Source organism: Janibacter melonis (genome assembly GCF_003721155.3).
In the GTDB taxonomy this organism is placed as follows: Bacteria; Actinomycetota; Actinomycetes; order Actinomycetales; family Dermatophilaceae; genus Marihabitans; species Marihabitans melonis.
On record NZ_CP044548.2, the window covers coordinates 1,357,757 to 1,414,513 of the forward strand.

Here is a 56,757-nt window from a genome sequence, read left to right on the forward strand (position 1 = left end):
GGTGGGTCGCGCGCAACCGCCACCTCTTCCCCGGTGGCACTGCCGCCTGCCAGCTCCCACCCACCCCCTGACCCGCCCACTTCGCTGGTCGAGGTGCGAGGAAGGCTCTTGCTGGTCGAGGTGCGAGGAGCGCTGCGACGAGCCTCGAGACCACCCACTTCGCTGGTCGAGGTGCGAGGAGCTCTGCGACGAGCCTCGAGACCACCACCCGCCACGAGCCAGGGCGCGCTAATCCCTCGGAGCGGTCCTGTGGGAGGCGATGATGACGCACCGGGCCGAAGGGGTCCGTCAGATCTGAGGAGCCCCGCATGAGCATCCCACCGCCGCCGCCCGGTCCAGGGGCCGGTGGCCCCGGGCAGCGACCCCCCGGTCCCCCGCCCCACGGCGGTCCCCCCACGGGTGGCCCCGGCGGGTACCCCGGTCCGGGTGGCTACCCCGGCCAGCCCGGGGGCCAGCCCTCCGGCCGCCGTCGGGTGCCGGTCTGGGCGTGGGTCGTCGGCGGCATCACCGCCCTCGTCCTCGCGTGCTGCGTCGGCTTCGCGGCGCTCGTCGCCCTCGGCGTCGCGAGCAGCCCGGTCGACGACGAGACGACGTCCGTGGCGCCCCAGAGCAGCACGACCGCCCCCAGCGAGGACACCTCGAGCTCGCCGGAGCCCGAGCCGACCCAGGAGCCGGAGCCGACCCAGGAGCCGGAGCCGTCGAGCACGAGCTCGACCCTGCCGTCGGCGCCGAGCTCGAGCGTGCCCCCGACCCCGGCGGGCTCGACGGCCAACACCGACAGCCGCTACACCCTCAAGCCCGACCAGCTCGAGTCCGAGGTCGTCCGCGGCCTTGGCGGCATCGGGCTGAAGAAGTCCGAGGTCGACTGCCCCTCTGCCCTCGTCCTCGTCGCGGACAAGACCGCGACGTGCACGGCGCCGAACCCCGTCGGCGACGGCACGGCGACGATCACCGCGACCGTCGAGTGGGCGCAGATCTCGGGCACGAGCATCCGCTACTACCTCGGCTTCGAGCTGAAGACGAAGAAGAGCACGTAACGCCCGGCGGGGACCGGAGCAGACGACGAAGGGGGTGGGCGCCGAGCGCCCACCCCCTTCGTGCTGCCGTGAGAGGTCAGCCGACGATGGCGTCGACGAAGGCCTCGGGGACGAAGGGGGCGAGGTCGTCGGGACCCTCGCCGAGACCGACGAGCTTGACGGGGACGCCGAGCTGGCGCTGGACCGCGACGACGATGCCGCCCTTGGCGGTGCCGTCGAGCTTGGTGAGCACGACACCGGTGACGTCCACGGCCTGGGCGAAGACCTTCGCCTGGGCCAGGCCGTTCTGGCCCGTCGTCGCGTCGATGACGAGGAGCACCTCGTCGACCGGCTGCTGCTTCTCGACGACCCGCTTGATCTTGCCGAGCTCGTCCATCAGCCCGACCTTGTTGTGGAGCCGGCCCGCGGTGTCGATGACGACGCAGTCGGCCTCCATCTCGGCGCCGGCACGCACGGCGTCGAAGGCGACGGCCGCCGGGTCGGCCCCGTCGCGGTCGCTGCGCACCACGGGGACCCCGACGCGCGCGCCCCAGGTCTCGAGCTGGTCGGCGGCCGCGGCGCGGAAGGTGTCGGCTGCGCCGAGCACGACGTCGCGGTCGTTGGCGACGAGCACGCGCGCGAGCTTGCCGACGGTCGTCGTCTTGCCGGTGCCGTTGACCCCGACGACGAGCAGGCAGGCGGGCCGGCCGTCGACACGGCTCGCGGCGAGCCCGCGGTCCATGCTCGGGTCGACGAGCTGGAGCAGGTCGGCGTAGAGCCAGTCCTTGGCCACCTCGGGGTCGGTCGTGCCGTCGATGGCGACGTGGGCGCGCAAGGAGTCGACGAGCTCGGTCGTCGGCTCGATGCCGAGGTCGGCGCGCAGCAGGACGTCCTCGACGTCCTCCCAGTCCTCCTCCGACAGCGAGCCGCTGCTGAGCAGGGCGAGCAGGGTCTTGCCGATCGCGTTGTTCGACGTCGCCAGACGGGTGCGCAGGGTGCGCATGCGGTCACGGGTGGGGGCCGGGGTGTCGACCGGGGTGACCGGCTCGGCCTCGACCGCGTCGAGCGGGTGGACCTCCGGCTCGGCGGCCGGCGCCCGGGCGGGCTCGGCCGCGGGAGCCTCGGGCTCGGCGGCCGGCGCCTGGGCCGGCTCCGCAGGCGGTGCCTGAGGGGCCTGGGCAACCGGGGCCTCGGGCTCGGCCGCCGGGGCCTGCGACTCCGGGGCCTGCGGCGCGTCAGTGATCGGCGCGACGTCGGCGTCGCGCTCGTAGACGTCCGGCTCGTCCTGGCCGGTGGTCGGCGCGCTCGTCGCCTCCGAGGGGGCGGCGCCCGCCGGGGTGGTGCTCTGCGGGGCCTGCGGCGCGGGCGCGCTCGGCGCCGCCGGGGTCACCTCGGTCGCCTCGGCGGGCTCCGCGGGGGCGGTCGCACCGGAGGGGGTGTCGCGCTCGGTCGGGCGCTGCGGTGCCTCGGGGGCCCCGGTCGCCTTGTCGCTCGGCCGGTCGAGGACGATCGTGCCGCTGCGGTGGTCGGTGGTGCCCTTCGGCCGCTCCGGCGGCCGGTGCTGCTCGGGCAGGTCGCCGTCGGACCCACCGCGCCCGCGCAGCAGGCCGACGAGCAGCCCACCGAGCAGGACGAGCAGACCGACGGCGACGAGGACGTACTCAAGGACAGTGTCGATACCCATCACGCCGCCCATCCTCGCAGCCCGGGGCGTCAGCCAGCGAGGTGACCGAAGTCGGCCTCGAGCTGCGCCCACGGACCGCTCGCCTCGACCCGCCCGTCGGCGAGCACGACGACCCGGTCGGCCTGAGCGAGCGCCGCCCGCTTCGAGGTCGCGCCGACGACGGTGACCGAGCGCTCGCGCAGCGAGCGCCACAGCTCGACCTCGGTCGTCGCGTCGAGCGCGCTCGAGACGTCGTCGGCGAGCAGCAGCTCGGTGTCGGCCGCGAGCGCGCGGGCCAGCGCGAGGCGCTGGACCTGCCCGCCGGACAGCCGGACCCCTCGGTGCCCGACGGCGGCGTGGGGCCCGCCGGCGGTCGCGACGTCCGGGCCGAGACGCGCCGCCTGCACCGGCGCCTCGAAGAGCCGCTCGTAGCCCAGCTGGACGTTGTCGGCGAAGGTGCCCGACACCACCCGGGGCACCTGCGCGACATAGGCCACCTGGCCCGGTCGCAGGAAGACCTCGGGGTCGTCGACCTCGTGGCCGTTCCAGTGCAGGCCGCCGCGGTGGTCGACGAGACCCGCGAGCGCGCGCAGCAGGCTCGACTTGCCGGAGCCGACCTGGCCGAGGAGGAGCACGAGCTCGCCGGCCCCCACCGAGAGGTCGACGTCCTCGACGCCGACGGTGCCGTCTTCGTGCACCGCCGTCATCCCGACGAGCGAGAGCCGGCGCAGCGGCACCCGGTCGACCTCCGGCGGCGCGGGCGCCGCACCGGTGACGAGATCGACCCCCGGGGCCGTGTCCATGAGATCGGCCCCGCCGGCCAGGCGGCTCGTCACCTGCTGCCAGGCGCGGGTGCCCGGGGCCTCGGTGACGACCGCGCCCGCGACCCGGCCGAACCAGTCGAAGCCCCCGACCGCGCCGACGAGGAGCAGGGCGGTGGCCAGCCCCCACCAGCCCCAGAGCACGCCCGCCCAGGTGACGACGAGGCCGGCCTGGACCATGAGCATCGGCACGCCGTCGAGCACCGCGCGGACCCGGTGCTCGCGGATCGCCGCGTCGACGCGACCGCCGTCGACCGAGCGCAGGTGGCGCCGCAGGTCGGGGACCTGCCCGGCGAGCTTGACCGTGCGCGCCGACTCGAGCGTCGAGACGAGCACCCGCCCGAACTGCGCCCGGGTCGTCGAGGCGTAGGCCGCCGAGCGCCCCGCGATCGGACGGCCGAGGGCCGAGGCCCCGGCGGCGGCGACGAGCACGACGAGGAGCACGAGCCCGGCGAGCGGGCTGCGGGCCGAGACCGCGGTGATGACGACGATCGCCATGCCGTTGACGAGGTCGACCCAGCGGTCGGCGTAGCGCGCGTACCGGTCGGCGTCCATCGCGCGAGCGACGATCTCTCCGGCGGGCACGCGGTCGAGCCGTCGGTCGGCGGTCTGCCCCACGAGCACCGACATGCGCACGCGCAGCAGCACCTCGACCCACCAGCGGGGGTAGCGCCCGATGGCGACGGCGAAGAGGACCGGGCCGACGAGGATCGCGACGACGCACGCGACGAGCCACGGCGTGACCTGCTCGCCGTCGCGCAGCGCCTGGACGGTGTGCCCCCACGTGAAGCCGGTGAGCGCACCCAGCGACCCGGTGAGGGAGAAGCCGAGGAAGAGCCCGGCGGCGAGCAGCCCCCACCCGGGCCGGATGCGCAGGGCGTGCCAGATCCCCTTCGTCAGCGACGGCCCGTCGCCCGGGTCGCGGCTCGGCGGCGGGTCGACCCGCCGTCGTGACCCCTCGAGGGTCGGCGCCACCACCACCGGCGCGTCGGCCGGGCCGACCGGCTCGCCGGAGACGGGCTCGGGGGCGCCCGGGGAGGCCGTGCTCGCCGCGCGGAGCAGCTCGCGGAAGGGCCCCTCCTGGGTCGCCAGCGCGACCCGCGGGCCGTGCTGGACGAGCCGTCCGTGGTCGAGCACGGCGACGAGGTCGGCCCGCGAGATCGTCGACAGTCGGTGGGCCACGAGGATGCCGGTGCGCCGGCGCAGCAGCCGGTCGGCGGCGGCGACGACCCGCTGCTCGGTCACGGGGTCCATCCGTGCCGTGGCCTCGTCGAGCACGACGACGCGCACCTCGCGCAGCAGCAGACGGGCGAAGGCGACGAGCTGCTCCTCGCCGGCCGACAACGTCGCGCCCCCGGGCCCGAGGACCGTGTCGAGGCCGTCGTCGAGCCCGTCGACCCACTCGGTGAGCCCGAGCTCGGCGACGACCTGCTCGACGCGCTCGCGCTCGACGTCGGCGAAGAGCGCGACGTTCTGCGCGAGGGTCCCGGCGAGGATCTCGGTGCGCTGGGTGACGACGCCGACGGCTCGGCGCAGCTCCTGCAGGTCGATGTCGAGCACGTCGACGCCGCCGAGCAGCACGGTGCCGGGCTCGGGGTCGACCGCCCGTGACACGAGCGAGGCGAGCGTCGACTTGCCCGAGCCGGTGCGCCCGACGAGGGCGATGGTCTGACCGGCCGGCACGTGCAGGTCGACACCGGCGAGCGCGAAGGTCCCCTCGCGATAGCTGAAGTGCAGGTCGGCGAAGTCGAGGTCGACCTGCTCGGTCGGCACCGGCAGACCACCGCGCGGCTCGGGCTCGACGGCGAGCATCTGGCGCAGCCGGATGACCGCGCCGAGACCGGCCTGGAGGTCGGGCAGCTGCTCGGCGACCCGGCCGACGATGCTCACGAAGCTCGTCGTCACGAGGAAGAGCGTGACGAGCTGGGCGACGGACAGCCCGCCGCGCGAGGCGACGGCGATGCCGACGACGGCGATCGCCGCGAGCAGCCCGTGGAGCAGGAGCATGGCGCGCAGGGTCATCGAGCGCTCGACCCGGATGACCTCGTGGAAGCGGGCGTGGACGTCCGCCGACAACCGGGCCAGGCGCTGGACGGCGAAGGGGGACCCCAGGCTCGTGCGCAGGTCGTCGCGCCCGGCGATGCCCTCCTCGAGCGCGGCCGCGTGGTCGGTCCAGGCCATCTCCTCGACGACCTTGCGCGAGGCGACCTCGGCCATGAGCGGGCGCATGACGACGTAGGCACCCACGGCGAAGACCGGGAAGAGGACCCACGCCGGCCACCACGTGAGGGCCGCGACGACCCACATGGGGATCGCGGTGAAGACCGCGCGCAGGGCGGTCCACACCTGCTCGCGCACGAGCGTGCCGACGTCGTGCGTGTCGTCGTCGACCCGGTCGAGCACCTCGCCGACCGCCTGGTCGGACAGCGCCGACAGCGGCTGGTCGAGCGCGGCGTCGAGCAGGTCCTCGCGCAGCCGGCCCTCGGCCCGGTCGACGACGTAGGCCCACACGAGCCGGCCGACGGTGTCGAGCACCGCCCCGCCGACGAGGCACAGCGCGAGCCAGGAGACGAGCACCGCGCTCGGGTCCTCGGCGAGCCGTCCGGCGAGGACGGACCCGGCCGCCTGACCGGCGGCGTAGCCCGCGAGGGCCAGCCAGGAGATCGTGACGAGCGGGTGCCGCAGACGCGTCCACGTCACCTGCCGTCGCGGGGGCGGGGTGGTCGTGGGCGGTGCGGTGGTCCCCTGGGGGACGAGGTCGAGCGTCGTCATGGCGTCCCTGAGCGTACGACCGCCCACCGACGACGCGACACCGAGTTTTCGGGCGGGAGGCCGCCCCCTTCGCCCTCCCGCGGACCTCGTCGGGCCCGCGGGAGGGAGGAGGCATCAGAAGATGAGGACGCGGTCCGCCGGGTCGAGCCACATGCCGTCGCCCTCGGCGACCTCGAAGGCCTCGTGGAAGGCGTCGATGTTGCGGCAGGCGTTGCCGCGCAGGTCCTGCGGGGCGTGCGGGTCGATGGCGAGCAGGCGCTCGGCCTCCTCGCGGCGGGCGTCGCCGCACCACACCCGCGCCCAGCTGACGAAGAAGCGCTGGTCACCGGTGAGGCCGTCGTCGCCCACGCTCGTCGCGGCCTCCTCGCCGACCGCGATGCGGTAGGCGGCGTGACCGATGGCCAGGCCCCCGATGTCGCCGATGTTCTCGCCGACGGTGAGAGCGCCGTTGACCGCCCGGTCCGGCGCGGTGCGGCTGCGCTGCCCGTCGAACTGCGCGCGCAGACGGTCGGCCAGCGCGGTGAAGGCCACCTTGTCCTGCGGGGTCCACCAGTCGCGCAGGGCGCCGGTGCCGTCGAAGCTCGCGCCCGAGTCGTCGAAGCCGTGCCCGATCTCGTGCCCGATGACCGCCCCGATGCCGCCGTAGTTGACCGCCGGGTCGGCGTCGGCGTCGAAGAAGGGCGGCTGGAGGATCGCCGCGGGGAAGACGATCTCGTTCATCCCCGGGTTGTAGTACGCGTTGACCGTCTGCGGGGTCATGAACCACTCGTCGCGGTCCACGGGGCCGCCGAGCTTGCCGATCTCGCGGTCTGCGGCCAGGGCGTTGGCCCGGCCGACGTCGGTGAGCAGGTCACCGGTCAGCTCCAGCGCGGAGTAGTCCTTCCAGCGCACGGGGGCGCCGACCTTCGGGGTGAAGGACTCGAGCTTGGCCAGGGCCTCCGCCTTGGTCTCCTCGCTCATCCACGACAGCGAGGCGAAGGAGCGCCGGAAGGCCTCGACGAGGTGCTCGACGAGCTCGTCCATCGCCGCCTGGCTCTCCGGCGGGTAGTGCCGCTCGACGTAGAGCTTGCCGACGGCGTCGCCGAGCGCCCCCTCGAGCAGGCTGACGCCGCGCTTCCAGCGGGCCCGCTGCTCGGGGATGCCCGACAGGGTGCGCCCGGCCAGGTCGAAGTGGGCCGCGACGAGGTCGCGGCCCAGGTGCGGCGCGGAGGCGAGGACGACGTGCCAGCGCAGCCAGGCGCGCCAGTCGGCGACGTCGACCTCGTCGAGCGCGGCCGACAGCGAACGCAGGTAGTCGGGCTGCCGGGCGATCGCCCGCTCCAGCGCGCCATCGGGCATGCCCCACGCCTGCGCCCACGCGGCCCAGTCGAAGGACGGGGCGGCCTGCGCGAGCTCGTCGGCGGTCATCGGGTTGTACGTCGCGACGGCGTCGCGGTTGCTCACGCGGTCGAGGTGGCCCGTCGCCAGACGGTGCTCGACACGCAGCACGGCGTCGGCGACCGACCCGGCGTCGGCCGTGCCGGCGAGCGACAGGAGGGTCTCGACGTGGCCGCGGTAGGCCCGCAGCACGGCCGCGTGCTGCTCGTCGCGGTAGTAGCTCTCGTCGGGCAGCCCGAGACCGGACTGCTCGAGGTAGACGACGTACTCGTCGGGGTTGCCGTCGTCGGTCGCGACGATCGGGGCGAGCAGCCCGCCGACGCCGAGCCGCCCGAGGCGCCCGGTCGCGACGAGCAGGGAGCGTGCGTCGTCGACCGCGTCGACCTCGTCGAGACGGGGGCGAAGGGGGGCCAGCCCGGCGGCCTCGACCGCCTCCTCGTCCATGAAGGAGGAGAAGAGCCCGCCGATGAGCCGGGCGTCGGGGTCGGAGCCGGGGTCGGCCGCCGCCTCCTCGACGATGGCCCGCACGTCCTCCTCGCTGCGCTCGCGCAGCACGTCGAAGACGCCGTAGCGGCCCTTGTCGGCGGGGATCTCGACCGAGCTCAGCCAGCTGTTGTTGACGTGACCGTAGAGGTCGTCCTGCGGGCGGGTCGTCGGGTCGAGCGGGTGGTCGAAGGTCGGCGTCTGCGTCACGCCGTCAGTCAAGCACGCAGCGCCGACGCCGGCGCGCCCGCCGGGGGTGGGCGCACGCCGCGAGGACGGTCGTCAGTCGCGCTTGCGACCGGCCGTCGCGCCGCTGATCGCGGCGGAGGTCCGGCTCGCGGCGGCGTCGGCGCCGCCGCGCACGCGCACGACGACGCGCTCCCCGCGGGGGGTGAGGAGGTCACGGCCCTCACGGCGGGCCGGCACGAGGACGACGCCGAGCACCGCCAACGAGAGGGCGACGCACAGGAGGAGGCCGACGACGATCGCAGTCATGGTCGTATCGTCGCCGACCGCTGCCCCGGGGCACGAATCGACACGCCCCGCAGGGGTGCTCGTGTCCAGGGTCGAGGTCGCGGCCGGGCTAGGACGCGACGTCGCGGATGCGCTGGCTGACGACGGTGGTGATGCCGTCGCCGCGCATCGAGACGCCGTAGAGGGCGTCCGCGACCTCCATCGTCTTCTTCTGGTGGGTGATGACGATGAGCTGGCTGGAGTCGCGCAGCTCCTCGAAGAGGGTGATGAGACGCCCGAGGTTGGTGTCATCGAGCGCGGCCTCGACCTCGTCCATGATGTAGAAGGGGCTCGGCCGCGCCTTGAAGATCGAGACGAGCAGCGCGACGGCCACGAGCGAGCGCTCCCCGCCGGAGAGCAGCGACAGGCGCTTGACCTTCTTGCCCGGGGGGCGCGCCTCGACCTCGATGCCCGTCGTCAGCATGTCCGAGGGGTCTGTGAGGGTCAGGCGGCCCTCTCCCCCGGGGAAGAGGCGGCCGAAGACCCCTTCGAACTGCTCGGCGGTGTCGCGGAAGGCCTCCGCGAAGACCTGCTCGACCCGCTGGTCGACCTCGGCGACGATGTCGAGGAGGTCCTTCTTGCTCTGGCGCAGGTCCTCGAGCTGGGTCGTGAGGAAGGTGTGGCGCTCCTCGAGCGCGGCGAACTCCTCGAGCGCGAGGGGGTTGACCCGCCCGAGGGCCTTGAGGCCGCGCTCGGCGGCACGCAGGCGCTTCTCCTGCTCCTCGCGCACGTACGGGCGCGGGGCCGGGGGCTCGGCGTCCGGGTCGTCGTCGGGCGAGGGCACGTGCGGCACGCCCTGGTGGGGGCCGTACTCCTCCATGAGCACCTCGGGGTCGATCCCGAGCTCCTCGATGGCGCGCTGCTGCAGCTGCTCGATCCGCGCGGTCTGCTGGGCGCGCGCGACCTCGTCGCGGTGGACCGTGTCGGTGAGCTCGCGCAGCTCGTCCTGCTGGGCGGCGAGCGCCGTGCGCATCTGGGCCAGCCGGGTGTCGCGCTCGGCGCGGGCGGCCTCGGCCTGCTGCTGGGCGGCGGCGGCCCGCTCGACGGCGGCGGCGACGAGGGTCGCCGCGTGACGGGCCGCGTCCTGGACGGCGGCGGCCACGTTCGCCTCGCGACGGCGGCGCTCCTGGCGGGCCCTCAGCCGCTCGCGGGCGGCGATCTCGTTGCGCGCCGCGCCCTCGAGGCTCTCGGCGCGGCCGTGCAGGGAGCGCGCCCGCTCCTCCGTCGTGCGCAGGGTGAGGCGGATCTCGGTCTCGGCGGTGCGGGACCGGCTCGCCTCGAGCTCGAGGCGGTCGCGGTCGTCGGTCGTCGGCTCGGCCTCGTCGGCGGCGGGCTCGGCGCTCGCCTGCTCGAGCCGGGAGCGCAGGGCGGCGAGCTCGGCCCGGTCGGACTCGAGGCCCGTCGTCAGCGCGGCGATCGCGGTCCGGGTGCGTTCGGCCTCGGCCCGGGCGACCCGGGCGGTCTGGCCGTGGCTGCCGAGCTGCTCGGCGACGGCCGACATCTGCGCGTCGCTGTCGTGCAGGGCGTCGAGCGCGGCGTCGCTCGCCTCGCGGGCCTGCTCCAGGGTGGCGCGGGCACGCGCGAGCTCGAAGGCTGCGCGCTCCCCCGCCGACGTCGCGTCGGCGACGGTCGTGCGGGCCTCGTCGAGGGCGGACTGCACCTCGATGAGGCTCGGCGCCGAGGCGGAGCCGCCCCGCACGAAGCCGGGCCCGAAGACGTCGCCGGCGCGGGTGACGGCGGTGACGCCCTGCTCGGACAGCGCGATGGCGTCCTCGTCCTCGCCGACGAGTGCGACCCGGTCGAGCACCTGGGCGACGGCCGGGGCGACCTCGTCGGGGGCGGCGACGACGTCGATGGCCCAGGTCGCCGAGGCGGGCAGGTCGGGCCAGGTGGAGCGGTCGACGACGCCGGCGGTGGAGCCGACGACGAGGTAGACCTGGCCGGCGTCCTCCTCGCGCAGCCGGCGCACGGCGGCGGCCGCGTCGGTGGCCGACCCGACGGCCAGGGCCTCCGAGGCCGAGCCGAGGGCGGCCGCGATCGAGGCCTCGTGCCCGCCGGAGACGGTGATGAGCTCGGCGATCGAGCCGAGGATGGTCGGGGCGCCCTGCCCCGCGGCGTCGCGCAGGGTCTGGGCGCCATCCTTGCGGCGCAGCGACAGCTCGAGCGCCTCGACCCGGGCCTGGGCCGCTCCCCGGTCGCGCTCGGCGGCCCGCTCGGCCTCCTGCCAGCGGGTGACCTCGGCCTCGGCCGCGTCCTGGGCGGCGCTCGCCCGCTCGAAGGCCTCGTCGAGACCGGCCTCGCTGCCCTCGGCATCGGCGATCGAGGACTCGAGCTGGCGGAAGGCCTGCTCGGCCTCGGCGGCACGCTCCTCGGCGCGGGTGATCACCCCTTCGAGCCGGCCGACCTCGGCCTCGGCGGCCTCGACCTTGCTCTGACGGGCACCGACCTGGCCGGTGAGCCGGGCCAGCCCCTCGCGGCGGTCGGCGGCAGCGCGCACGAGCCGCTGGACGCGGTCCTGCTCGGCGCTGTGGGCGGCCTCCGCGGCCTCGCGGGCGGCGGTGGCGTCGGCGAGCCGCTGGGTGATCTGGTCGATCTCGGCGCGCAGGGCGTCCTCGTCGGCCCGGGCCTGGGCGGCCTGGCGGCGCAGCTGCTCGGGGTCGCGCCCGCTCGTGCTCTCGTGCTCGTCGTCCTGGCCGAGCAGGCGCACCCGCTCGGCGGCCACGGAGGCCGTGGACTCGAGCCGGTCGCAGACCGAGCGCAGCCCGACGAAGCGGCGCGAGGCGTCGGCGAGCAGCGGGGCGGCCTGGGCGGCAAGCGCCTCCTGCTCCCCGATCTCGGCGCGTGCGGTCGCGAGCGCCTCCTCGAGCGCGGCCCGGCGGCGCAGCATCGCCGTCTCGTCGGCGACCTCCTGCTCCAGGGCCGAGGTCATCTGCACGAGGTCGTCGGCGACGAGGCGCAGCCGGGCGTCGCGGGCGTCGGTCTGGATGACGGCGGCCTTGCGGGCGGCCTCGGCCTGCCGGCCGAGCGGTCCGAGCTGGCGGCGGATCTCGGTTGTGAGGTCGGCCACCCGGGCGAGGTTGACCTCCATCGTCTCGAGCTTGCGCAGCGCCCGCTCCTTGCGCTTGCGGTGCTTGAGGACCCCGGCGGCCTCCTCGATGAAGCCGCGGCGCTCCTCCGGGGTCGCCCGCAGCACCGCGTCGAGCTGGCCCTGGCCGACGATGACGTGCATCTCGCGCCCGATGCCGGAGTCGGAGAGCAGCTCCTGGATGTCGAGGAGCCGGCACGAGGTGCCGTTGATGGCGTACTCCGAGCTGCCCCCGCGGAACATCGTGCGGCGGATCGTCACCTCGGTGTAGTCGATCGGCAGCGCGCCGTCGGTGTTGTCGATGGTCATCGAGACCTCGGCGCGGCCGAGCGGCGCCCGGCCGGCCGTGCCGGCGAAGATGACGTCCTCCATCTTGCCGCCGCGCAGGCTCTTCGCGCCCTGCTCGCCCATGACCCAGGCGAGGGCGTCGACGACGTTGGACTTGCCCGAGCCGTTCGGCCCGACGATGCACGTGATGCCCGGCTCGAGACCGAGGTGGGTGGCGGAGGCGAACGACTTGAAGCCCTTGAGGGTCAGGCTCTTGACGTACACGTCACGCTCGCAATCGGATGGGCAGGCGGTCACGGCCGCGGCGGCCGACGGCCGTCACCCTACCGGGGCGAAGGGGGGACCCCCGGGTCCTTCGCGCGCGACTCAGCGCGCGTCGGGCTCCTCCGGCGGGGCGACCGGGGCACCCTCGGCGATCGCCTCGTGGTGGCGGATGACCTCGGCGATGATGAAGTTGAGGAACTTCTCGGCGAAGTGAGGGTCGAGCCCGGCGTCGTCGGCCAGGGCGCGCAGGCGCTCGATCTGACGCTCCTCGCGACCCGGGTCGGCGGCGGGCAGACCGAGCTCGGCCTTGAGCACCCCGACCCGCTGCGTGGCCTTGAAGCGCTCCGCGAGCAGGTGGACCAGCGCCGCGTCGACGTTGTCGATGCTCTGGCGCAGGCGGTGCAGCTCGGGCGGGGTCTGGCTCACGCCCAGCACCGTAGGCGCTCCCCCCGCTCGCCCGCGAACCCGTCTCACTCCCCCGGGTCCGGGCTACCGCTCGACGAAGCCGGTGCGGTCCCCCTTCGCCGGGGCGTCCTGGCGCACGACGGTCTCGACCCGGCCCGGGCGGCGGGTCGTGCTCGGCGCCTCGCGCAGGAGGGCCTCGAGCCGGTCGAGCTGCTCGGGCTCTCCCTCGGCGACGACCTCGACCCGCCCGTCGTCCATGTTGCGGGCGTGACCGACGAGGCCGAGCTCGAGGGCGCGCGCCCGGGTCCACCACCGGAAGCCCACCCCCTGGACCCGGCCGCGGACGAAGAAGGTCGCTCTGGCGCTCATGCCGAGGACGCTAGCGCCGCAGGCGGTCTCGGCGCGCCCACGGTGCGCCTCCCCAGGGTTGTCCCAGGCAGCCCATAGCGTGCCCCTCGTGGGTGCAGCCATCCCGACGACGACCCCGGCGCAGGACACCTCCCGTCCCCTGCCCGACGGCGTGCTGCCCGCTCGCACCCCGAGAGGGCATCTCGCCGGGCTCGACGGGCTGCGGGCCCTGGCCATCGTCGCCGTCGTCCTCTTCCACCTCGACCCCGCGTGGCTGCCCGGCGGCTTCCTCGGCGTCGACGTCTTCTTCGTCATCTCCGGCTTCCTCATCACCACCCTGCTCGTGCGCGAGCGCGAGCAGAGCGGCACCGTGGACCTCCGCGGCTTCTGGACCCGACGGGCCCGCCGGCTGCTGCCCGCCCTGCTCGTGTGCGTGCCGGCGTGCATCCTCATCGCCCGCACCGTCGAGGCCGACCTGCTCGTCGGCATCCGGCGCCAGGCGCTCGGGGCGCTCACCTTCTCGACGAACTGGCTCGAGATCGCCGGTGGCAGCGACTACTTCCACTCGACGAGCCCGCAGCTCTTCATGAACTTCTGGTCGCTCGCGGTCGAGGAGCAGTTCTACCTCGTGTGGCCGCTGGCGACGATCGCGCTGCTCGCCGTGCGCCGTCACCTCGGCCTGAGCTGGGGGGCGATCGCCACCGCGGTCCTCGGCATCGGCGTCGTCTCCGCCGTGCTCATGGCCGTGCGCTACGACCCCGACTTCGTCACCCGCGTCTACTACGGCACCGACACCCACCTCGTCGGGCTCATGCTCGGCGCCGCGATGGCGATGTCGTGGGCCGGGCCCACCCGCGCCGGCACGACGAGCCCGACGTGGCACCGCTACCGCCGCCACCTCCTCGTCGCCGCGGGCCTGGTCCTGCTCGCCCTGCTCGCGCTCGCCGACGAGGGCTCGGCGTGGACCTTCCGCCTGGGCATCCCGCTCGCCTCGCTGGCGACCGCGGTCCTGCTGCTCGGCGCGGTCGACCGGCCCGGCCGGCTGCGCTCGACCCTCGAGCTGGCGCCGCTGCGCTGGATCGGCACCCGCAGCTACGGCATCTACCTGTGGCACTGGCCGGTCATCCTCGTCATCGGCCAGGACCTGCCGAGCGCGGCCGGCACGGGCGAGTTCGTGTGGACCCGGGCGTGGGCGGTCCTCGTGACGATCGCCATCGCCGACCTGTCCTTCCGCCTCGTCGAGACGCCGGTGCGCCGGCTCGGCTTCGGCGGCGCGCTGCGGGCCCTCGGCCGCAGCCTGCACTGGGCGACGCCCCGGGCGCGCCAGGTCGGCGCCGGCGTCATCGTCGTCAGCGGGCTCGTCCTCGCCGTCGTCCTGCTCACCGCGCCCGACAAGACGAGCACCCAGGCCACCCTCGAGGAGAACGCCGCGCAGGCCGCCGCGCCGCGGGCGAGCACCGAGGACCAGGTCGACGAGGGCAACCCGGACTTCACGATGCCGAAGGGCTCGCAGATCGACGTCTTCGGCGACTCGATGGCCGTCGGCAGCGTCCACGCCCTGCGCTACTACTTCCCCGGCGTCCAGATCGACGCGAAGTCCAACCGGCAGTGGTCGGACGGGCAGCGCGCGGTCGAGCAGGCCGGTGACTCCCTGCGCCGGGCCGTCGTCCTCGCGTTCGGCACCAACGCCGGCACCGACGAGCGCACCGTGCGCGCGCTGCTCGACGAGATCGGGCCGGACCGCATGGTCGTCCTCGTCAACCTCCATGCCGACCGGCTCTCGCGCATCGAGGGCGACAACGACACGCTCGAGACCATCGCGAAGGACTACCCCAACGTCGCGATCGCCGACTGGGACGCCGCGGTGGCGAAGGACCCCTCCCAGCTCCAGGCCGACGGCATCCACCCGTCCCTGTCCGGGGCGCACGTCTACAGCAAGGTCATCCGCCAGGCCTTCGCCGACCTGTCCGAGAAGCACACGGGCAAGCCGGTGCGGCTCAAGGAGCTGCCGATGCCCTGACGGGCGTCGCACCCCGTGGTCGGGCGCACCGCGGTCAGGCTCGCGGCAGCCGGGGCCTGGGCTGGCAGCGCGGGCACGAGGTCGAGCTGCGGTTCATGAACTGCTCGCGCCGCATGAGCGTGCCGCACCTCGGGCACGGCCGGCCCTCCTGGCCGTACGCCGCCAGGCTGCGGTCGAAGTACCCGGACGCGCCGTTGACGTTGACGTAGAGGGCGTCGAAGCTCGTCCCCCCTTCGCCCAGGGCCTGGGTCATGACGTCTCGCGCATGGCCGAGCAGACGCTCGATGGCGGGCTTGGTGAGCGAGGACGCCGGGCGCTCGCCGTGGATCCGGGCCCGCCACAGCGCCTCGTCGGCGTAGATGTTGCCGATCCCGGAGACGACCCGCTGGTCGAGGAGCACGCGCTTGATCCCGCTGCTGCGGCGCTTGATCTCGCGGGCGACGGCCCGGTCGTCGAAGGCGGGGTCGAAGGGGTCGAGCGCGACGTGACCGACCGCCTCGGGCACCCCGTCGGGGCGAAGGGGTGACCACGCGAGCCCGCCGAAGGTGCGCTGGTCGACGAAGCGCAGCTCCGGTCCGTCGTCGGCGAAGCCCAGCCGGGCGTGGAGGTGGCGCGGGTCGGGCGTGCCGGGGGTGCTCACGAGCATCTGGCCGCTCATGCCGAGGTGGACGACGAGCCCGTGGTCCGGTGGCTCGAGGGGTCCCGGGGCGCTCGCCAGCCACAGGTACTTGCCGCGGCGGTGCGCGCCCGTGATCCGGCTGCCGGTGAGCTGACGCACGAGGTCCTCGGGCCCGGGCAGGTGCCGACGGGCCACCCGGGTGCCGCGCAGCTCGACCTGCGCGACCGTGCGGTCGACGACGTGGTCGGCCAGCCCGCGGCGGACGACCTCGACCTCGGGGAGCTCAGGCACCCCGGTCGGCCGGTGCGGTGGCGGGGTCGGGCGCGCTCGAGCCGGCGGCGGCCATCGACTCGGTGATCGCGGTCCACGCGGCGCGCGCGGCCTCCTGCTCGGCGACCTTCTTCGCCCGGCCGGTGCCGCTGCCCCGGGGGACGTCGTCGACGAGGACCTCGGCGGTGAAGACCTTCTCGTGGTCGGGACCGGTCGCGCTCACCCGGTAGTGGACCGACCCGGCGCCGGCGGCCGAGGCGGCCTCCTGCAGCGAGGTCTTCCAGTCCAGGGCGACGCCGAGCGTCGCGCTGCGGCGCATCACCGGTCCGAGCAGGCTGTGCACGAGCCGGCCGGCGGCGTCGAGACCGCGCGGCTGGGGCGCGGAGAGGTAGATCGCGCCGATGACGGCCTCGAGCGTGTCGGCGAGGATCGAGTCCTTGTCACGCCCGCCGGTCGCCTCCTCGCCACGCCCGAGCGCGACGTAGTCACCGAGCCCGATGGTGCGCGCGACGTCGGCGAGAGCCCGCATGTTGACCACCGCGGAGCGCAGCTTGGCGAGGTCGCCCTCGGCCATCTCGGTGTGCGTGTTGTGCAGGTGGTCGGTGACGACGAGCCCGAGGACGGAGTCCCCGAGGAACTCGAGCCGCTCGTTGTGCGGGATCGAGCCGTTCTCGTAGGAGTAGGAGCGGTGCGTCAGGGCACGCGAGAGCAGCGGCTCGTCGACGACCTCCTCGGTGGTCTCCTGGAGGAGAGCGAGGAGGTCCTCGACGGGCCGCTGCGCGGTCTCGCCTCGCTGTGCGCTCACAGCGAGCGGGCTCAGCCCTGGTGCTCGGTGCGGTCCGCCGTCGCGTAGTAGCGACCCTTGTAGGTGCCGCAGGCCGGGCAGGCCTGGTGCGCCGGGGCGGGCGACTTGCACTGGGGGCAGGTCGACAGCGCGACCGGCGTCGCCTTCCAGTTCGCGCGGCGCGAGCGGGTGTTGGAGCGCGAGAGCTTCCGCTTCGGGACAGCCACGTCAGGTCCTCTTCTCTTCGTCGTCTCCCCCGGCACCTTCTGCCAGGGGACGGAGTGCCTCGAGGGAGGCCCACCGGGGGTCGATCAGCTCGTGCTGGTGGTCCGGGTCGTCCTCGAGCCGTGCTCCGCACTGCGGGCACAACCCGGGGCAGTCCTCCCGGCACACCGGCTGGAACGGCAGTGACGGCAGCACTGCGTCCCGGAGCACCGGGTCGAGGTCGATGACGTCGTCCTCGATCGTGTGCTCCTCGTCGGCGTCCAGCTCAGCAGCCACCTGCCGGTGGTGCTGAGCCCGGTCGGGCCACACGAAGAGCTCCTGGAAGCGGACGTCGACCGGGAGGTCGATGTCGTCCAGGCACCGTACGCATGCCCCGGTCGCGGTGGCGTCGACCGTCCCGGTGACGAGGATCCCCTCGTGCACCGACTCCAGACGGACGTCGAGGTCCATCGGGGATCCGGGCGCGACGGCCAGGACGTCGGTGCCGAAGTCGTCCGGCGCCGCGACCGTGCGGCGCACTTCGCTCATCGATCCTGGCCTGCGGCCGACGTCCTTGGCGTCAAGGGCGAACGGCGAGGCAGCGTCGAGGTGCTTCATGACTCCACACATGTCTTCGGGACGGTCCACGACGTCGTGACGCGGACCGACGCCCAACGGTACCGGAGCACTCGCGCGCGCCCAAACCCGCTGTCGCGGGTCCCCCTTCGCACCGGTGGCGAAGGGAGGGTCACCGCCCGCCCTGGCGCTCCAGGAGCGCGTCGCGCACCTCGTCGCTCACCAGACCGGTGATGTCGCCGCCGAAGCGGGCGACCTCCTTGACGAGCGAGCTCGAGACGTGCGCGAGCGCGGGGTCCCCGGGCAGGAAGACCGTCTCGATGCCGGTGAGGTGCGCGTTCATCCGCGCCATCGGCAGCTCGTAGTCGTAGTCGGTGCCGCCGCGCAGACCCTTGAGGATCGCGCTCGCGCCGACCTCGGTGCACACGTCGACGAGCAGGCGGTCGGCGAATGCCTCGACGCGGACCCCCGGCAGGTCGCCCACCTGGGCCTCGATGAAGCCGATGCGCTCCTCGACGGCGAAGGTGCCCTGCTTCGCGGGGTTGTGCAGGACGGCGACGACGACCTCGTCGAAGAGCCCGGCCGCCCGGCGCACGACGTCGACGTGGCCGACGGTCACGGGGTCGTACGAGCCGGGGCACAGGGCGCGGCGGGGCGCGGCTGAGGTCATGGCGTCACTGTGCCAGAGGCCGGGCCGCCCGCCCCCGCCGCACCCCTCGGCAGGTCACTCGTCCTCGGGCTGCTCGTCGTTGGGCAGCAGGCCCTGCTCGTAGTCGCGCTTGACGAGGGCCTCGACCTGCTCGAGCGAGCCGCAGCCCTCCTCGAGGAGGCGGTTGCGGTGGGTGCACCAGTCGACGCCGAGCTGCTGGCGCAGCTCCTCGCTCGCCTCGGTGGCGGCGGGGTTGAGGATGCTCAGCTCCTCCTCGCCGATGTGGTGCATGAGGGCGGTCGCGACCTTCTCGACGGCGTCCTCGTACTTCTGGGTGTCGGTGCCCTTGGCCTGGAGGAGGTGGAGGAGCTCCTCGTTGCACGCGGCGTGCTCCTCCTCGCCGTGCTCCTCCTCCTCGCCGTCGATGACCTTCTTGGACTTCAGGCGGGGGTAGACCTGCTCCTCCTCGGCCTCCGAGTGGGCGATGAGCAGCTCGGAGAAGGCGGCGCGGGCCGAGTCGCGGTCGGCGGTGGTGTCGCGCAGCTCGCGCAGCAGCTCCTCGAAGCGGCGGTGGTCGTCCTTGATGAGCTCGACGATGTCTCCGGACGTGGGTCGTGCGATGTCGTGATCAGCCATGCCGTCAACGTAGGCCGGACGACCTCTGATCGGGGACTTCGCGCCGGGGCCTGTCCACGCAAGGGGGACCTAAGTGGCGCGGCCGCGGGGCCGCGACCGTGGTGCTCAGATCTGGTAGTCGGCGGCCCAGGTGCGGGCGTACCAGAGGACGGTCTCGCCGTAGTCCTTGCGCGCCTCGACGGTGAGCCCGGCGGGCCAGGACGGCTCCGGGCTGCGGCTCGAGCGCTCGACGACGACGAGCGCGTCCGGGCTGAGCCACTCGCGGGTGAGCAAGAGGTCGAGGACCGCGGCGAGGGAGTCCTCGTCGACGTCGTAGGGCGGGTCGGCGAGGACGAGGTCGTAGGCGAGGGTCGGGGTGCGGTCGAGCGCCGCCTCGACGGTGCCGGCCTGGACGCGCGCGCCGGCGGCGCCGACGTCGGCGATGTTGGCGCGGATGACCCCGATGGCCCCGCGGTCGGACTCGACGAGGAGCACGCTCGCGGCGCCGCGGCTGGCCGCCTCGAGCCCGAGGGCGCCGGAGCCGGCGTAGAGGTCCATGACGTGGGCGCCCTGGACGGCGTCGCGGGACTCGAGCGCGGAGAAGAGCGCCTCGCGCACGCGGTCGCTCGTCGGGCGGGTCCCGCCACCCGCAGGGGTGCGCAGGCGTCGCCCGCCGGCCTGGCCGCTGATGATGCGCGTCACGCCTCCATCATGGGTCATCGCGGCGCGCGCTCCCACCTCGGTCCGCGCCCGGACCTCTCCCCCGGTGACGACGGGGCCTGCTCGAGGGCTCTCGGGCGAAGGGGAGGTCAGGACTTCTCGAGGTAGGCGGTGCGCTCCTCGTCGGCCCAGCGGGCGACGGCGGCGGCGAGCTCGGGGTGCGCGGAGAGGTCGGGGTCTGCGGCGAGGACGACCTCGACGTCCTCGCGGGCGGCCTCGATGAGGTCCTCGTCGCGCAGCAGCGACAGGTGGCGCAGCTGCGAGCGGACCCCGGACTGGGCGGTGCCGAGCACGTCGCCCTCGCGGCGCTGGGCGAGGTCGACCCGGGCGAGCTCGAAGCCGTCGGAGGTCGAGGCGAGGGCCTGCAGACGCTCCTGCGCGCTCTCGGCGTCGGAGCCGGTGACGAGCAGGCAGACCCCGGGGTGCCCGCCGCGCCCGATCCGGCCGCGCAGCTGGTGCAGCTGGGAGATGCCGAAGCGGTCGGCGTCGAGGACGACCATCGTGCTCGCGTTCGGCACGTCGACGCCGACCTCGATGACCGTCGTCGCGACGAGCACGTCGATCTCGCCGGCGGCGTAGGCCGACATCACCGCGTCCTTCTCCTCCGGGCGCATCCGGCCGTGGAGGGCCGCCGTGCTCACCCCGGCGAGGGCGGGCACCTGGGCGAGCAGCTCGAGGGTGCCGGAGACGTCGGCAAGCGGGCGGGGCGCGTCGTCGTCCGGCACGCGCTCGCCGTCGGCCTCGTCGTCCGCGACCGGCCCCTCGCTCAGCAGGTCCACGCCCTCCTCGACGTCGTCGTCGCCGCCGATGCGCGGGCACACGACGAAGGCCTGACGGCCGGCGGCGACCTCCTCGGCGATGCGCTCCCACACCCGCTGCACCCAGCGGGGGTTGCCGGCGGGCACGACGTGGGTCGTCACCGGCTGGCGCCCGCGGGGCAGCTCGCGCAGCGTCGAGGTGGCCATGTCGCCGAAGACGGTCATCGCGACCGTGCGCGGGATGGGCGTCGCGGTCATGACGAGGAGGTGCGGCGGGTGCTCCCCCTTCGCCCGCAGCGCGTCGCGCTGCTCGACCCCGAAGCGGTGCTGCTCGTCGACGACGACGAGCGCGAGGTCGTCGAAGGTCACGACGTCCTCGAGCAGGGCGTGGGTGCCGACGACGATGCCCGCGGCACCCGTCGCGATGTGGATGAGCGCCTCGCGGCGGGCCTGGGTGCTCATCGACCCGGTGAGCAGCTGCACGCGGGTCGCGTCCTCGGCGCCGCCGAGCATCCCCGCCTCGGCGAGATCGCCGAGCATGCCGCGGATCGTGCGCTCGTGCTGCACCGCGAGCACCTCGGTGGGCGCGAGGAGCGCGGCCTGGCCGCCGCTGTCGACGGCGGCGAGCATCGCGCGCAGCGCGACGACGGTCTTGCCCGAGCCGACCTCGCCCTGGAGGAGGCGGTGCATCGGGGTGTCGGCGGCGAGGTCGGCGAGGACGGCCTCGCCCACCTCGCGCTGGCCCGCCGTGAGCTCGAAGGGGAGCCGCTCGTCGAAGGTGGCGAGGAGCCGCCCGTCGGGTCGCCGGGCCCGGGTGACCTCTGCCGCCCGCTCGGCCCGGCGCATGCCGAGCAGGCACTGCAGGACGAAGGCCTCCTCGAAGCGCAGCCGGTGCCGGGCTCGCTCGACGTCGTCGAGGGTGTGCGGTGCGTGCAGCGCGGTGAGGGCTTCGAGCCGGCCGAGCAGGTCGCGGCGCTCGCGGACCTCGTCGGGCACCGCGTCGACGACCTCGTCGAGGTGCTGCAGGACGACGCGCACCGCGGCGGACACGCCCCACGACTGCACCCCGGGCACGTGCCGGTAGATGGGGATGAGCCCGCCCTCGTCGACGGCGAGGTCACCGAGGGCGTGGAGCGCCTCGATGCTCGAGTACGCGGGGTGGGCCAGCTGACGCCGTCCGCGGTACTCGCCGACCCGCCCGGCGAAGAGGAGCGTGCGGCCGACCTGGAGCTCCTTCTCATGGCCGTAGGCCGAGAAGAAGGTGACGTCCATGCGGCTGCGCCCGTCGGTGATGACGGCCTCGAGCATCTTGCCGCGGCGCGACTTCATCGTGCGCGTGGTCGCCGACTCCACGGTCGCGACGGCGACGAGGTAGTCGCCGACGGCGGGCGCGCCGAGGTCGGCGACGGTCGTGCGGTAGCGACGGGGCGCGAAGTCGAGCAGGTCACCGACGGTGACGATGCCGCGGTGCTTCTCGAGCTTGCTCGCGGCGGAGCCGACGAGCCCCTTGAGGCGGGTGTCCTCGGTGGTCACCGGCTCACTCGACCCCGACGAGCAGCGGGTAGGCCGGCTGGCCGCCGTCGACGACCTCGACCTCGACGCCGTGACCGAGCGCCTCGGCGGCCGCGCGGGCCGCGGCGACGAGCTCGTCGTCGGCGTCCTCGCCGACGACGAGGGTGACGAGGTCGGCCCCCGAGCCCGCGAGCCGCGCGACGACCTCGGCGGCGACCGCGCACAGGTCCTGGCCGACGATGGCGATGTCACCGGCGACGACCCCGAGGGCGTCGCCGACCTCGCACGGCCCGCCGCTCGTCAGACCGGCCTTGACGGCGGTCGTCACCGCGCCGTGGCGGGTCGCCGCGGCGGCCCGGGTCATCGTCATCTCGTTGTGGCGGGCGTCGGCGCCGGGGTCGTAGACCGCGAGGGCGGCGAGCCCCTGGACGGCGGTGCCCGACTCGACGACGTGCACGTGCTGCCCCTCCTGGCCGGCGGCCTGGGCGCACGCCCTAGCGGCGAGCACGGTGTCGCGGTCGTTGGGCAGGAGGATGACGTCGCCGGCACGGGTCTCGCGGACCGCGTCGAGCAGCTCACCGGCCGAGGCCCGGCGACCGGGCCCGGAGCTCACGACCGAGGCACCCACCTCGCGCACGAGCGCGGCGATGCCCGGCCCGGCGGCGCACGCGACGACGGCCAGGCCGACCCGGGGGTGGGGGCGCATCGCGTGGACGAGCGGGGTCACCTGGACCTCGCGGGGCGGGGCGACGGCCAGCCCGGCCTGCAGGGCCGCGCCGATGTCGTCGGTGTGCACGTGGACCTTCGTCGTCGTGCCGTCGCCGCTGAGCACGACGCTGTCGCCGAGCGCGTCGAGGGCGCAGCGCAGGTCGTGCAGCGCCTGCTCGTCCTCGCTGTCGAGCAGGTACATCACCTCGAAGGCCGGCCCCTCGGCCGCCGCGGGGCCACCGGCCTCGGCGGGCACGGGGCGGGTGACGGCTCCCCCTTCGCCCGTGGACCACTCGGGCCGGCGGCGCAGGTCGAGGTTCATCGTGAAGTCGTCGACCTCGTAGCGGTCGAGCGGGGTGTGGTCGCGCACGACGCGGTCGAGGGCCTCGAGGAAGAGCAGGTAGCCCGCGCCCCCGGCGTCGACGACCCCGGCGGCGGCGAGGACGGGCAGCTGCGACGGGGTCGCGGCGAGCGCGTCGCGGGTGGCCTGGACCGTGCGTTCGGTGAGGGTCGGCAGGTCGGCGCCGTCGGCGGCGGCTGCTGCAGCCGCCTCGGCGGCACGGTCGGCGACGGTGAGGATCGTGCCCTCCTGGGGGCGCACGACGCTCTCGCGGGCACGCCGGGCGGCGGCCCCCAGCGCCCGGGCGAGCAGGGGCGCGTCGGCGCTCGCGGTGCCGGCGCCGGAGAGCTCGTCGCTGATGCCGCGGATGAGCTGGCTGAGGATCACCCCGGAGTTGCCGCGGGCGGAGAGCATCGCGGCCCGCGACATCGCGGCGGCCTCGCCCGGCAGGTCGACCTCGCCGAGCACCCCGCGGGCCTCGTGGTCGACGCGCACGGCGTCGAGCGCCTGGTCGAGGGTGAGGTACATGTTCGTGCCCGTGTCGCCGTCGGGCACCGGGAAGACGTTGAGCGCGTCGATCTCGGCCCGCCGCGCGGCGAGCGCGGCACGGGTGACGACCGCCCAGCGGCGCATGGCGGCGGCGTCGATCGCGGTCAGCACTCTCGTACGCTAACGGAGAGGACCGTCGCCGCGACCCCATCCGCAGCGGTCCGCGTGCCGTGCGCCGGAGCCGTTTTGGTCGCGCACGCACTGCTCGGCTACGCTGGACCGGTTGCCTGGAGCCCGACCACCTCGTGATCACGCGGCCCCGGCAGCACCACCGACACGTACGCATCATCGATCGAGGAGAACACCCGTGGCTGCCAACTGCGACGTCTGCGGCAAGGGCCCGAGCTTCGGGCACTCCATCTCGCACTCCCACCGCCGCACCAAGCGACGCTGGAACCCGAACATCCAGCGCGTCAAGGCTCTCGTCGGTGACGCCGGCAAGACCCCCAAGCGTCTCAACGTCTGCACCTCCTGCCTCAAGGCCGGCAAGGTCAAGCGCTGACCCGCTGAGCACCTGACGGGCCGATCACCTCTTCGAGGTGGTCGGCCTTCGTCGTCCCCTCCGCGGCGTCGCCTGGTCGCCCCACCCGCCCCGTCGCCCCACGTGCCCCAGGTTTCTCGGGTCACCCGATAAACCCCCGCTCTGCACGAGTAAGAAACCCGCGCGAACCAGGGGTAAGTCGTGCTGAGCACCGGCGAAGGGGGATCCAGCCCGGTCCCGCAGCCCCGGCCGCGGTCTGCGGCATCCCCACCGGCGCGAAGGGGGATCAGCCGGCGAAGTGGTCCCACCCGGCGACCTCGTGGGGCACCCCGTCGAGCAGGACCGGCGCCCTCGATCGCTCGACGACGCGGCCGACCACGCGCCACGGGGCGCCCGTCGTCGGCAGCCGGGACGCGTCGGCGAAGCAGGCGAGCAGCGCGTGCTCCTCTCCCCCGCCGAGCACCTCGCGCAGCGCCGCGTCGGCCCCGAGGACGTCGAGCAGGTCCCCGTGCGTCTCAGCCCGCAGCGCGGCACCGTCGAGGTCGACGCTCACGCCGCTCGCCCGGGCCAGGCGACCGGCGTCGCGCACGAGCCCGTCGGAGACGTCGAGCATGGCGCTCGCGCCCGCCCGCGCCGCCTCCGCGCCGGACTGCCACGGGCAGTGCGGTCGGCGGTGCGAGGAGCGCAGCCGGTGGGCCGCCTCCGGGGCCTGCCTGTCGGCCGCCGCGGCCAGCTCGGCGTCGAGGTAGAGCCGCAGCCCCGCCCCCGACCGGCCGAGCGTGCCGCACACGGCGACGACGTCGCCGACGCGGGCACCGCTGCGCCGCACGGGAGCCCGACCGCCGAGGTCCCCGAGGACGGTCATCGCGAGGACCACGCTGCCGGCGGCCGCTCCCGACAGGTCACCGCCGAGCACCGGGGTGGCGCTCTCGCGGGCCGCGGCGGCCACCCCTTCGGCCAGCCCGAGCACCCACTCCACCGGGGTGGCGGGGTCCGCGCTCAGCGCGAGGAGCAGACCCGTCGGGCGCGCCCCCATCGCGGCGACGTCGGCGACGTTCTGCACGACGAGCTTGTGCCCGACGTCCTGCGGACTCGACCAGTCGTCGCGCCAGTCGACACCGAGGACCATCGAGTCGGTCGTCGCGACGACCGACCCGGACGGCGCCTCGACGACCGCGGCGTCGTCGCCGGGCCCGACGGGCACGCCCGGCGCCTCGTCGTGGAGGAGCACCGGCAGCAGCCGGGCGAGCACGGCCTCCTCGTCGAGGTCGGCCAGGCGCAGCGTCGGGTGGTCCACCCCGCCACCATCTCACCGACCCGACCGGCGCGAGAGCGCTGCCGTCGGCTACCGTCGGCGCAGGTGCCCGGAGCGGCCGCGCGCACCGCACGGGCAGCAGGGAGGGACATGGTCCAGGCGTACGTCCTCATCCAGACCGAGGTGGGGGTCTCCACCCGCGTGTGCACCGACATCGCCGAGCTGACCGGCGTCGTCGAGGCGCACGACGTCACCGGCCCCTACGACGTCGTCGCCCGCGTCGAGGCCGAGACGATGGCCGACCTCGGCCGGCTCGTCCTCGCGCAGCTCCAGCAGGTCCCGGGCATCACCCGGACGCTCACCTGCCCCATCGTCCACGTGTGAGCGGCCCCGACCGCACGGGTCGCGACCGGCGACCTCTGCTCGCCGGGCTCGTCGTCCTCGTCACCGCGGGCCTGGCCCTCGGCGTCCTCCTCACCCGGACCGGGCCCGTCGACGTCGCGATCCCCGACGGCGGCGACGACCCGGCCTGCCTCGACGCCGGCACCCGCTGGCCCCTCGAGGTCGCCGGGGAGGACGAGCGCGACACCGACCCCGCCGGCACCGCGGTGCACGCGTGGGGCGACCCCGCCGTCATCGCCCGCTGCGGCCTGCCGGCCCTCGGGCCGACCACCGAGCAGTGCATCAGCGTCGACGGCGTCGACTGGGTGGCCCGTGAGCTGAGCGACGGGACCGCGCTCACGACCTTCGGGCGCTCGCCCGCGATCGAGGTGCTCGTGCCCGACGAGGTCGGTCAGGCCCCGCTCGTCCTGCCGGCCTTCGCCGACGCGGCGAAGGCGCTGCCCACCAACGGGCGGCAGTGCGACTGAGCGCTCAGCGCAGCCCGACGGGCCGCTCGAGGGCCAGCTGGACGAGCTCGTCGATGAGGTCGGGGTAGGCCAGGCCGCTCGCCTGCCACATCCGCGGGTACATCGAGTGGGGGGTGAAGCCCGGCATCGTGTTGATCTCGTTGATGACGACCTCGCCGCGGTCGGTGACGAAGCAGTCGACCCGCGCGAGCCCCTCGCACGCCAGCGCGTCGAAGGCCTCGGCCGCGAGCCGGCGCACCTCGTCGCTCACCTGCTCGCTCAGCTCCGCCGGGCAGGACAGCCGCACCGCGGACTCGTCGAGGTACTTGGCCTCGAAGTCGTAGAAGTCGTGCCCGTGCCCGGACTCGACGACGATCTCGCCGGGCAGCGAGGTCCGCGGGGCGTCGAGCCCGTGCCCCTCGAGGACCGCACACTCGATCTCTCGGCCGACGATGCCGGCCTCGACGATGACCTTGAGGTCGTGCTCGCGGGCGGCCTCGATCGCCGCCTCGAGGTCCTCGGGGCGCTCGACCCGGCTCACGCCCATCGAGGACCCGGCGCGGCACGGCTTGACGAAGACCGGCCACGACAGCGCGCCGACCGCGTCCATCGCGGCGGCGGGGTCGGCACGCCACTGCCGGTCGGTGATCACCGTGTACGGGCCGACGGGCAGCCCGGCGCCGGCGAAGACGACCTTCATGTAGTGCTTGTCCATGCCCGCCGCGGAGGCGAGGACGCCCGACCCGACGTAGCGCACGTCGGCGAGCTCGAGCATCCCCTGGAGGGTGCCGTCCTCGCCGTACGGGCCGTGGAGCAGGGGGAAGACGACGTCGACCTCGCCGAAGGCCTGGGGCGGCTGCCCCGGCGCGTGCACGGAGAGGGTGCGGTCGCCGACCGAGGTCGACAGCGCGACCTCCGTGCCGGCGTGGACGACCTCGGGGGTGTGCCCGGGCACGAGGCGCAGGGGCTCGGGGTCGTCGTCGACGAGCACCCAGGACCCGTCGCGGGAGACCCCGATCGGGACGACGTCGTAGCGCTCGCGGTCGATGGCCGAGAGCACCCCCGCCGCCGTCGCGCACGACACGGCGTGCTCGGACGATCGGCCGCCGAAGACGACGGCGACGCGGGGCTTGCGGGGCTCGTGAGTGGTCATCGTCCACGACTGTAGTGCGCCCGGCTCGCCCTCCCGCGCTGCGGATACCGTGTCGCCCATGACGAGCGAGCAGCCCACCGGAGCCGACGGTCACGCGACCCACGCCGGCTCCCCCTTCGCCCCGGCGACCCAGGTCGTCGCCCTCGGCCGGCCCGACCGGGCACCGGGCGCCCCCCTCGCCGTCCCGCCGGTCTTCACCTCGACGTACGCGGCCGACGGCCCCGTCAACTACGCCCGCGCGGGCAACCCGACGTGGAGCGCGCTCGAGGACTCGGTCGGACCGCTCGAAGGGGGCGACGCCCTCGCCTTCGCGTCCGGGATGGCCGCGGTGGCCGCCGTCCTCTCGCTCGTGCCGACGGGCGGCACCGTCGTGGCCCCCTTCGCCGCGTACAACGGCGTCGTCGTCAGCCTCACCGAGGCGCAGGAGGCCGGGCGCCTCGCCGTGCGCTGGGTCGACGTCACCGACGCCGAGGCCGTCGAGGCGGCCCTGCCCGGCGCCGACCTGCTGTGGCTCGAGTCGCCGACCAACCCGCTGCTCGACCTCGCCGACGTCGAGCGGCTCGCGCACGCAGGCCGGGCGGCCGGGGCGGTCGTCGCGGTCGACAACACCTTCGCCACCCCGCTGCTGCAGCAGCCGCTCGCCCTCGGCGCCGACGTCAGCGTGCACTCGGCGACGAAGTACCTCTCCGGGCACTCCGACGTCATCCTCGGCATGACGATCACCGGCACCGACGAGCGCGGCCGTGCGCTGCGCGACCGGTTGGCCCGCCACCGCCTGCTCGGCGGCGCGATCCCCGGCCCGATGGAGGCCTGGCTCGTCCTGCGCGGCCTGCGCACCCTCGCCGTGCGCCTCGAGCGCGCCTGCGAGAACGCCGTCGAGCTCGCCGCCCGCCTGCGCGAGCACCCGTCCGTCACCCGTGTGCGCTACCCCGGTCTCGGCGCGATCGTCTCGGTCGAGACCGTCGGCGGGGCCGAGGGCGCGGAGCGGGTCTGCGCGGGCACCCACCTGTGGTCGCACTCGACGAGCCTCGGCGGGGTCGAGAGCCAGCTCGAGCGGCGCCGCCGCCAGCCCGGCGAGCCCGAGTCCACCCCCGTCGACCTCGTGCGGCTGTCCGTGGGCATCGAGGACGTCGAGGACCTCTGGCGCGACCTCGACGCCGCGCTCCGCCTCGCCTGAGCGCCCCAGCTTTCCCGCCCAGGGCGGGAAAGCTCGACCTCGGGCAAGAACATTTCTTTCCCGAGGTCGCATGTTCCCGCCCTGGGCGGGAAAGCTGTGACAGGGCGAGGGGGGGTCAGTCGGTCTCGGGCTTGCGGGCCCGGGAGAGCAGGGCGTGGACGACGTCGGGCACCGAGATCCCCTCGTGCACGCACGCGCTCACCTGCTCGATGATCGGCACGTCGACGCCGTGGGCGCGGGCGAGGTCGAGGATCGAGGAGCACGACTTCACCCCTTCGGCCGTCTGGCGCGTGTGCTCCTGCACCTCGGCCACGCTCATGCCGCGACCCAGCCCCACCCCGAAGGAGTGGTTGCGCGACAGCGGCGACATGCACGTCGCGATGAGGTCGCCGACGCCGGCGAGCCCGGCGAAGGTCCGCGCGTCGGCCCCGAGCGCGACGCCGAGCCGCGTCATCTCGGCCAGCCCGCGGGTGATGATCGAGGACTTCGTGTTGTCGCCCAGGCCCATGCCCTCGGCCATGCCGACGGCGAGCGCGATGACGTTCTTCACCGCTCCGCCGACCTCCGCGCCGACGAGGTCGGTCGAGGTGTACGGGCGGAAGTAGCTCGTCGCGCAGGCCGCGGCGACGAGGTCCGCCGCGCCCTGGTCGGGGCAGGCCACGACGGTCGCCGCCGGCTGGCGCTGGACGATCTCGCGGGCGAGGTTCGGCCCGGAGACGACGGCGATGCGCTCGGTGGGCACCCCCCCGACCTCGCTGATGACCTCGCTCATCCGCTTCGTCGTGCCGAGCTCGACGCCCTTCATCAGCGAGACGACGACGCCCTGGCTCAGCACGTCGCCCCACGCCCCGAGGTTCTCCCGCAGCGACTGGCTCGGCACGGACAGCACGACGACCTGCGCGCCGTCGGCCGCCTCGGCCGGGTCGGTCGTCGCCGAGATCGACTGCGGCAGCTCGTGGTCGGGCAGGTAGTCCTCGTTGCGCCCGCGGTTGATCTGCGCGACGAGCTCGGGGCGCCGGGCCCAGATGCTCACGTCGTTGCCGCCGTCGGCGAGCACCGTGGCGAAGGCGGTGCCCCAGCTGCCGCCCCCGAAGACCGCGACCTTGCTCATGCTGCTCCTCCTGAGTCGAGCCGTCCGCGCGCGTGGCGGTAGTCGCCGGTCGTCGCGATGCCGTGGGCCTGGGGGTCGAAGCGCACCGCGGGCGCCCGCTCCCCGCGCAGCTGCTCCACCTCGTGAGTGATCGCCGCCATGATCCGGTCGGTCGCCTCCATGACGACGACCGTCGTGAGGTCGCGCTCGTAGAGGTCGCTGAGGTCGACCGGCGGGCCGAAGCGGATGTGGGTCGTGCGGCGCGGCAGCAGGCGCGGGACCTTCGCGTACTGCGGCAGGATCGCCTGCGGCCCCCACTGGGCGATGGGGATGACGGGGCAGCGGGCCTCGAGCGCGAGCCGCGCCGCGCCGGTCTTGCCGCGCATCGGCCACTCGTCGGGGTCACGGGTCAGGGTGCCCTCGGGGTAGATCGCGACGCACCGGCCCTGCTCGAGCGCAGGGACGGCGTCGCGCAGCGCGGACGCGGCGTCGTGCCGCTCGCGGTAGACCGGCACCTGACGGGCCTGGCGCATGATCGGCCCGAGCCACCACGACTCGAAGAGCTCGCTCTTGGCCATGAAGGTCGGCGCGATCCCCTCGTCGTAGAGCGTGTGCGCCCACGGGAAGGGGTCGAGATAGGAGATGTGGTTCGGCGTCACGAGGAAGCCGCCCGACCTCGGCACGTGCTCCAGCCCGGTCACCGAGTACGGCGTGAGCGCGCGCAGCAGCGGGCGCAGCACGGTGGCGACGAGGCGGTACATCCACGGCACCTGCGTGCGGTGCTCGGCCACGGCGCCTCCTGCTCGACCTCGTCGTCCCGCCCGCCGACGTCCGGTCGGGCTGCGGTCACCATAGCCAGGATTAGGGTTGCGGCCATGCAGGCCACGGTTTTCTCGAACGACGCGGACGGCGTCGTCCTCGTCACCGACACCGGTCGCCGGCTGCGCGCGCCGTTCTCGGCCTTCGCGGGCAGCGGCCTCATCCACGTGCGACCCGGTCAGCGGCTGTCGGTCGAGCTCGGTGCAGACGACCAGGTCAGCCGCGCGCGGGTCGTCGGGATCGGCGAGGGCGAGCGGATCGACTGAAGACGCCGCACGCCCACGACCGGGGGTCGTGGGCGTGCGCGGGTCGGGGCGAAGGGGGATCAGCTCGCGCTCTTCTTCGCGGCCTTCTTCGCCGGCGTGCTCTTCGCCGTGCCCGACGAGGTCTTCTTCGCCGGGGTCTTCTTCGCCATGCTCGACGTGGTCTTCTTCGCCGTGCTCGTGGACGCCGTCTTCTTCGACGCCGTGCTCTTCGACGCCGTGCTCTTGGCGGCCGTCTTCTTCGCCGGCGCGCTCTTGGCTGCCGCGCTCTTCGACGCCGTCTTCTTCGGCGCCGTGCTCTTCGACCCCGTGCTCTTCGACGCCGAGCTCGTGGCGGCGGACGAGCGCCGCGCCGCGGCCCCTCCCCCGAGGCCGGCGACCTTCGCCGCGGTGTCGACCGCCGAGGCGACCGTCCCGGCGGCGGCCCGCGCGACGGCCGGAGCAGCCTTGGGCAGCGAGGTCGGGTTGGCGACGTAGCCCTTGAAGCTCGTGGCCGCCTTGAAGCGCGGGACCGAGGTCTTCGGGATCTTCACCGGCTCGCCGGTCTGCGGGTTGCGCCCCGTCCGCGCGGCCCGCGCCGCCTTCTCGAAGGTCCCGAATCCCGTGATCGCGACCTTGCCCCCCTTGCTCACCTCGCGCACGATGGCGTCCAGCACCGCGTCCAGCGCGTCGGTGGCGGCCTTGCGGCTGCCGAGGCTGGCCTCGATCGACTTGATGAGTTCTGCCTTGTTCACGTTCGCTCCACAGGTACGTCTGCGCCGGGGTCCCCGGCAGGTGGACGACCGGGCGACGTTGCCCGGTCACCCCCGACGGTAGAACGCGTGGCGGCCCGCCGAGGCGGCAACGAGCAGACTGGGTGGGCGAATTCGTCACCGGGCGAAGGGGGTTCCCCCTTCGCCCGGGTCTCAGACCGGCTGGGTCGTGGGCTTGAAGGCGGGCCGGCCGGCCTCGAAGGCGTCGATGTCCTCGGCGTGCGAGAGGGTGAGGCCGATGTCGTCGAGGCCCTCGAGCAGACGCCACCGCGTGTAGGCGTCGACCTCGAAGGGGTAGACGCTCTCGCCGGCCGTCACGGTGCGGGCGGTGAGGTCGACGGTGATCTGCGCACCGGGCTCGTTCTCGAGGTACTTCCACAGCAGCTCGACGTCGTCCTGGCTGACGATCGCGGTGAGCAGGCCCTGCTTGCCGGAGTTGCCACGGAAGATGTCGGCGAAGCGGCTGGAGATGACGACGCGGAAGCCGTAGTCCATGAGCGCCCACACGGCGTGCTCACGCGAGGACCCCGTGCCGAAGTCCGCGCCCGCGACGAGGACCGAGCCCTGCGCGAAGGCCGGCTGGTTGAGCACGAAGGTCTCGTCACCGCGCCAGGCGGCGAAGAGCCCGTCCTCGAAGCCCGTGCGGGACACGCGCTTGAGGTAGACGGCGGGGATGATCTGGTCGGTGTCGACGTTGCTGCGGCGCAGCGGGACGCCGACCCCGGTGTGGGTGGTGAACTTCTCCATTGCTCAGCTCCTCGCGCTGCTGGCGCCGTCGGCGCCGACGGGGGTGGGGTCGAGGTCGGCCGGGCTGGCCAGCGTGCCGCGCACGGCGGTGGCGGCCGCGACGAGCGGGCTCACGAGGTGGGTGCGCCCGCCCTTGCCCTGACGGCCCTCGAAGTTGCGGTTCGACGTCGACGCGCTGCGTTCGCCGGGGGCGAGGATGTCGGGGTTCATGCCCAGGCACATCGAGCAGCCGGGCAGGCGCCACTCGGCGCCGGCCGCCGTGAAGACCTCGTCGAGGCCCTCGGCCTCGGCCTGGAGGCGCACGCGCGCCGAGCCGGGCACGACGAGCATCCGCACGCCGTCGGCGACGCTGCGTCCGCGCACGACCTCGGCGGCAGCACGCAGGTCCTCGATGCGGCCGTTGGTGCACGAGCCGACGAAGACGGTGTCGACGGCGATGTCGCGCAGCGGCGTGCCGGCGGTCAGGCCCATGTACTCGAGGGCGCGGGCGGCGGCGACCCGGTCGGACTCGTCGCCGAAGGACTCGGGGTCGGGCACGGCGTCGCCGAGGGGCGCGCCCTGGCCGGGGTTGGTGCCCCAGGTGACGAAGGGGGTCAGGCTCGCCGCGTCGATCTCGACGACGGCGTCGAAGGTCGCGTCGTCGTCGGTGCGCAGCTCGCGCCAGGCGGCGACGGCGTCGTCCCAGTCCTGGCCCTTCGGCGCGTGCTCGCGCTCGCGCAGGTACTCGAAGGTCGTCTCGTCGGGCGCGATGAGCCCGGCGCGGGCACCGGCCTCGATCGACATGTTGCACACGGTCATCCGCGACTCCATCGACATGGCCTCGATGGCCGGGCCGCGGTACTCGAGGACGTAGCCCTGGCCGCCGCCGGTGCCGATCTTGGCGATGACGGCGAGGATGATGTCCTTCGCGGTGACGCCGGGGGCCGGCTCGCCGACGACCTCGATCGCCATGGTGCGGAAGGGCTTGAGCGAGAGGGTCTGCGTGGCGAGGACGTGCTCGACTTCGCTCGTGCCGATGCCGAGCGCGATCGCGCCGAAGGCCCCGTGCGTCGAGGTGTGGCTGTCGCCGCAGACGACCGTCATGCCGGGCTGGGTGAGACCCAGCTGCGGGCCGACGACGTGGACGATGCCCTGCTCCGCGTCACCCATGGGGAAGAGACGGACGCCGAACTGCTCGCAGTTGCTGCGCAGGGTCTCGACCTGGGTGCGGCTCACCGGGTCGGTGATCGGCCCCGGGGTCGTCGGCACGTTGTGGTCCTCGGTGGCGAGGGTGAGATCGGGGCGGCGCACGCCGCGACCGGCCAGACGCAGCCCCTCGAAGGCCTGCGGGCTCGTCACCTCGTGGAGCAGGTGGAGGTCGATGTAGAGCAGGTCCGGCTCGCCCTCGGCACGTCGCACGACGTGTGCGTCCCACACCTTCTCGGCCAGGGTCTTGCCCATCGCTTGCTCCTGCTCTGCGTGTCGTGACGGTCGCCGACGACGCCGGCGGCCGTGTCCGTCCTGTCGAGGTTCGCACGGCTCCGGGGGGCCAGAGGTTGCGTCTCATGAGGTGAGATGCCAGTATCAGCACATGGACAACGGAAGTGGCGTCGGCGTACTCGACAAGGCCGCCGTCGTGCTGAGCGCCCTCGAGGCCGGCCCTTCGACACTCGCCCAGCTCGTCACGGCGACCGGTCTGGCGCGCCCGACCGCGCACCGCCTCGCGGTCGCGCTCGAGCACCACCGGCTCGTCGGGCGTGACATGCAGGGGCGCTTCATCCTCGGCCCGCGCCTGGGCGAGCTCGCCGCCTCGGCGGGCGAGGACAAGCTCCTCGTCGCGGCCGCCCCGGTGCTCGGCGCCCTGCGCGACCACACGAACGAGTCGGCCCAGCTCTTCCGCCGCCAGGGCGAGCACCGCGTTTGCGTCTCGGCCGCGGAGCGACCGGTCGGTCTGCGCGACTCGATCCCGGTCGGCGCGACCCTGAGCATGCTCGCCGGCTCCGCCGCGCAGGTGCTCCTCGCGTGGGAGGAGCCGGACCGGCTGCACCGCGGCCTCCACGGCGCCGCCTTCAGCGCGACGATGCTCTCGCAGGTGCGTCGTCGCGGGTGGGCGCAGAGCGTCGGCGAGCGGGAGGCGGGCGTCGCGTCGGTCTCCGCCCCCGTGCGCTCCCCCTCCGGCCGCGTCATCGCCGCCGTGTCGATCTCCGGGCCCATCGAGCGCCTGTCGCGCCAGCCCGGTCGGCTGCACGCCGCGACGGTCATCGCCGGCGCCAACAAGCTCACCGAGGTCCTCGAGCGCCACGCGAAGGCCGCCGAGGTGGCCGACCGCGACACCGAGTAGCCCGCCCCTCCCCCTTCGCGAGGTATGGCGATCCGCCGCAGATCCCCCCGATCTGGCGGCGGATCGCCATATCTGGGCGAAGGGGTGGGGCGAGGGGCGCGAAGGGGGGGTGCCGCGGGGAGCGCCCACCGCCCCCGAGACGACGAAGACCCCCGCTCTGACGAGCGGGGGTCTTCGACCGATGTAGCCCCGACGGGATTCGAACCCGCGCTACCGCCTTGAGAGGGCGGCGTGCTAGGCCACTACACAACGGGGCCATTGCTGCTCTGCGACTGCGTGAGCCGCTCGGACAACGAAGGAGACCTTACCCGTAAGGGCTCGGATTCTCCGAATCCGTCTGTCTCGCCAGAAGGCGGGACGACCAGCGCTGGGGTACCAGGACTCGAACCTAGAACGACTGAACCAGAATCAGCTGTGTTGCCAATTACACCATACCCCAAGGGGGTACCACCGCTCCTTCGTGACGAGTCACGCGCGAGCAGCGCACCGAGGGATGATGCTAGCCAAGATGGCCGCTCGTCCCAAATCGCGCTCAGCCGAGCTCAGCCCGCAGCCGACGCAGACGCGCCAGGGTCGAGTGCTGGCCGAGGATCTCCATCGACTCGAAGAGCGGCGGGCTGATCCGCTGACCCGACACGGCGGTGCGCAGCGGGCCGAAGGCCAGACGCGGCTTGCGCCCCATCCCCTCGACGATCGCCGCGCGCAGCGCCGCCTCGATCTGCTCGGCGTGCCACTGGTTGCCCTCGCGCGCCTCGGCCGAGAGCACCCCGTCCGGCACGTGCAGGCCCTCGAGCGCGGTGATCGCCGCGTCGAGCACCGCGGGCGCGTCGTCCTTGAGCCCGTCCCGGGCGTCCTGGGCGATCTCGAGCTCGTCGTCGGCGACGTAGAAGGGCGCGACGAGCGCGGGCGCCTCGGACAGCAGCGCCATCCGCGTCGAGATGAGCTCGGTGATGCTGCGCAGGCGCGCCAGCTCGCCGAGCGAGGGGTTCTCGCCGAGGACGCCCGCGGTCTGCAGGTAGGGCAGCAGCCGTCCGGCGAGGTCGTCGACGTCGAGGTCACGGATGTACTGGCCGTTGAGCCAGTCGAGCTTCTTGAGGTCGAAGATCGGCCCGACCGTGTTGACCTTGCTCCACGCGAAGTCGCGGCTGAAGTCGGCGAAGGTGAACTTCTCGACGTCGGTGCCGTCCTCCCCCTTCGCCGGCGGGTAGGCCAGCAGGCCGAGGAAGTTGACGACCGCCTCCGGCAGGTAGCCCTGCTCGCGGAACCACGTGAGACGCGCCCACGGGTTCTTGCGCTTGGAGATCTTGCTCTTGTTCTCGTTGCGCAGCAGCGGCATGTGGGCGAACTTCGGCGGGGTGAGGCCGAGCCACCGGTAGAGCAGCACGTGCTTGGGGGTCGAGGAGATCCACTCCTCGCCGCGCACGACGTGGGTGATGCCCATCTCGTGGTCGTCGACGACGACGGCGAGGTGGTAGGTCGGGAAGCCGTCGGCCTTGAGGATGACCTGGTCGTCGGGGCGCGGCGCCGACACGGTGCCGCGGATGACGTCCTCGAAGGTCGTCGGCGCGTCCTCGGGCACGAGCATGCGCACGACAGGCGTCTCGGTGAAGCCCTCGAGCTCGGCGCGCTCCTCGCGCGTCTTGCCCACGCACATGCGGTCGTAGCCGGTCGGCTGCTTGAGCTTCTGCTGGCGCTCGCGCATCGCCGACAGGCGCTCCGTGGAGCACCAGCAGTGGTAGGCGTGGCCGTCCGCGATGAGCCGCTCGACGTACGGGCGGTAGGTGTCGAGGCGCTCGCTCTGGCGGTAGGGCGCGTACGGGCCGCCGACGTCCGGGCCCTCGTCCCACGTCAGGCCCAGCCAGCTCAGGGTGTCGTAGAGCTGGGCCTCGCTCGTCGCGTCGAAGCGCGCTCGGTCGGTGTCCTCGACCCGCAGGACGAAGGAGCCCTCCTGCTGGCGGACGAAGGCGAGGTTGAAGAGGGCCATGTAGGCCGTGCCGACGTGCGGGTCGCCGGTGGGCGACGGGGCGACGCGGAGGCGGGGACGGCTGGGCGCGGAGGGGGTCTGCTCGGTCATGATCCCCCGAGTCTAGGGAGTCCGCCGATCAGTCGGGGTAGCGCTCCGCGAGGGCGTCGGTCATCGGGTCCCACGTGTGGCCCCACACCCCCTCGCCGAGCCCGGCGCCGACCGCCGCGCCCTCGCCGACGTCCTCCTGCCAGTCGGTGAGGTCGCCGTCGCCGAGCCCGACGAGACCGCCGACGAGACCGCCGAGGCCGGCGCTCGTGCCGACGACGACGTCGCGCTCCGGGCTCGGCGGGGTGTCGAGGACGATCTGGGTGCCCGGGGCGTCGGGCAGACCGGTCGCCTGCTGCAGCCCGGTGAGCCCGTCGGTGGAGACGCTGTACGCCCGCATCTGACCGGCACCGGCCTCGGCGAGCACGCTCGCGCCGGTCGAGCCGTCGGCGCGCATCGCGGCGGCCTCGGCGGCGGTGGTCGGGTGGATCCCTGCGGCGTCGAAGGTCACCGCGGGCTGGCCGGTGGCGAGCCCGGCGGCGGCGGCGAGCCCGCCGCCGAGGCTGTGCCCGGTGAAGGTGACCTCTCCCCCGGTCGCCGCCTGCACGTCGAGCCCGAGCTGCATCGCGGCCGTGTACTGCGGGTCGCCGGCGCCGAGGGCCTGCCGGCCGTTGGTCACCCAGTCCTCGCCCTCGACGCTGCCCTGGAAGGCGACGACGTAGCCGCCGTCCTCGGTGCGGAAGACGTAGGCCTGCGGGGTCGAGTCCGGGCCGAAGCGCGCGGGGTCGAGCCCGAGCTCGGTGAGCTCGGCGGCGCTGACCTCGGTGTACCCCTCGGGCAGCGCCGGCTGCTGGTAGCCGATGACGGGCACGCCGTGCAGCGGGTGCCTCGTGCCCTGGGCGTAGAAAGCCAGGCCCCACAGGTCCCGGTCGACGGGCTGGCCCTCGGTGCCGCGCACGTCGTCGTCGAAGGTGGACCTACCGGGTGGCGACTGGGGCGTGGGTCCCTGGGGCAGTCGTCCACCGCCGAAGGGAGCGACGGAGCCGCCCGCAGACCCGCTGGCTCCCCCGCCGACCTGCCCGCTCGCGTCCTGCTGCTCCTGGGCCTGGCGCTGCAGCTCTGCCGCCAGCGCGTCGAGCATCTGCGAGCACCGCTCGAGATCTCCTCGGGCACGCGCCCACCGGTGCGCGAAGCGCTCGAGGTCGTCTCCCTCCCAGGCCCCCTGGAGGGTGACGAGCTGGGCGCGACCGCTGTCACCGACCTGCGTCGTCTGCCGTGCCGTCGCCGTCAGCCGCGCGCTGATCTCGCGCAGGACGGCGGCGTCGGCGCCGTGCGTCAGCGTCATCGCCGCTCCTCACCCCGGGGTCGCGTGCACCGTAACCAGGGGGTGAGGGCGGGCGCGATGGGGAGGACTCCCCTGTCGTGTCAGTCCTCGGCGGCGACGAAGGGGTTGGACAGGGTCCCGATCTGGGCGATCTCGACCTCGACCCGCTGCCCGGCGACCACCCGGCCGACACCCGCGGGGGTGCCGGTGAGGATGACGTCGCCGGGCAGGAGGGTGAAGGCCTTGCTCGCGTAGGAGACGAGCTCGGCGACGCCGTGCACCATGTCCGAGCTGTGCCCGTCCTGGGCCACCTCGCCGTCGAGCGTGGTGACGATGTCGACGGACTGCGGGTCGAGGTCGGTCTCGATCCACGGCCCGAGCGGGCAGAAGGTGTCCAGGCCCTTGGCCCGGGCCCACTGCCCGTCACCGCGCTGGAGGTCGCGCGCGGTGACGTCGTTGGCGATCGTGTAGCCGAAGATCACCTTCTTCACCTCCTCGGGCTCGATGTCCTTGCACATCCGCCCGATGATCACGGCGAGCTCTCCCTCGAAGGAGACCTCTTTCGTGATCGGCGGGATGACGACGGGGTCGCCCGGGCCGACGACCGCGGTGTTCGGCACGAGGAACATCATCGGCTCGGCCGGGACCTCGTTGCCCATCTCCGCGGCGTGGTCGGCGTAGTTGCGCCCGATCCCGATGATCTTGCTGCGCGGGATCACGGGCGCGAGCAGCCGCACCTCCTCGACCGTCGTCGTCCGTCCGGTCAGCTCGATCCGCTGGTAGAGCGGGTCGCCGCTGACCTCGGCGATCTTCGTCCCGTCGCCGTCGACCAGGCCGTAGACCGGGTCATCTCCTGTGGTGTACCTCGCGATGCGCACGGGGTCACCCTAGTTCGAGGCCCTCACAGCTCGGCGACGACGGCCGTGGCCATCCGTGCGTAGCCCTCGTCCGTGGGGTGGATGTCGCCCTGGCTGCAGTAGTACGTCCAGTCGCAGATGAGCGAGACGTTGCGCGGGAGGGTGCCGAAGGACGCGCTCTTGCGCGGACGCCAGCTGTCCGTGTGGAAGTACGTCGAGACCTTCGCGACGTCGGCGCGGCCCTCGAAGGCGGCGAAGGAGACGACACCGGTGAGCAGGTGCGAGAAGATCAGCGACTGCTTGGCGGTCTCCTGGCCGGCGGCACCCTTGACCCACTCGCCGAGGAAGACGTCGTAGTTGTCGAGCACGACGATCTGGGCGTTCGGGGCGGCGGCGCGCAGCCGGCGCACGATCTCGGCGAGGTTGGTCGTCAGCGTCGTCGTCGCCTTCTGGATGCACTCGGCGTCGACCGAGCCCGAGCGGGCGCAGGGGACGACGTCGTTGCCCCCGAGGCTGAGGGTGATGGTGCGGACGTTCGTGCGGCCCTTCATGAAGGCCTCGGCGCGCGCCATCTGGCTGCCCTCGCCGTAGTCGCAGCGCCCGCCCTTGAGGAAGGTCGTGCTCGTCTCGCCGCTGCAGCCGAAGGTGCGGATGTCGGTGTTGCGGTTCGTCGCGCGGACCGCCTTGAGGACGGCGCCGTTGTACCCGGCGCGCGGCTGGTCCTTCGTCTGCGGCTGGTAGCCCATCGAGAGGGAGTCGCCGAGGCTCATGTAGTAGCCGTAGGGGCCGGGCGGGTTGATCGGGGCCGCCGGGGCGGCCGCGCCGGTCACGCGCTCGGAGTGGGTCGGCAGCGCCTGGACGGCCCCGGCTCCGAGACCGAGGGCTGCGGCCGCCGCGACGAGCGCGGCGGCGGTCCGGGAGCGGGCGAAGGGGTGAGCACGACGCGGCATGGCGTCCTCCATCTGACAGGGGGTGGCGGCCGCGTCCTCGCAGGTCGGCGGCGGTGGCGGTGCCTCACCCTAAGCCGCGGCAGGGCGGTCCGCAGGCCGTTCCGACGGAACTACCCTGGAGGGGTGACGGCTCCCCCTTCGACCCTCGTGCCGCGGGAGCAGTGGCTCCCGCTGGCCCGGGCCCACGAGGAGGCCGTCGACGCCCTCACGGCGGGGCACCGCGAGCGCCGGGCGCGCGGCGAGAAGCACCCCGTCGAGGACTTCCTCTTCGACTACTACCGCCATCGCGTGGGTCACCTGCGCCGCTGGCACCCGGGCCACGGGGTCGTGCTCGGGGACGCACCGGAGTACGAGGGGCGCACGGGCTACGTCGTGCAGGACGGGGCCGCCGAGGTGGACCTCGACGAGGTGCTCGAGCGCCGGGGCGCGTCCGTCGAGCGCGTGCGCGCCCTGCTCACGGCGACCCTCGGACGACCCGCGCACCTCGGCTGCTTCGGGATGCACGAGTGGGCGATGGTCTACCGGCTCGCGCCCGGCGAGCAGCGGCACGAGCAGCTGCCGCTGCGTCTGGGCCAGGCGGCGACCGACGAGGTCGTCGAGCGCTCCACGGTGCGGTGCAGCCATTTCGACGCGTACCGCTTCTTCACCGAGCCGGCACGGCCCCTCAACGCGCTGCGCCCGACCCGCGAGGCGCAGGTCGCGATGGAGCAGCCCGGATGCCTCCACGCCGGGATGGACCTCTACAAGTGGTGCTTCACGCTCGCTCCGCTCGTGCCCTCCGCGCTGACGCTCGACGCCTTCCTCCTCGCCCGCGAGATCCGTGTGCTCGACATGCAGGCCAGCCCCTACGACGTCAGCGCGTACGGCCTCGACGCCGTGGCTGTCGAGACGCCCGCGGGGCGGGCGGAGTACGCGCGGCGCCAGCGCGACTTCGCCGTGCGCTCGGACGCCCTGCGACGACGGCTGCTCGAGGCGCTGCCGGCCTGACGCCTCAACCGGCGAGGGTGAGCCCGAGGTGCAGCTCGAGGCGGTCGCGGCCGTCGGCGAGGGAGAGCCCGGTGACGCGCTCGACCCGTGAGAGCCGGGCGTAGACGCTCTGCCGGTGCAGCCCGAGGGTGCGCGCCGTCACCGCGACCGACCCGGCGGCGTCGAGGTAGGTGCGCGCCGTGCGCACGAGGTCGGGGTCGCCGGCGTCGAGCAGGGCGCGCACGCCGGGGGTGAGGGCGGCCGAGACGACCTCCGCCGCGGCCGGCCCGCCGAGCAGGCGGCGCACGCCGAGGTCGGACCACCACGCGCTGACCGGACCGGTCGAGCCCTGGCCGACGGCCGCCACCGCGGCACGGGCCTGCTCCCACGACCGAGTGGCCTCGGCGAGCGGCGCCGGGTCGCCCACGCCGACGACGAGCTCGTCGGCGGGCAGGTGGCGCGAGACCGCGCGGACCGCCTGCTCGACGACGGCCTGCGCCTCGGCGCGGGCCCGCTCCTGCGGCACGGGGACGACGAGCACGCTGCGGCTGTCCCGGTCGGCGACCCCGACCCGTCGGGGCAGACCGCCCCAGCCCTGGAGGTGCTCGGGCACGACCGCTCCCCCGCGGCGCGCGACGAGCGCGACGACGGCCCGCGTCGCCGGGTCGACGCCGAGGTCGTGCGCGAGGGCGCGGGCCGCGGCGTCCTCGGTGGAGCGGGTCGCGTCGAGCAGCTCGTGGACGAGACGCCCGGTCTCGCGACGGGTGACGACGAGCCGGGCGATGATCTCGCCGGCCTCCTCGGCGAGCACCTCGGCCTCGTGCACCCGCTCGGCGTTGATCTGGACCCCGTCGGGCTCGATGGCCCACAGGTAGCCCTGCACGACCCCACGCCCCCAGGCGGGCAGGCAGAGCCGGGGGTGCGTCCCGCGCTCGGGGTTGGCGGGGATGCGCACCGGCCCGCGGGCGTGGGCGATGCCGAAGCCCTCGAACCACTCGCGGGTCTGCGCGCTCGCGCCCCGCCCGAGGATCGTCTCGGTGCGCACCGGGTCGGCCGCGTCGGGCTGAGCGGCGAAGGCGAGCAGGCGGAAGCGCCTGTCCTCCAGCGTGACCGGCGCCTCGAGCAGGCCGGAGACCTCGTCGACGACGTCCTGCACGTCGGCCACGGGCGGGTCCCCCTTCGCTCTCGGCTCGGTCATCTCGTCAGACAGATGTCTGACGAGATGGACGCATCGTCAGACACGTGATGATGGCACGCCGTCCTGGACAGGCCTACCGTCGAGAGCATGACGACTCCTCCCACGACCCGGACCGCCACCGACGCCGGCTCCGAGCACGGCTCGGACCGCGCCGTCGCCGAGCTGCTCGCCCTGGCCGACGACGCCGTCGCCCTCGCCGACCGCTGGGCCGCCGCCACCGAGGCGGGGCAGACGAAGAAGGAGGCCGCGACCACCGGTCAGCTGGCCTCCCTCCTCTCCGACCAGGCCGGCCTCGACCTCGCCGTGCGCTTCGTCGACAAGGTCGTGCGCCCCGAGGACCGCGCGGTCGCCGCGAAGGAGCTCGCCTCCCTCTCCGCCTCCGACGCCGCCTTCCTCGGCACCGTCGACAAGACCCTGCTGCGCGCCGGCGCCCTCGCGGCCCGCGTCGCCCCCGGTGTCGTCGTGCCCGTCGCCCGGGCCCGCATGCGCCAGATGGTCGGCCACCTCCTCGTCGACTCGCGCGACCCCGCGCTCGGCAAGCACCTCGCGGCCGCCCGCGAGGAGGGCTTCCGGCTCAACATCAACCTCCTCGGCGAGGCCGTCCTCGGCGAGGACGAGGCGGCGACCCGCACCGAGCGCACCCGCCAGCTGCTCGAGCGCGCCGACGTCGACTACGTCTCGATCAAGGTCTCCTCGCTCGTGAGCCAGATCGTCACGTGGGACACCGAGGGCACCGTCGCGCGCTGCCTCGAGCGGCTGCGCCCGCTCTACCGCGTCGCCGCGCAGTCGAGCCCGCGCAAGTTCGTCAACCTCGACATGGAGGAGTACCGCGACCTCGACCTCACCCTCGAGGTCTTCGAGCAGATGCTCTCCGAGCCCGAGTTCGCCGACCTCGAGGCGGGCATCGTCCTGCAGGCCTACCTGCCCGACGCCCTCCCCGCGATGGAGCGGCTGATCGACTTCGCCCGTCGGCGTCGCGCAGCCGGCGGCGCCGGGATCAAGATCCGGCTCGTCAAGGGCGCGAACCTCGCCATGGAGCAGGTCGAGGCCCAGCTGCACGACTGGGAGCAGGCGCCCTACGGCAGCAAGCCCGAGGTCGACGCCAACTACCTGCGCTGCGTCGAGCGCGCCCTGCGCGAGGACGCCGTCGAGGCGGGCGTGCGCATCGGCGTCGCGAGCCACAACCTCTACGACGTCGCGAGCGCCCACCTGCTCGCCGAGCGCCGGGGCGTGAGCGCGGCCCTCGACGTCGAGATGCTCCAGGGCATGTCGCCGAGCCAGGCCCGTGCGGTGCGCGACACCGTGGGCACGGTCATCCTCTACACCCCCGTCGTCGACCCCCGTGACTTCGACGCCGCGGTCTCCTACCTCGTGCGCCGCCTCGAGGAGAACGCCTCGCCGGAGAACTTCCTCCACGCCTTCTTCGCCGAGGGCGACCCGGCCGCGATGCCCGACCAGGAGATGCGCTACCGCCGCAGCATCACCGACATCCCGGCGACCTCCGTCGGCCCGCGCCGGGTGGCGCGCCGCGCGGAGATCGGCGAGACCTTCCACGGCACCCCCGACTCCGACCCGGCCCTGCCGGTGAACCGCGAGTGGGCGGCGCGCGCCGTCGCCGCGGGCGCCCCGACCCTCACCTCGCCGCACCTCGCCTCCGTCGAGGCCGTCGACGAGGTCGTCGAGCGGGCGAAGGGGGCGCACGCCGGCTGGGCGGGGCGTCCCGCCGCCGAGCGGGCCGCGGTGCTGCGCCAGGCCGCCCGTGAGCTCGACGGCCGCCGCGAGCAGCTGCTCGCGGTCATGGCCGCCGAGGCGGGCAAGACCGCCGCCGAGGGCGACCCGGAGATCTCCGAGGCCGCGGACTTCGCCGCGTACTACGCCGACCGGGCCCTCGAGCTCGAGGACGGGCCGATGACGGACGGGGCGCGGTTCACCCCGTCGCCCGTCACGCTCGTCACCCCGCCGTGGAACTTCCCCGTCGCCATCCCCATCGGCGGCGTGCTCGCGGCGCTCGCCGCCGGGTCGGCCGTCGTCATCAAGCCGGCGCCGCAGACGCCCGGGTGCGTCGAGGTCGCCGCCGAGGCGCTCCACGCCGCCGGTGTGCCCGCCGACGTGCTGCAGGTCGTGCGCACCGACGAGGACGAGGTCGGGCAGCACCTCATCGCCCACCGCGACGTCCACACCGTCGTGCTCACGGGCGCGTCCGAGACCGCCGAGCTCTTCGCGGGCTGGCGCTCGGGCCGCGAGGGCGGCGCACGCGTCTACGGCGAGACCTCGGGCAAGAACGCGCTCGTCGTCACCCCGTCGGCCGACCTCGACCTCGCGGTCGCCGACCTCGTCTCCTCGGCCTTCGGCCACGCCGGGCAGAAGTGCTCAGCTGCCTCGCTCGGCATCCTCGTCGGGTCGGTCGCGAGCTCGGAGCGCTTCCGCCGCCAGCTCGTCGACGCGGTCCGCTCGATCAAGGTCGGCTACCCCGTCGACCTGTCGACGCGCATGGGCCCGGTCATCGAGGCGCCCCAGGGCAAGCTGCTGCGGGCGCTCACCACGCTCGAGCCGGGCGAGACCTGGCTCGTCGAGCCGACGCAGCTCGACGAGTCCGGTCGGCTGTGGTCGCCGGGCCTGAAGGACGGCGTCGCGCCGGGCTCCTTCTTCCACCTCACCGAGGTCTTCGGTCCCGTGCTCGGCCTCATGCGGGCGGACTCGCTCGACGAGGCCCTGGAGCTGCAGAACGCGACGGCCTACGGCCTGACCGGCGGCATCCACAGCCTCGACGCCCAGGAGGTCCAGGAGTGGACCGAGCGGGTGGAGGTCGGCAACGCCTACGTCAACCGGCACATCACCGGCGCGATCGTCGAGCGCCAGAGCTTCGGCGGCTGGAAGTCCAGCTCGGTCGGACCGGGCGCCAAGGCCGGCGGCCCCAGCTACGTCGCCCAGCTCGGCACGTGGGCGCCGGAGGGCCTGCCGACGAAGGGGGCGAAGGTCTCCCCCGCCGTGCAGCGCACGGTGGACGGCCTCGTCCACGTCCTCGGCGATCGGGTCGACGCCGACGGTCGCGCGATGCTCGACGCCGCCCTGGCCAGCGACGCGCTCGCGTGGGAGCAGGAGATCGGGGTCGAGCACGACCGCACCGGGCTCACGGTGGAGAGCAACGTCTTCCGCTACCGCCCTGTGCCGCGCGTCGTCGTGCGCGCCGGTGCCGACGCGTCGGTCGCCGAGGTCGTGCGCCTCGTCGCCGCCGCCACCCTCACCGGCACGCCGGCCCTCGTGTCGGCGGACCCAGACCTGCGTCTGCTGGGCTCGCTCGGTCACGTGCAGGTCGTCACGGCGAGCGACGAGGACTTCGTCGCCGGGGCGGTCCAGCAGGCCGGTCCCGCCGGCCGGGTGCGCGTCGTCGGCACGACGCCCGCAGCGCTCGCCGGGCTCGCGCCGACCGCTCTCACGGTGATCGACGGCCCGGTCCTCGCCAACGGCCGCCGCGAGCTGCTCACCTTCGTGCGCGAGCAGGCGATCAGCCGCACCCGCCACCGCTTCGGTCACGTCGAGCGCCACTGACCGGCGCTCGGTGAGCACGAATCGCCGCTACCCACCCGGCGTAGCGGCGATTCGCGCTCACCCAAGCGGACAGGGCTCTTCGCTGGTCGAGGTGCGAGGGCCCCTTGCTGGTCGAGGTGCGAGGGCCCGCCAGGGCCTGAGCCTCGAGACCACTGAGCCTCGAGACCACTGACCCTCGCGACCCCCTGCCTCAGCGGACGGGGACTCCCCCGCGCATGAGGCCGAAGGTGATGCCGTCGAGCAGCGCCTGCCAGGACGCCTCGACGATGTTCGCGGCGACGCCGATGGTCGTCCAGGACGTCGTGCCGTCGCTCGTCTCGATGAGCACACGGGTGACCGCGTCGGTGCCGTGAGCGGCGTCGAGGATGCGCACCCGGTAGTCGATGAGCTCGAGCTGCTCGATCTCGGGGTACACGACGACGAGCGCCTGGCGCAGCGCCTCGTCGAGCGCGTTGACGGGCCCGTTGCCCTCGCCGGTCGCGACGATCCGCCGCCCCCCGGCGTGCACCTTGACCGTCGCCTCGGACAGCGCCTCGACGTCGGCACCGCGCACGTCGGTGATCGCGCGCCACGACTCGACCTGCGCGTACTGCGTCGGCCCGGCCCCCACCTCGCGGCGCAGCAGCAGCTCGAAGCTCGCGTCCGCCGCGTCGAAGGTGTACCCGCGCTGCTCGAGCGTCTTCACCCGCGCCAGCACGCGCGCGAGCGTCTCGTCCTCCCCGTCGAGGTCGACGCCGATCTCCCGGCTCTTCAGCTCGACGGTCGCCCGTCCGGCCATGTCGGAGACGAGCATCCTCATGTCGTTGCCGACGGCCTTGGGCTCGATGTGCTGGTAGAGGTCGGGGTCGACCTTGATCGCGCTCGCGTGCAGCCCCGCCTTGTGCGCGAAGGCTCCCGCCCCGACGTAGGGCTGCCGCGAGAAGGGCGGGTGGTTCGTCACCTCGCTGATGGCGTGCGCGATGCGCGTGGCGTCCTGGAGCCGGTAGGGCTCGACGAGGTCCATGCCGAGCTTGAGCTGGAGGTTCGCGACGACGGTGACGAGGTCGGCGTTGCCGGTGCGCTCGCCGTAGCCGTTGACGGTGCCCTGCACGTGCGTCGCGCCGGCCTCGACCGCCGCCATCGTGTTCGCGACCGCGCACCCGGTGTCGTTGTGGCAGTGGATGCCCAGACGTGCCCCCGTGCTGGCGATGACGTCGGCGACGGCGTCGTGCACCTGGCCCGGCAGCATCCCGCCGTTCGTGTCGCACAGCGCGACGACCTCGGCCCCGGCGTCGGACGCGGCGCGCACGCAGGCGAGCGCGTACTCGCGGTCGAGCAGGTACCCGTCGAAGAAGTGCTCGGTGTCGACCATGACCGTGCGGCCCTGCGCGACGAGGTGGCTCACCGTGTCGGTGATCATCGCGAGGTTCTCCTCGCGCGTCGTGCGCAGCGCCCGCTCGACATGGCCGACGTGCGATTTCGCGACGAGGGTGATGACGGGGGCGCCGGAGTCGAGCAGGCCCTGCACCTGCGGGTCGCTCGCGGCGGACCCCCCGGCCTTGCGGGTCGACCCGAAGGCGGCGAGCGTCGCGGTGCGCAGGTCGAGCTCGGTCGCGGCCCGGGCGAAGAACTCGGTGTCGGTCGGGTTGGCCCCGGGCCATCCCCCTTCGACATGGGTGACGCCGAGGTCATCGAGGTGCCGCGCGATGACGAGCTTGTCCGCGACCGAGAGGTTGATCCCCTCCTGCTGGGCGCCGTCGCGCATCGTCGTGTCGTAGACGTGGAAGTCGGTGCTCATGGGTCCTCGGTCCGTCGGCGCCCGGGGATGGGCGAAGGGGGTGATCCCGCTCGTCGCGCCGGGTCCTGGCCGGGGGTGTGGCCTGGTCCTGGTCGCCGTCTCGGGGACTCCCCTGCTCCGCCCGAGACACGCAAAAGACCCCCCGGGTGCGGGAGGTCTGCGCGACGAGCGGGGCTCGTCGCGCCTAGGTAATAAGTCGGACCGCGGTGGCGGTCGTCGTCATCTCGGGCATCACCCCCACACCATGGCACCACCACGCCGACGGCGCGCGCCGGGGTCCGCATCGTGGGCACGTCGTCGGCAGGCTAGGACGCTGCCCCGTGCGTACGGGGCAGCACCGGAGTCGCCGGACCAAGGGGTCTCGTGCGCTCAGCGCAGAAGCCGCTCGAGGGTGGCGGCCACGCCGTCGTCGTCGTTGCTCGCGACGCTCTCGTCGGCGAGCGCGGTAACCGCGGGGTGCGCGTTCGCCACGGCGAAGGCCCGCCCGGCGAAGCGCAGCATCGGCAGGTCGTTGGGCATGTCGCCGAAGGCCCACACGTCCTGCGCGTCGATCTCGAGCTCGGCGCACCAGGCCCGCAGCGCGCTCGCCTTCGTCACCCCGGGGGCGGACATCTCGGCGAGCCCGCCCGCTCCCGAGTAGCTGAGGACGAGCCGGTCGGCGACGACCTCACCGGCCGCGACGAGGAACTCGTCGTCGGTGAGGTGCGGGTTGCGGGCGAGCAGCTTGCCCGCGCGCTCGTCGCCGAGCTCCTCGATGCGGTGGGTGCACACGAGGTCCTCGGGGTGGTCGTGGATCGCGGCGAACATCCGCTCGGCCGCCAGACCGCCGGCCCGCTCCGCCGCGAAGCCCGTGCCCGGCAGCTCGCGCCGCAGGTCGGCGACGACCTCGGCGAGCAGCTCGGGCTCGATCGTGCGCTCGGCGAAGACCCGCTGCTCGGCGACGTCGTAGCGGAAGGCGCCGTTGCCGCACACCGCGATCCCCCGCACGCCGACGACGTGGGCGAGCTCGTCGAGCCACCGGGGCGGACGGGCGGTGACGAGCACCGTCTCGACGCCCGCCGCCGCCACCGCCCGCAGCGCCCGTACGGAGCGGTCGGAGACCGTCCCGTCCGAGCGCAGCAGGGTCCCGTCGAGGTCGGTGGCGACGAGGCGGGGTCGGCGGGTCACGTCAGCGGCGGGGTCGGGGCGAGGCTCAGGCCAGCCGGGTGAGCCAGCCGCGCGTGTCCTCGGCGCGGCCGTACTGGATGTCGAGCAGCCGCGAGCGGATCGACCGGGTGACCTCGCCGCCCCCTTCGCCCGCGGTCGAGGCGGCCGAGCCGCCGTCCCACCGCAGCTCGCCGACGGGCGTGATGACCGCGGCCGTGCCGCACGCGAAGATCTCGGTGATCTCGCCGGAGGCGACGCCGTCCTTCCACTCCTCGATGGTGATCCGGTCCTCCTCGGGCTGGAGGTCGAGGTCCTTGGCGAGGGTGAGGATCGAGTCGCGGGTGATGCCCTCGAGGATCGAGCCCGTGAGCGCCGGGGTGCGCAGGCGCCCGTCCGAGGTGACGAAGAAGAGGTTCATCCCCCCGAGCTCTTCGATGTACGTGTGGGTCGCGGAGTCGAGGAAGACCGCCTGGTCGCAGCCGTGGTCGATGCCCTCGAGCTGACCGGCGAGCGAGGAGGCGTAGTTGCCGCCGCACTTCGCCGAGCCAGTGCCGCCCTCGCCAGCGCGGGCGTAGTGCTCGCTGACCCAGAGCTTGACCGGCGTGAGGCCACCGGTGAAGTACGCGCCGGCCGGGGAGGCGATGACCGAGTAGGTGACCTCGTGGGCGGGTCGCACGCCGAGGAAGGCCTCGGAGGCGTACATGAAGGGGCGCAGGTACAGGCTCGTCTCGCCGGTGCCGTAGGCGGGGACCCACGCCTCGTCGGTCTCGACGAGGGCGCGCAGCGAGCCGACGAAGTCCTCCTCGGACAGCGTCGGCAGCGCCAGGCGCTGGGCCGAGCGCGCCATGCGCGCGGCGTTGGCCTCGGGGCGGAAGGTCCACACAGACCCGTCCTCGTGGCGGTAGGCCTTCATCCCCTCGAAGACCTCCTGCGCGTAGTGCAGGACCGCGGCGGCCGGGCTCATCGCGATGGGGCCGAAGGGGTGGACGCGACCGTCGTGCCAGCCCCCGTCACGAGTCCACGTCGCCGTGACCATGTGGTCGGTGAAGTGGTTGCCGAAGCCGGGGTCGGCGAGGATCGCCTCGCGCTCGGCGTCGCTGCGGGGGGACGGGTGCTGCTCGTGGGTGTAGGACAGCGTCATCGGTGCTCCTGACGTGGGTGTGCGTCTGCTCTGGGCAGACTAGCGGCGGGGGGTGAGGGCGCCGCACCGACGTCGGGCGGAGCCCGGTCGACGAAGGGGGTGACGGGGCGCGGGCTAGAGACGAGCGGCGACGGCGTCGCCGATCTCGCTCGTGCTGCGTACTCGGTCGCCACGCTCGGCGAGGTCGGCCGCGACGGCCGCCTCGACCCGCGCGGCCTCGTCGGCGCGGCCGACGTGGGCGAGCAGGAGGGAAGCGGAGAGGATCGCGGCGGTGGGGTCGGCCATGCCCTGGCCGGCGATGTCGGGCGCCGACCCGTGGACCGGCTCGAACATGCTCGGAGCGGCCCCGGTGGGGTTGATGTTGCCGCTCGCGGCGAGGCCGATGCCGCCGGCGACGGCCGCGGCGATGTCGGTGATGATGTCGCCGAAGAGGTTGTCGGTGACGATGACGTCGAAGCGGGCCGGGTCGGTCGCGAGGAAGATCGTCGCGGCGTCGACGTGCTGGTAGGCGGTCTCGACGTCGGGGAACTCGGCGCCGACCTCCTCGACCGTGCGACGCCAGAGGTGACCGGCGTTGGTGAGCACGTTGTGCTTGTGCACGAGGGTGAGGTGCTGGCGCGGGCGCGCCTGCGCGCGGGCGAAGGCGTCACGCACGACCCGCTCGACGCCGAAGCGCGTGTTGACGCTCGTCTCGGTGGCGATCTCGTGGGGCGTGCCGACGCGCAGCGCACCGCCGTTGCCGACGTAGGGGCCCTCGGTGCCCTCGCGGACGACGACGAAGTCCAGGCCCTTGCTCGTCACGTGGTCGGCGAGGGGGCTCGTCACGCCGGGGTAGAGCTTGGCCGGGCGCAGGTTGACGTAGTGGTCGAGCGCGAAGCGCAGCGGCAGCAGCACGCCGCGCTCGAGGACGCCGGAGGGGACGCTCGGGTCGCCGATGGCCCCGAGCAGGATCGCGTCGTGCCCGCGGATCTCCTCGACGACCGAGTCGGGGAGGGTCTCGCCGGTGGCATGCCAGCGGGTCGCGCCGAGGTCGTAGTCGGTCGTGCTCGCGTCGACGCCGGTCGCCGAGAGCACCTTGAGCGCCTCCGCCACGACCTCCGGACCGATCCCGTCGCCCCCGATGACCGCGAGGTCGAGGGTGCCCGAGGAGGCCTGCGAAGGGGTGTCCACCTGCGTCTGCGTCATGCCCCCGAGGCTACGACGCAGTCCCGTGATGTGGACACCGTGTCCCACATAGCGGTCCAGCAGGAGCCGTGATGGTCGAGGTGCGAAGGCCGCCCAGGCCTGAGCCTCGAGACCACCCGCCCAGAAGGAGCTGTTGCCCAGACGTTGGCGCCGGCACCGGTTGCAGCACGAGCGCCCGCCGACGTCCCGAGCAGTGGTCTCGAGGCTCGCTGGCGCTCGCACCTCGACCAGCGAACGGACGGAGCGCAGGCGCGGGAGGGTTCGCGGAGCATCAAGCGGACCGGACCGCAGCCGAGGGCGCGCAGCGCCCGAGGCGGAGGGAGGACCAAGGCTCCGCGGGCCCTGCTGCGCCGGAGCGGTGAGTGGTCTCGAGGCTCGCTGCTCGCACCTCGACCCGCGATCGGGGCGGGACGAGGTCAGTCGACGAGGCGGGCGGCGCCCTTGTCGGCGGACTGGGCGAACTTGGCGAAGATCTTCAGCGCCGGGGAGACGGGGCGGTCGCGGTCGACCGGGGTCCACCCCTTCGCGTCCTGCTCCTCGCGCCGGGCGGCGAGCTCCTCGTCGTCGACGAGCAGCTGGACCCGGCGGTTCGGGATGTCGAACTCGATGACGTCGCCGTCGCGGACCAGCCCGATGGCGCCGCCGGCAGCGGCCTCCGGCGAGACGTGGCCGACGGACAGGCCCGAGGAGCCCCCGGAGAAGCGACCGTCGGTGATGAGCGCGCACTTCGGTCCCAGGCCCACGCCCTTGAGGTACGAGGTCGGGTAGAGCATCTCCTGCATCCCCGGCCCCCCCTTCGGGCCCTCGTAGCGCACGACGACGACGTCGCCGGCCTGCACGCCGCCGGAGAGGATCATCGACACCGCGTCCTCCTGGCTCTCGGCGACCCGCGCCGGTCCGGAGAAGCTCCACTGGTGCTCGGGCACGCCGGCGGTCTTGACGATGCACCCGTCGGGGGCGAGGTTGCCGTGGAGGACCGCCAGGCCCCCTTCGCTGGTGAAGGCGTGCTCGACGGAGCGGATGCAGCCGCCCTCGCCGTCGGTGTCCAGGCTCGTCCACCGGTTCGTCGAGCTGAAGGCCTCGGTCGTGCGCACACCACCGGGGGCGGCGTGGAAGAGCTCGGTCGCCTTCGCCGTCGCGGCCCCGCTGCGGATGTCCCAGTCGGAGAGCCACTGCGCCAGCGAGGGCGAGTGGACCGCGCGGACCTCGGTCTCGAGCATGCCACCGCGGTGCAGCTCGCCGAGGATCGCGCTCACGCCACCGGCGCGGTGCACGTCCTCCATGTAGTAGTCGGTGCTGTTCGGGGCGACCTTGACCAGGCACGGCGTGACCCGCGACAGCGCGTCGATGTCGTGCTGGTCGAAGTCGACTCCCGCCTCCTGGGCCGCGGCGAGCAGGTGCAGGATCGTGTTCGTCGAGCCGCCCATGGCGATGTCGAGGCGCATCGCGTTGGCGAAGGCGGGCTTGCCGGCGATCGAGCGCGGCAGGACCGACTCGTCGTCGCCGTCGTAGTAGTCACGGCACAGGTCGACGACGAGGCGACCGGCGTCCAGGAAGAGCTCGCGGCGGGCCGCGGAGGTCGCCAGCGTCGAGCCGTTGCCGGGCAGCGAGAGCCCGAGCGCCTCGGTGAGGCAGTTCATCGAGTTCGCGGTGAACATCCCCGAGCACGACCCGCACGTCGGGCAGGCGGACTGCTCGATCTGGGTGATCTCCTCGTCGGAGACGGTGTCGTCGACCGACTTGATCATCGCGTCGATGAGGTCCAGGCGCGTCGCGACCTCGCCGTCCTCGCCGATGACGGCCTTGCCGGCCTCCATCGGACCGCCCGAGACGAAGACCGTCGGGATGTTGAGCCGCAGCGCGGCGAGGAGCATGCCGGGCGTGATCTTGTCGCAGTTGCTGATGCACACGAGGGCGTCGGCGCAGTGCGCGTTGACCATGTACTCGACGGAGTCGGCGATCACCTCACGGCTGGGCAGGCTGTAGAGCATGCCGGCGTGACCCATGGCGATGCCGTCGTCGACGGCGATGGTGTTGAACTCCTTGCCCACTCCCCCGGCCTCGGTGATGGCGCCGGCGACGAGCTGGCCCATGTCCTTGAGGTGCACGTGCCCGGGCACGAACTGGGTGAAGGAGTTGGCGATCGCGACGATCGGCTTGCCGAAGTCGCCCTCGCCCATGCCGGTCGCGCGCCACAGTGCGCGGGCTCCCGCCATGTTGCGGCCGTGGGTCGTGGTGCGGGATCGCAGCTGGGGCATGTCCTCAAACCTAGTTCTCGTCGTGCGGTGGGCGAAGGGGTGTCCCGTCGAGCGGGCGAAGTGGTGACCCGTCCAGCGGGCGGAGACGGGCGCAGCCGCCACGGGATCCGTGGCGGCTGCGTCGTCGCGAGCGGGGCAGGCTCAGTCGTCGCTGCCCTGGTCGCGGCGGTCCATGCTCTCCTGCAGCGCGCGGCGCGCCTGCGTGGCCTCGTCACTCATGACGTGCTCCTGACGGTGGTGCGTACGTGGGCGGCGACGGCGCGGTCCCCGGTGGGGGTGCGCGGACGTGGGATGTGCGGGGTCTCCGCCGGCCCGGTCACGTCGCCTGCGTCGAGGCTACGCCTGCGATGTCCACGTCGTGGACCCCGTGTCCAGCAGGTGGACGTGACGGTCGTCTCGTCCACCCCGGTCAGCGAGCGCGGCGGCGCAGCGCACGCCCGGCGAGCACGACGGCCGCCACGACGAGGACGGCCCCGAGGAGCCACCACGAGCCCCGGCCGAGCGTCGCCTCGATGACCGCGAAGCCGATCGTCGTGTAGACCGTCGCCCACAGCGTCGCGCCGACGACGAGCGCCGGGGCGAAGCGGGAGAGCGGCATGCGCATCGCCCCCGCGCTGAGGTTGATCGCGCTCTGCAGCCCGACGGTGAGGAAGCCCAGGCTCACGGCCGGCGGGCCGACCCGGCGCACGAGACGCTCGGCCCGCGCCATTGTCGGGCCCGGCCGGTCGGCGCCGGAGCGGCGCGCAGCCGCCGAGCGGGCACCCCGACCGATCGCGTAGGTGGCCGACCCGCGCACCAGGGCCGCGACGAGGAGGACGACGAAGGCCAGGCCCACGGGCCAGTCGCGCATCATCTCCTCCACCCGGCCACGGTACGTCGTGGGCTCGGGCATGCTGACGGGCATGCGCGTCGTCGTCACCGGAGGGCTCGGCGCCCTCGGCAGCCAGGTCGTCCACCACCTCGAGCAGGACGGCCACGAGGCCGTCGTCGCCAGCCGGCGCACCGGCGTCGACCTCGAGGCCGGCACCGGTCTCGACCCCCTCCTCACGGGCGCGGAGGCGGTGGTCCACACCGCCGACACGACGAGCCCGCGGCGGTGGCGCTCGATGACGGTCGGCGGGACGCGGGCGGTGCTCGACGCGGCCCGCCGGGCGGGCACCCCGCACGTCGTGACGATCTCGATCGTCGGCTGCGAGCGGGTGCCATACCCGTACTACCGGGCCAAGCGCACGGCCGACGAGCTCGTCCTCGCCTCCGGCCTGCCCGCGACGGTCGTGCGGGCGACGCAGTTCCACCCCTTCGCCGCCCAGATCGGGCGCGCGCTGCGCCTCGGGCCGCTCGCGCTCGGCGTGCGCGGGATGCGGGTGCAGCCCGTGGAGCTGTCGTGGGTCGGGCGGCGGATGGCGCAGCTGGCGACCGGGGAGGCACCGGACGGCCCGCGGCCGGGCCCCGACCTCGCCGGTCCCGACGTGCTCGACCTCGGCGAGATCGAGCGGCTGCTCGCCGCGCACGACGGGCGACGTCCGCCCCGGCTCCTCGCGCTGCCGCCCCTCGGGGCGACGATGCGTGCCTTCGGGCCGCAGGGCGGCATCCTCGCCGGCCCGGGCGCCGAGGTGGGCGGCACCCCCTTCGCGACCTGGCTCGCCGCGCGGCCCCGCTGACTCCCCCCGTGACGCGCCACCGCCCCGTACCGGTCGTCATCACGACCAGTACGGGGCGGTAGCCGGCGTCGTCGGCGGCGCCGAAGGGGGTCAGCGCGCGGCCGAGCCCTCGGTGTAGTCGTCGTCGCTCTGCTTCCACGCGAAGTGGGCGCGCAGGTCCTTGCCGGTGGCCTCGATGGGGTGACCGGCCTCCTGCTCGCGCAGGCGGGCGAACTCGACGGCACCGTTGTCCTGGTCGTCGATGAAGCGCTGGGCGAAGGTGCCGTCCTGGATGTCGGCGAGGATGCCGCGCATCGACTCCTTGACCCGGTCGTCGACGACGCGCGGGCCCGAGACGTAGTCGCCGTACTCGGCGGTGTCGGAGATCGACCAGCGCTGCTTGGCGATGCCGCCCTCCCACATGAGGTCGACGATGAGCTTGAGCTCGTGGAGCACCTCGAAGTAGGCGATCTCCGGCTGGTAGCCCGCCTCGGTGAGGGTCTCGAAGCCGGCCTGCACGAGGTGGCTCATGCCACCGCAGAGCACGGCCTGCTCGCCGAAGAGGTCGGTCTCGGTCTCCTCGGTGAAGGTCGTCTTGATGACGCCGGCGCGGGTGCCGCCGATGCCCTTCGCGTAGGACTTGGCGAGGTCCCAGGCGCTGCCCGAGGCGTCCTGCTCGACGGCGATGATGTCGGGGATGCCGCGGCCGGCGACGTACTCACGACGCACGGTGTGGCCCGGCGCCTTGGGCGCGACGAGGATGACGTCGACCCCCTTCGGCGGCTGGATGTAGCCGAAGCGGATGTTGAAGCCGTGGCCGAAGACGAGGGCGTCGCCCTCGGTCAGGCCCGGCTCGATGTCCTGCGCGTAGACGTGACGCTGCACCTGGTCGGGGGTGAGGATGACGATGACGTCGGCCTCCTCCACCGCCTCGGCCGGGGTGACGACCCGCAGGCCCTCGTCCTGCGCCTTGGCGCGGCTCTTGCTGCCCTCCTGGAGGCCGACGCGGACGTCGACGCCGGAGTCGCGCAGGTTGAGCGCGTGGGCGTGGCCCTGAGAGCCGTAGCCGATGACGGCCACCTTGCGCCCCTGGATGATCGACAGGTCCGCGTCGTCGTCGTAGTACATCTCGGCCATTGGTGGGCCTCTCCTTCAGCTTCGGTGTGGTTCGGTCTGGGGGTGCGGGTGACGGGTGGGGACCGTCACCCGAGGGTCAGTGCCGCCCGCCGCGGTCGGTGATCGAGCGTCCGCCCCGGCCGATGGCGACCATGCCGGACTTGACGATCTCCTTGACGCCGTACGGGTCGAGGATCTCGAGCATCGCGCGGTGCTTCTCGGCGTTGCCCGTCGACTCGATGGTCAGGGCGTCGGCGGTGACGTCGAGGATGCGCGCCTTGAAGAGCTGGGTGGTCTCGAGGATCGCGCTGCGACTGCTCGCGTCCGCGCGGACCTTGACGAGGAGCAGCTCGCGGTCGACGGAGGCGAGCGGGTCGAGCTCGACGACCTTGAGCACCTCGACGAGCTTGTTGAGCTGCTTGGTCACCTGCTCCAGCGGCAGCTGCTCGACCTCGACGACGACGGTCATCCGCGACACGTCGGGCTGCTCGGTCGGGCCGACGGCGAGGCTGTCGATGTTGAAGCCGCGCCGCGAGAAGAGCGCGGAGATGCGGGCGAGGACGCCGGGCTTGTCCTGGACGAGGACCGACAGGGTGTGCTTGCTGCTCATGCTCGGCTCCTCACGCGTCCTGGTCGGCGGTGGAGGTCTGGCTGCTGTGGTCGGCGTCGGTCGACTGCTCGACGGCGTCGGAGTCCTCGCGGTCCCACTGGGGCGCGGCGTCGCGGGCGATCTGGATCGCGTCGTTGCTCACCCCGGCGGGCACCATCGGCCACACCATCGCGTCGCGCTCGACGACGAAGTCGACGACGACCGGGCGGTCGTTGATCGCCATCGCCTGGCGGATCGTCTCCTCGACGTCCTCCGGGCGCTCGCAGCGCAGCCCGACGCAGCCGTAGGCGTCGGCGAGCTTGACGAAGTCGGGCACCCGGCTGCCGACCGAGGTGTGCAGGTCGGTGTTGGAGTAGCGCTTGTCGTAGAAGAGCGACTGCCACTGCCGGACCATGCCCAGGCTCGAGTTGTTGATGATCGCGACCTTGATCGGGATGTCGTTGATGACGCAGGTCGCGAGCTCCTGGTTGGTCATCTGGAAGCAGCCGTCGCCGTCGATCGCCCACACGACGCGGTCGGGCTGGCCGACCTTCGCGCCCATGGCCGCCGGCACGGAGTAGCCCATCGTCCCGGCGCCGCCGGAGTTGAGCCAGCTGCCGGGGCGCTCGTAGTCGATGAACTGAGCGGCCCACATCTGGTGCTGGCCCACGCCCGCGGCGTAGACGGCCTCGGGGCCGGCGATGCGCCCGATCGTCTCGATGACGAGCTGGGGGGCGAGGGCGCCCGGGTCCTCGCTCGGGGTGTAGCCGACCGGGTAGCTGCGCG

49 protein-coding genes and 2 tRNA genes (2 of these 51 only partly in view) are annotated in these 56,757 nt (G+C 73.9%); 12 read left to right on the forward strand and 39 right to left on the reverse strand.

Going from position 1 to position 56,757, the window contains the following annotated elements; translation table 11 throughout:
• On the forward strand, positions 1-71 hold the end of the coding sequence (locus EEW87_RS06395) for a thiol-disulfide oxidoreductase DCC family protein (protein WP_123093278.1). 310 nt of this gene lie to the left of the window's left edge; the window shows 71 of its 381 coding nt (coding positions 311-381); its start codon lies beyond the left edge, outside the window; its stop codon occupies positions 69-71.
• A 237-nt stretch (positions 72-308) separates the two neighbouring features.
• Positions 309-1,037 carry a hypothetical protein gene (locus EEW87_RS06400; RefSeq protein ID WP_163562388.1) on the forward strand — a complete coding sequence of 243 codons (729 nt, stop codon included), beginning with the start codon at positions 309-311 and terminating at the stop codon, positions 1,035-1,037.
• A gap of 76 nt (positions 1,038-1,113) precedes the next feature.
• Here the strand turns inward: EEW87_RS06400 and ftsY are convergent, their stop codons facing one another.
• The 7 genes from ftsY to EEW87_RS06435 form a co-directional block, all read right to left on the reverse strand.
• Entirely contained in the window at positions 1,114-2,259 is a 1,146-nt protein-coding gene (ftsY, locus tag EEW87_RS06405) for a signal recognition particle-docking protein FtsY (protein ID WP_404812378.1), read from the reverse strand.
• A gap of 470 nt (positions 2,260-2,729) precedes the next feature.
• Positions 2,730-6,272: an ATP-binding cassette domain-containing protein gene (locus EEW87_RS06410; protein WP_123093281.1), complete on the reverse strand. Its 3,543-nt coding sequence runs from the start codon at positions 6,270-6,272 to the stop codon at positions 2,730-2,732.
• Between the two features lie 114 nt (positions 6,273-6,386).
• Positions 6,387-8,342 (reverse strand): M13 family metallopeptidase, encoded by a 1,956-nt coding sequence (locus EEW87_RS06415; RefSeq protein ID WP_123093282.1) that lies wholly within the window; start codon positions 8,340-8,342, stop codon positions 6,387-6,389.
• A gap of 72 nt (positions 8,343-8,414) precedes the next feature.
• A complete protein-coding gene (locus EEW87_RS06420; protein ID WP_123093283.1) occupies positions 8,415-8,627 on the reverse strand; it encodes a hypothetical protein in 213 nt (70 codons plus the stop codon).
• A gap of 88 nt (positions 8,628-8,715) precedes the next feature.
• On the reverse strand, positions 8,716-12,282 hold the full coding sequence (smc, locus tag EEW87_RS06425; RefSeq protein ID WP_123093284.1) for a chromosome segregation protein SMC: 3,567 nt from the start codon (positions 12,280-12,282) through the stop codon (positions 8,716-8,718).
• A 102-nt stretch (positions 12,283-12,384) separates the two neighbouring features.
• Positions 12,385-12,708: a chorismate mutase gene (locus tag EEW87_RS06430; protein WP_191564477.1), complete on the reverse strand. Its 324-nt coding sequence runs from the start codon at positions 12,706-12,708 to the stop codon at positions 12,385-12,387.
• A gap of 63 nt (positions 12,709-12,771) precedes the next feature.
• The gene (locus EEW87_RS06435; RefSeq protein ID WP_068274583.1) at positions 12,772-13,056 is read right to left on the reverse strand and encodes an acylphosphatase; all 285 of its coding nucleotides are present in this window, start codon (positions 13,054-13,056) and stop codon (positions 12,772-12,774) included.
• A gap of 88 nt (positions 13,057-13,144) precedes the next feature.
• Between EEW87_RS06435 and EEW87_RS06440 the strand changes: the two genes are divergently transcribed.
• Positions 13,145-15,055: an acyltransferase family protein gene (locus tag EEW87_RS06440; RefSeq protein ID WP_240341665.1), complete on the forward strand. Its 1,911-nt coding sequence runs from the start codon at positions 13,145-13,147 to the stop codon at positions 15,053-15,055.
• Positions 15,056-15,089: 34 nt separating this feature from the next.
• Here EEW87_RS06440 and mutM read toward each other — a convergent pair whose 3' ends face one another.
• The 9 genes from mutM to EEW87_RS16950 all read right to left on the reverse strand — a co-directional run bounded on the left by mutM (position 15,090) and on the right by EEW87_RS16950 (position 23,470).
• Positions 15,090-15,965, reverse strand: a complete 876-nt coding sequence (mutM, locus tag EEW87_RS06445) for a bifunctional DNA-formamidopyrimidine glycosylase/DNA-(apurinic or apyrimidinic site) lyase (protein ID WP_123093287.1) — start codon at positions 15,963-15,965, stop codon at positions 15,090-15,092.
• On the reverse strand, positions 15,958-16,749 hold the full coding sequence (rnc, locus tag EEW87_RS06450; protein ID WP_123093288.1) for a ribonuclease III: 792 nt from the start codon (positions 16,747-16,749) through the stop codon (positions 15,958-15,960). Before rnc ends, mutM begins: the two co-directional genes overlap by 8 nt.
• An 11-nt stretch (positions 16,750-16,760) precedes the next feature.
• Complete coding sequence (gene rpmF / locus EEW87_RS06455; RefSeq protein ID WP_068274571.1) at positions 16,761-16,955, reverse strand: 50S ribosomal protein L32; 195 nt, start codon at positions 16,953-16,955, stop codon at positions 16,761-16,763.
• A gap of 1 nt (position 16,956) precedes the next feature.
• Positions 16,957-17,550 (reverse strand): YceD family protein, encoded by a 594-nt coding sequence (locus tag EEW87_RS06460; RefSeq protein WP_068274569.1) that lies wholly within the window; start codon positions 17,548-17,550, stop codon positions 16,957-16,959.
• A gap of 130 nt (positions 17,551-17,680) precedes the next feature.
• Entirely contained in the window at positions 17,681-18,178 is a 498-nt protein-coding gene (gene coaD, locus EEW87_RS06465) for a pantetheine-phosphate adenylyltransferase (RefSeq protein WP_123093289.1), read from the reverse strand.
• A 54-nt stretch (positions 18,179-18,232) separates the two neighbouring features.
• Positions 18,233-18,793 carry a hemerythrin domain-containing protein gene (locus EEW87_RS06470; RefSeq protein WP_123093290.1) on the reverse strand — a complete coding sequence of 187 codons (561 nt, stop codon included), beginning with the start codon at positions 18,791-18,793 and terminating at the stop codon, positions 18,233-18,235.
• A 105-nt stretch (positions 18,794-18,898) separates the two neighbouring features.
• Positions 18,899-19,474 (reverse strand): 16S rRNA (guanine(966)-N(2))-methyltransferase RsmD, encoded by a 576-nt coding sequence (gene rsmD / locus EEW87_RS06475; protein WP_068274561.1) that lies wholly within the window; start codon positions 19,472-19,474, stop codon positions 18,899-18,901.
• A gap of 107 nt (positions 19,475-19,581) precedes the next feature.
• Positions 19,582-21,783, reverse strand: coding sequence for an ATP-dependent DNA helicase RecG (locus EEW87_RS06480; RefSeq protein WP_123093291.1), 2,202 nt, complete (start codon positions 21,781-21,783; stop codon positions 19,582-19,584).
• Positions 21,784-21,787: 4 nt separating this feature from the next.
• Positions 21,788-23,470 carry a DAK2 domain-containing protein gene (locus EEW87_RS16950; protein WP_240341666.1) on the reverse strand — a complete coding sequence of 561 codons (1,683 nt, stop codon included), beginning with the start codon at positions 23,468-23,470 and terminating at the stop codon, positions 21,788-21,790.
• Positions 23,471-23,666: 196 nt separating this feature from the next.
• Here EEW87_RS16950 and rpmB point away from each other — a divergent pair, with 196 nt between their 5' ends.
• Positions 23,667-23,861 (forward strand): 50S ribosomal protein L28, encoded by a 195-nt coding sequence (rpmB, locus tag EEW87_RS06490; protein WP_068274554.1) that lies wholly within the window; start codon positions 23,667-23,669, stop codon positions 23,859-23,861.
• A gap of 265 nt (positions 23,862-24,126) precedes the next feature.
• Here rpmB and thiL read toward each other — a convergent pair whose 3' ends face one another.
• The gene (gene thiL, locus EEW87_RS06495; protein WP_240341667.1) at positions 24,127-25,137 is read right to left on the reverse strand and encodes a thiamine-phosphate kinase; all 1,011 of its coding nucleotides are present in this window, start codon (positions 25,135-25,137) and stop codon (positions 24,127-24,129) included.
• 108 nt (positions 25,138-25,245) lie between these two features.
• Here thiL and EEW87_RS06500 point away from each other — a divergent pair, with 108 nt between their 5' ends.
• Together EEW87_RS06500 and EEW87_RS06505 are read left to right on the forward strand one after the other, a co-directional pair.
• Positions 25,246-25,479 carry an Lrp/AsnC family transcriptional regulator gene (locus tag EEW87_RS06500; protein WP_068274551.1) on the forward strand — a complete coding sequence of 78 codons (234 nt, stop codon included), beginning with the start codon at positions 25,246-25,248 and terminating at the stop codon, positions 25,477-25,479.
• Entirely contained in the window at positions 25,476-25,964 is a 489-nt protein-coding gene (locus tag EEW87_RS06505; RefSeq protein ID WP_224767050.1) for a DUF3515 family protein, read from the forward strand. Before EEW87_RS06500 ends, EEW87_RS06505 begins: the two co-directional genes overlap by 4 nt.
• 4 nt (positions 25,965-25,968) lie before the next feature.
• Here EEW87_RS06505 and EEW87_RS06510 read toward each other — a convergent pair whose 3' ends face one another.
• Positions 25,969-27,096: a D-alanine--D-alanine ligase family protein gene (locus EEW87_RS06510; protein ID WP_123093292.1), complete on the reverse strand. Its 1,128-nt coding sequence runs from the start codon at positions 27,094-27,096 to the stop codon at positions 25,969-25,971.
• A 58-nt stretch (positions 27,097-27,154) separates the two neighbouring features.
• Here EEW87_RS06510 and EEW87_RS06515 point away from each other — a divergent pair, with 58 nt between their 5' ends.
• A complete protein-coding gene (locus EEW87_RS06515; protein ID WP_123093293.1) occupies positions 27,155-28,273 on the forward strand; it encodes a trans-sulfuration enzyme family protein in 1,119 nt (372 codons plus the stop codon).
• Between the two features lie 115 nt (positions 28,274-28,388).
• On the opposite strand, the gene EEW87_RS06520 is transcribed toward EEW87_RS06515, so the two are convergent.
• Positions 28,389-29,384 (reverse strand): NAD(P)H-dependent glycerol-3-phosphate dehydrogenase, encoded by a 996-nt coding sequence (locus EEW87_RS06520; protein WP_123093294.1) that lies wholly within the window; start codon positions 29,382-29,384, stop codon positions 28,389-28,391.
• Positions 29,381-30,154, reverse strand: a complete 774-nt coding sequence (locus EEW87_RS06525; protein ID WP_123093295.1) for a lysophospholipid acyltransferase family protein — start codon at positions 30,152-30,154, stop codon at positions 29,381-29,383. Before EEW87_RS06525 ends, EEW87_RS06520 begins: the two co-directional genes overlap by 4 nt.
• Positions 30,155-30,238: 84 nt before the next feature.
• Between EEW87_RS06525 and EEW87_RS06530 the strand changes: the two genes are divergently transcribed.
• The gene (locus EEW87_RS06530) at positions 30,239-30,448 is read left to right on the forward strand and encodes a hypothetical protein (RefSeq protein WP_123093296.1); all 210 of its coding nucleotides are present in this window, start codon (positions 30,239-30,241) and stop codon (positions 30,446-30,448) included.
• Positions 30,449-30,507: 59 nt separating this feature from the next.
• Here EEW87_RS06530 and EEW87_RS17135 read toward each other — a convergent pair whose 3' ends face one another.
• The 3 genes from EEW87_RS17135 to leuC all read right to left on the reverse strand — a co-directional run bounded on the left by EEW87_RS17135 (position 30,508) and on the right by leuC (position 33,384).
• Entirely contained in the window at positions 30,508-31,179 is a 672-nt protein-coding gene (locus EEW87_RS17135; protein ID WP_123093297.1) for an HU family DNA-binding protein, read from the reverse strand.
• 171 nt (positions 31,180-31,350) lie between these two features.
• Positions 31,351-31,944, reverse strand: a complete 594-nt coding sequence (gene leuD / locus EEW87_RS06540) for a 3-isopropylmalate dehydratase small subunit (protein WP_123093298.1) — start codon at positions 31,942-31,944, stop codon at positions 31,351-31,353.
• A 3-nt stretch (positions 31,945-31,947) separates the two neighbouring features.
• Positions 31,948-33,384, reverse strand: coding sequence for a 3-isopropylmalate dehydratase large subunit (gene leuC, locus EEW87_RS06545; RefSeq protein WP_123093299.1), 1,437 nt, complete (start codon positions 33,382-33,384; stop codon positions 31,948-31,950).
• 130 nt (positions 33,385-33,514) lie between these two features.
• Between leuC and EEW87_RS06550 the strand changes: the two genes are divergently transcribed.
• Positions 33,515-34,264: an IclR family transcriptional regulator gene (locus tag EEW87_RS06550; RefSeq protein WP_068274529.1), complete on the forward strand. Its 750-nt coding sequence runs from the start codon at positions 33,515-33,517 to the stop codon at positions 34,262-34,264.
• A gap of 184 nt (positions 34,265-34,448) precedes the next feature.
• On the opposite strand, the gene EEW87_RS06555 is transcribed toward EEW87_RS06550, so the two are convergent.
• From EEW87_RS06555 to EEW87_RS06580, 6 genes are all read right to left on the reverse strand, one after another.
• Positions 34,449-34,521 (reverse strand) — tRNA-Glu (locus tag EEW87_RS06555).
• Positions 34,522-34,631: 110 nt separating this feature from the next.
• Positions 34,632-34,703 (reverse strand) — tRNA-Gln (locus EEW87_RS06560).
• Between the two features lie 93 nt (positions 34,704-34,796).
• The gene (gene gltX / locus EEW87_RS06565; RefSeq protein ID WP_123093300.1) at positions 34,797-36,338 is read right to left on the reverse strand and encodes a glutamate--tRNA ligase; all 1,542 of its coding nucleotides are present in this window, start codon (positions 36,336-36,338) and stop codon (positions 34,797-34,799) included.
• A gap of 28 nt (positions 36,339-36,366) precedes the next feature.
• On the reverse strand, positions 36,367-37,620 hold the full coding sequence (locus tag EEW87_RS06570; protein ID WP_123093301.1) for a WXG100 family type VII secretion target: 1,254 nt from the start codon (positions 37,618-37,620) through the stop codon (positions 36,367-36,369).
• Positions 37,621-37,700: 80 nt separating this feature from the next.
• The gene (locus EEW87_RS06575; protein WP_123093302.1) at positions 37,701-38,477 is read right to left on the reverse strand and encodes a fumarylacetoacetate hydrolase family protein; all 777 of its coding nucleotides are present in this window, start codon (positions 38,475-38,477) and stop codon (positions 37,701-37,703) included.
• A gap of 23 nt (positions 38,478-38,500) precedes the next feature.
• Entirely contained in the window at positions 38,501-39,406 is a 906-nt protein-coding gene (locus EEW87_RS06580; RefSeq protein WP_163562389.1) for an SGNH/GDSL hydrolase family protein, read from the reverse strand.
• 123 nt (positions 39,407-39,529) lie between these two features.
• On the opposite strand from EEW87_RS06580, the gene EEW87_RS06585 reads away from it, so the two are divergent.
• Positions 39,530-40,393, forward strand: coding sequence for a 3-methyladenine DNA glycosylase (locus EEW87_RS06585; protein ID WP_123093304.1), 864 nt, complete (start codon positions 39,530-39,532; stop codon positions 40,391-40,393).
• A gap of 4 nt (positions 40,394-40,397) precedes the next feature.
• On the opposite strand, the gene EEW87_RS06590 is transcribed toward EEW87_RS06585, so the two are convergent.
• On the reverse strand, positions 40,398-41,570 hold the full coding sequence (locus EEW87_RS06590) for a PucR family transcriptional regulator (RefSeq protein ID WP_123093305.1): 1,173 nt from the start codon (positions 41,568-41,570) through the stop codon (positions 40,398-40,400).
• A gap of 87 nt (positions 41,571-41,657) precedes the next feature.
• Here EEW87_RS06590 and EEW87_RS06595 point away from each other — a divergent pair, with 87 nt between their 5' ends.
• Complete coding sequence (locus tag EEW87_RS06595; protein ID WP_123093306.1) at positions 41,658-45,119, forward strand: bifunctional proline dehydrogenase/L-glutamate gamma-semialdehyde dehydrogenase; 3,462 nt, start codon at positions 41,658-41,660, stop codon at positions 45,117-45,119.
• 190 nt (positions 45,120-45,309) lie between these two features.
• Here the strand turns inward: EEW87_RS06595 and cimA are convergent, their stop codons facing one another.
• The 6 genes from cimA to EEW87_RS06625 all read right to left on the reverse strand — a co-directional run bounded on the left by cimA (position 45,310) and on the right by EEW87_RS06625 (position 53,530).
• Entirely contained in the window at positions 45,310-46,896 is a 1,587-nt protein-coding gene (gene cimA, locus EEW87_RS06600) for a citramalate synthase (protein WP_123093307.1), read from the reverse strand.
• 369 nt (positions 46,897-47,265) lie between these two features.
• Positions 47,266-48,063 (reverse strand): HAD family hydrolase, encoded by a 798-nt coding sequence (locus tag EEW87_RS06605; RefSeq protein WP_123093308.1) that lies wholly within the window; start codon positions 48,061-48,063, stop codon positions 47,266-47,268.
• Positions 48,064-48,088: 25 nt separating this feature from the next.
• Entirely contained in the window at positions 48,089-49,183 is a 1,095-nt protein-coding gene (locus EEW87_RS06610; RefSeq protein WP_123093309.1) for a branched-chain amino acid aminotransferase, read from the reverse strand.
• A gap of 114 nt (positions 49,184-49,297) precedes the next feature.
• Entirely contained in the window at positions 49,298-50,368 is a 1,071-nt protein-coding gene (locus EEW87_RS06615; protein ID WP_123093310.1) for a 3-isopropylmalate dehydrogenase, read from the reverse strand.
• A gap of 416 nt (positions 50,369-50,784) precedes the next feature.
• Complete coding sequence (ilvD, locus tag EEW87_RS06620; RefSeq protein WP_123093311.1) at positions 50,785-52,626, reverse strand: dihydroxy-acid dehydratase; 1,842 nt, start codon at positions 52,624-52,626, stop codon at positions 50,785-50,787.
• Positions 52,627-53,035: 409 nt separating this feature from the next.
• Positions 53,036-53,530: a DedA family protein gene (locus EEW87_RS06625; protein WP_225985155.1), complete on the reverse strand. Its 495-nt coding sequence runs from the start codon at positions 53,528-53,530 to the stop codon at positions 53,036-53,038.
• On the opposite strand from EEW87_RS06625, the gene EEW87_RS06630 reads away from it, so the two are divergent.
• Complete coding sequence (locus EEW87_RS06630; RefSeq protein WP_163562390.1) at positions 53,529-54,287, forward strand: SDR family oxidoreductase; 759 nt, start codon at positions 53,529-53,531, stop codon at positions 54,285-54,287. The genes EEW87_RS06625 and EEW87_RS06630 overlap by 2 nt on opposite strands.
• Positions 54,288-54,377: 90 nt before the next feature.
• Here the strand turns inward: EEW87_RS06630 and ilvC are convergent, their stop codons facing one another.
• The 3 genes from ilvC to EEW87_RS06645 form a co-directional block, all read right to left on the reverse strand.
• Positions 54,378-55,403, reverse strand: a complete 1,026-nt coding sequence (gene ilvC, locus EEW87_RS06635) for a ketol-acid reductoisomerase (RefSeq protein ID WP_123093313.1) — start codon at positions 55,401-55,403, stop codon at positions 54,378-54,380.
• A gap of 76 nt (positions 55,404-55,479) precedes the next feature.
• Entirely contained in the window at positions 55,480-55,992 is a 513-nt protein-coding gene (gene ilvN / locus EEW87_RS06640; RefSeq protein ID WP_068274490.1) for an acetolactate synthase small subunit, read from the reverse strand.
• 10 nt (positions 55,993-56,002) lie between these two features.
• Positions 56,003-56,757, reverse strand: partial view of an acetolactate synthase large subunit gene (locus tag EEW87_RS06645; protein ID WP_123093314.1) — the 3' end only. It continues 1,150 nt past the right edge of the window; the window shows 755 of its 1,905 coding nt (coding positions 1,151-1,905); its start codon lies off the right edge, out of view; the stop codon is at positions 56,003-56,005.

Bases quoted from the DNA above. Each gene is read 5' to 3' on its own strand.
- EEW87_RS06400 (WP_163562388.1), top strand. From the start codon at position 309: ATGAGCATCCCACCGCCGCCGCCCGGTCCAGGGGCCGGTGGCCCCGGG.
- EEW87_RS06410 (WP_123093281.1), bottom strand. From the start codon at position 6,272: ATGACGACGCTCGACCTCGTCCCCCAGGGGACCACCGCACCGCCCACG.
- EEW87_RS06420 (WP_123093283.1), bottom strand. From the start codon at position 8,627: ATGACTGCGATCGTCGTCGGCCTCCTCCTGTGCGTCGCCCTCTCGTTG.
- EEW87_RS06435 (WP_068274583.1), bottom strand. From the start codon at position 13,056: ATGAGCGCCAGAGCGACCTTCTTCGTCCGCGGCCGGGTCCAGGGGGTG.
- EEW87_RS06460 (WP_068274569.1), bottom strand. From the start codon at position 17,550: ATGAAGCACCTCGACGCTGCCTCGCCGTTCGCCCTTGACGCCAAGGAC.
- coaD (WP_123093289.1), bottom strand. From the start codon at position 18,178: ATGACCTCAGCCGCGCCCCGCCGCGCCCTGTGCCCCGGCTCGTACGAC.
- EEW87_RS06470 (WP_123093290.1), bottom strand. From the start codon at position 18,793: ATGGCTGATCACGACATCGCACGACCCACGTCCGGAGACATCGTCGAG.
- EEW87_RS06500 (WP_068274551.1), top strand. From the start codon at position 25,246: ATGGTCCAGGCGTACGTCCTCATCCAGACCGAGGTGGGGGTCTCCACC.
- EEW87_RS06510 (WP_123093292.1), bottom strand. From the start codon at position 27,096: ATGACCACTCACGAGCCCCGCAAGCCCCGCGTCGCCGTCGTCTTCGGC.
- EEW87_RS06515 (WP_123093293.1), top strand. From the start codon at position 27,155: ATGACGAGCGAGCAGCCCACCGGAGCCGACGGTCACGCGACCCACGCC.
- EEW87_RS06520 (WP_123093294.1), bottom strand. From the start codon at position 29,384: ATGAGCAAGGTCGCGGTCTTCGGGGGCGGCAGCTGGGGCACCGCCTTC.
- EEW87_RS06530 (WP_123093296.1), top strand. From the start codon at position 30,239: ATGCAGGCCACGGTTTTCTCGAACGACGCGGACGGCGTCGTCCTCGTC.
- leuD (WP_123093298.1), bottom strand. From the start codon at position 31,944: ATGGAGAAGTTCACCACCCACACCGGGGTCGGCGTCCCGCTGCGCCGC.
- leuC (WP_123093299.1), bottom strand. From the start codon at position 33,384: ATGGGCAAGACCCTGGCCGAGAAGGTGTGGGACGCACACGTCGTGCGA.
- EEW87_RS06550 (WP_068274529.1), top strand. From the start codon at position 33,515: ATGGACAACGGAAGTGGCGTCGGCGTACTCGACAAGGCCGCCGTCGTG.
- gltX (WP_123093300.1), bottom strand. From the start codon at position 36,338: ATGACCGAGCAGACCCCCTCCGCGCCCAGCCGTCCCCGCCTCCGCGTC.
- EEW87_RS06570 (WP_123093301.1), bottom strand. From the start codon at position 37,620: ATGACGCTGACGCACGGCGCCGACGCCGCCGTCCTGCGCGAGATCAGC.
- EEW87_RS06580 (WP_163562389.1), bottom strand. From the start codon at position 39,406: ATGCCGCGTCGTGCTCACCCCTTCGCCCGCTCCCGGACCGCCGCCGCG.
- EEW87_RS06590 (WP_123093305.1), bottom strand. From the start codon at position 41,570: ATGACCGAGCCGAGAGCGAAGGGGGACCCGCCCGTGGCCGACGTGCAG.
- EEW87_RS06595 (WP_123093306.1), top strand. From the start codon at position 41,658: ATGACGACTCCTCCCACGACCCGGACCGCCACCGACGCCGGCTCCGAG.
- cimA (WP_123093307.1), bottom strand. From the start codon at position 46,896: ATGAGCACCGACTTCCACGTCTACGACACGACGATGCGCGACGGCGCC.
- EEW87_RS06610 (WP_123093309.1), bottom strand. From the start codon at position 49,183: ATGACGCTGTCCTACACCCACGAGCAGCACCCGTCCCCCCGCAGCGAC.
- EEW87_RS06615 (WP_123093310.1), bottom strand. From the start codon at position 50,368: ATGACGCAGACGCAGGTGGACACCCCTTCGCAGGCCTCCTCGGGCACC.
- ilvD (WP_123093311.1), bottom strand. From the start codon at position 52,626: ATGCCCCAGCTGCGATCCCGCACCACGACCCACGGCCGCAACATGGCG.
- EEW87_RS06630 (WP_163562390.1), top strand. From the start codon at position 53,529: ATGCGCGTCGTCGTCACCGGAGGGCTCGGCGCCCTCGGCAGCCAGGTC.
- EEW87_RS06625 (WP_225985155.1), bottom strand. From the start codon at position 53,530: ATGCCCGTCAGCATGCCCGAGCCCACGACGTACCGTGGCCGGGTGGAG.
- ilvC (WP_123093313.1), bottom strand. From the start codon at position 55,403: ATGGCCGAGATGTACTACGACGACGACGCGGACCTGTCGATCATCCAG.
- ilvN (WP_068274490.1), bottom strand. From the start codon at position 55,992: ATGAGCAGCAAGCACACCCTGTCGGTCCTCGTCCAGGACAAGCCCGGC.